Origin of the sequence: Tsukamurella ocularis, from assembly GCF_024807615.1 — a bacterium.
In the GTDB taxonomy this organism is placed as follows: Bacteria; Actinomycetota; Actinomycetes; order Mycobacteriales; family Mycobacteriaceae; genus Tsukamurella; species Tsukamurella ocularis.
This window is the reverse complement of sequence record NZ_JANUCJ010000004.1, coordinates 282,761-339,859: the sequence shown is the minus strand read 5'-3', so window position 1 is coordinate 339,859 and position 57,099 is coordinate 282,761. Positions and strand designations below refer to the sequence as shown.

Annotated in this window: 51 protein-coding genes (1 of these 51 running past the window's edge); 23 read left to right on the top strand and 28 right to left on the bottom strand. The window is 70.9% G+C overall.

Going from position 1 to position 57,099, the window contains the following annotated elements; all coding sequences use genetic code 11:
* The first annotated feature begins 140 nt into the window (after positions 1-140).
* Genes HNP44_RS18020 through HNP44_RS18010 form a run of 3 tightly spaced genes read left to right on the top strand, consistent with a single transcriptional unit; the run spans position 141 to position 3,360 of the window.
* A complete protein-coding gene (locus HNP44_RS18020; RefSeq protein WP_259142653.1) occupies positions 141-1,595 on the top strand; it encodes a sugar porter family MFS transporter in 1,455 nt (484 codons plus the stop codon).
* Positions 1,596-1,622: 27 nt separating this feature from the next.
* Positions 1,623-1,976: a universal stress protein gene (locus HNP44_RS18015; RefSeq protein ID WP_259142652.1), complete on the top strand. Its 354-nt coding sequence runs from the start codon at positions 1,623-1,625 to the stop codon at positions 1,974-1,976.
* A gap of 40 nt (positions 1,977-2,016) precedes the next feature.
* Complete coding sequence (locus HNP44_RS18010; protein ID WP_259142966.1) at positions 2,017-3,360, top strand: carboxylesterase family protein; 1,344 nt, start codon at positions 2,017-2,019, stop codon at positions 3,358-3,360.
* Between the two features lies 1 nt (position 3,361).
* On the opposite strand, the gene HNP44_RS18005 is transcribed toward HNP44_RS18010, so the two are convergent.
* On the bottom strand, positions 3,362-4,135 hold the full coding sequence (locus HNP44_RS18005; protein ID WP_259142651.1) for a fumarylacetoacetate hydrolase family protein: 774 nt from the start codon (positions 4,133-4,135) through the stop codon (positions 3,362-3,364).
* 90 nt (positions 4,136-4,225) lie between these two features.
* Between HNP44_RS18005 and HNP44_RS18000 the strand changes: the two genes are divergently transcribed.
* A complete protein-coding gene (locus HNP44_RS18000; RefSeq protein ID WP_259142650.1) occupies positions 4,226-5,446 on the top strand; it encodes an MFS transporter in 1,221 nt (406 codons plus the stop codon).
* Between the two features lie 68 nt (positions 5,447-5,514).
* On the opposite strand, the gene HNP44_RS17995 is transcribed toward HNP44_RS18000, so the two are convergent.
* Genes HNP44_RS17995 through HNP44_RS17985 form a run of 3 tightly spaced genes read right to left on the bottom strand, consistent with a single transcriptional unit; the run spans position 5,515 to position 9,585 of the window.
* Positions 5,515-6,534, bottom strand: a complete 1,020-nt coding sequence (locus HNP44_RS17995; protein ID WP_259142649.1) for a 3-isopropylmalate dehydrogenase — start codon at positions 6,532-6,534, stop codon at positions 5,515-5,517.
* A complete protein-coding gene (gene serA / locus HNP44_RS17990) occupies positions 6,531-8,117 on the bottom strand; it encodes a phosphoglycerate dehydrogenase (protein ID WP_224646762.1) in 1,587 nt (528 codons plus the stop codon). Before serA ends, HNP44_RS17995 begins: the two co-directional genes overlap by 4 nt.
* 13 nt (positions 8,118-8,130) lie before the next feature.
* Positions 8,131-9,585 carry an MFS transporter gene (locus HNP44_RS17985; protein WP_259142647.1) on the bottom strand — a complete coding sequence of 485 codons (1,455 nt, stop codon included), beginning with the start codon at positions 9,583-9,585 and terminating at the stop codon, positions 8,131-8,133.
* Between the two features lie 134 nt (positions 9,586-9,719).
* On the opposite strand from HNP44_RS17985, the gene HNP44_RS17980 reads away from it, so the two are divergent.
* Entirely contained in the window at positions 9,720-10,940 is a 1,221-nt protein-coding gene (locus HNP44_RS17980; RefSeq protein ID WP_259142646.1) for an LLM class flavin-dependent oxidoreductase, read from the top strand.
* Positions 10,941-10,949: 9 nt separating this feature from the next.
* Positions 10,950-12,314, top strand: a complete 1,365-nt coding sequence (locus HNP44_RS17975) for an NtaA/DmoA family FMN-dependent monooxygenase (protein ID WP_259142645.1) — start codon at positions 10,950-10,952, stop codon at positions 12,312-12,314.
* Here the strand turns inward: HNP44_RS17975 and HNP44_RS17970 are convergent.
* The gene (locus tag HNP44_RS17970) at positions 12,311-13,531 is read right to left on the bottom strand and encodes a helix-turn-helix domain-containing protein (RefSeq protein ID WP_259142644.1); all 1,221 of its coding nucleotides are present in this window, start codon (positions 13,529-13,531) and stop codon (positions 12,311-12,313) included. The genes HNP44_RS17975 and HNP44_RS17970 overlap by 4 nt on opposite strands.
* Positions 13,532-13,678: 147 nt before the next feature.
* Here HNP44_RS17970 and HNP44_RS17965 point away from each other — a divergent pair, with 147 nt between their 5' ends.
* The 4 genes from HNP44_RS17965 to HNP44_RS17950 are packed head-to-tail and all read left to right on the top strand — an operon-like array spanning position 13,679 to position 18,746.
* Complete coding sequence (locus HNP44_RS17965) at positions 13,679-15,151, top strand: class I adenylate-forming enzyme family protein (protein ID WP_259142643.1); 1,473 nt, start codon at positions 13,679-13,681, stop codon at positions 15,149-15,151.
* A 25-nt stretch (positions 15,152-15,176) separates the two neighbouring features.
* Positions 15,177-16,961 (top strand): DUF3556 domain-containing protein, encoded by a 1,785-nt coding sequence (locus HNP44_RS17960; RefSeq protein ID WP_259142642.1) that lies wholly within the window; start codon positions 15,177-15,179, stop codon positions 16,959-16,961.
* A complete protein-coding gene (locus HNP44_RS17955) occupies positions 16,958-18,370 on the top strand; it encodes a phytoene desaturase family protein (protein ID WP_259142641.1) in 1,413 nt (470 codons plus the stop codon). The genes HNP44_RS17960 and HNP44_RS17955 overlap by 4 nt, the downstream gene beginning before the upstream one ends.
* Before the next feature lie 52 nt (positions 18,371-18,422).
* Positions 18,423-18,746 (top strand): DUF4286 family protein, encoded by a 324-nt coding sequence (locus tag HNP44_RS17950; protein ID WP_259142640.1) that lies wholly within the window; start codon positions 18,423-18,425, stop codon positions 18,744-18,746.
* Between the two features lie 17 nt (positions 18,747-18,763).
* Here the strand turns inward: HNP44_RS17950 and HNP44_RS17945 are convergent, their stop codons facing one another.
* The 6 genes from HNP44_RS17945 to HNP44_RS17920 all read right to left on the bottom strand — a co-directional run bounded on the left by HNP44_RS17945 (position 18,764) and on the right by HNP44_RS17920 (position 24,431).
* The gene (locus tag HNP44_RS17945) at positions 18,764-19,771 is read right to left on the bottom strand and encodes an AurF N-oxygenase family protein (protein ID WP_259142961.1); all 1,008 of its coding nucleotides are present in this window, start codon (positions 19,769-19,771) and stop codon (positions 18,764-18,766) included.
* A 97-nt stretch (positions 19,772-19,868) separates the two neighbouring features.
* Entirely contained in the window at positions 19,869-20,237 is a 369-nt protein-coding gene (locus HNP44_RS17940; RefSeq protein WP_259142639.1) for a DoxX family protein, read from the bottom strand.
* Positions 20,234-20,833, bottom strand: coding sequence for a TetR/AcrR family transcriptional regulator (locus HNP44_RS17935; protein ID WP_259142638.1), 600 nt, complete (start codon positions 20,831-20,833; stop codon positions 20,234-20,236). The genes HNP44_RS17940 and HNP44_RS17935 overlap by 4 nt, the downstream gene beginning before the upstream one ends.
* Positions 20,834-20,923: 90 nt before the next feature.
* On the bottom strand, positions 20,924-21,970 hold the full coding sequence (gene ilvC, locus HNP44_RS17930; protein WP_259142960.1) for a ketol-acid reductoisomerase: 1,047 nt from the start codon (positions 21,968-21,970) through the stop codon (positions 20,924-20,926).
* 8 nt (positions 21,971-21,978) lie between these two features.
* Complete coding sequence (gene ilvN, locus HNP44_RS17925; protein ID WP_013127475.1) at positions 21,979-22,482, bottom strand: acetolactate synthase small subunit; 504 nt, start codon at positions 22,480-22,482, stop codon at positions 21,979-21,981.
* Complete coding sequence (locus HNP44_RS17920; RefSeq protein WP_259142637.1) at positions 22,479-24,431, bottom strand: acetolactate synthase large subunit; 1,953 nt, start codon at positions 24,429-24,431, stop codon at positions 22,479-22,481. Before HNP44_RS17920 ends, ilvN begins: the two co-directional genes overlap by 4 nt.
* 304 nt (positions 24,432-24,735) lie before the next feature.
* Here HNP44_RS17920 and HNP44_RS17915 point away from each other — a divergent pair, with 304 nt between their 5' ends.
* Entirely contained in the window at positions 24,736-25,251 is a 516-nt protein-coding gene (locus HNP44_RS17915; protein ID WP_259142636.1) for a PH domain-containing protein, read from the top strand.
* Positions 25,252-25,338: 87 nt separating this feature from the next.
* Positions 25,339-27,183, top strand: coding sequence for a dihydroxy-acid dehydratase (gene ilvD, locus HNP44_RS17910; protein WP_259142635.1), 1,845 nt, complete (start codon positions 25,339-25,341; stop codon positions 27,181-27,183).
* Positions 27,184-27,248: 65 nt separating this feature from the next.
* Here ilvD and HNP44_RS17905 read toward each other — a convergent pair whose 3' ends face one another.
* Positions 27,249-28,403 carry a DoxX family protein gene (locus HNP44_RS17905; protein WP_259142633.1) on the bottom strand — a complete coding sequence of 385 codons (1,155 nt, stop codon included), beginning with the start codon at positions 28,401-28,403 and terminating at the stop codon, positions 27,249-27,251.
* A 77-nt stretch (positions 28,404-28,480) separates the two neighbouring features.
* Here HNP44_RS17905 and HNP44_RS17900 point away from each other — a divergent pair, with 77 nt between their 5' ends.
* A complete protein-coding gene (locus HNP44_RS17900; RefSeq protein ID WP_259172187.1) occupies positions 28,481-29,620 on the top strand; it encodes a PQQ-dependent sugar dehydrogenase in 1,140 nt (379 codons plus the stop codon).
* Between the two features lie 132 nt (positions 29,621-29,752).
* Positions 29,753-30,976, top strand: coding sequence for a GGDEF domain-containing protein (locus HNP44_RS17895; RefSeq protein WP_259142631.1), 1,224 nt, complete (start codon positions 29,753-29,755; stop codon positions 30,974-30,976).
* Here the strand turns inward: HNP44_RS17895 and gatB are convergent.
* The 5 genes from gatB to HNP44_RS17870 all read right to left on the bottom strand — a co-directional run bounded on the left by gatB (position 30,953) and on the right by HNP44_RS17870 (position 36,818).
* Positions 30,953-32,464 (bottom strand): Asp-tRNA(Asn)/Glu-tRNA(Gln) amidotransferase subunit GatB, encoded by a 1,512-nt coding sequence (gatB, locus tag HNP44_RS17890; RefSeq protein ID WP_259142630.1) that lies wholly within the window; start codon positions 32,462-32,464, stop codon positions 30,953-30,955. The genes HNP44_RS17895 and gatB overlap by 24 nt on opposite strands.
* Before the next feature lie 23 nt (positions 32,465-32,487).
* On the bottom strand, positions 32,488-33,717 hold the full coding sequence (locus HNP44_RS17885) for a hypothetical protein (RefSeq protein ID WP_259142629.1): 1,230 nt from the start codon (positions 33,715-33,717) through the stop codon (positions 32,488-32,490).
* Positions 33,718-33,786: 69 nt separating this feature from the next.
* Positions 33,787-34,818 carry an ATP-dependent 6-phosphofructokinase gene (locus HNP44_RS17880; protein ID WP_259142959.1) on the bottom strand — a complete coding sequence of 344 codons (1,032 nt, stop codon included), beginning with the start codon at positions 34,816-34,818 and terminating at the stop codon, positions 33,787-33,789.
* Positions 34,819-34,877: 59 nt separating this feature from the next.
* On the bottom strand, positions 34,878-35,534 hold the full coding sequence (locus tag HNP44_RS17875) for a response regulator (RefSeq protein WP_224652092.1): 657 nt from the start codon (positions 35,532-35,534) through the stop codon (positions 34,878-34,880).
* Positions 35,535-35,543: 9 nt separating this feature from the next.
* Positions 35,544-36,818, bottom strand: a complete 1,275-nt coding sequence (locus HNP44_RS17870; protein WP_259142628.1) for a sensor histidine kinase — start codon at positions 36,816-36,818, stop codon at positions 35,544-35,546.
* Between the two features lie 112 nt (positions 36,819-36,930).
* On the opposite strand from HNP44_RS17870, the gene HNP44_RS17865 reads away from it, so the two are divergent.
* The 4 genes from HNP44_RS17865 to HNP44_RS17850 all read left to right on the top strand — a co-directional run bounded on the left by HNP44_RS17865 (position 36,931) and on the right by HNP44_RS17850 (position 39,709).
* Positions 36,931-37,494, top strand: a complete 564-nt coding sequence (locus tag HNP44_RS17865) for a hypothetical protein (protein ID WP_259142627.1) — start codon at positions 36,931-36,933, stop codon at positions 37,492-37,494.
* Positions 37,491-38,687: an alpha/beta-hydrolase family protein gene (locus HNP44_RS17860; RefSeq protein WP_259142625.1), complete on the top strand. Its 1,197-nt coding sequence runs from the start codon at positions 37,491-37,493 to the stop codon at positions 38,685-38,687. The genes HNP44_RS17865 and HNP44_RS17860 overlap by 4 nt, the downstream gene beginning before the upstream one ends.
* A 33-nt stretch (positions 38,688-38,720) precedes the next feature.
* Positions 38,721-39,200, top strand: a complete 480-nt coding sequence (locus HNP44_RS17855) for an RrF2 family transcriptional regulator (protein ID WP_259142623.1) — start codon at positions 38,721-38,723, stop codon at positions 39,198-39,200.
* A gap of 77 nt (positions 39,201-39,277) precedes the next feature.
* A complete protein-coding gene (locus tag HNP44_RS17850; protein WP_259142622.1) occupies positions 39,278-39,709 on the top strand; it encodes a carboxymuconolactone decarboxylase family protein in 432 nt (143 codons plus the stop codon).
* 24 nt (positions 39,710-39,733) lie between these two features.
* On the opposite strand, the gene gatA is transcribed toward HNP44_RS17850, so the two are convergent.
* From gatA to HNP44_RS17825, 5 genes are all read right to left on the bottom strand, one after another.
* Positions 39,734-41,230, bottom strand: coding sequence for an Asp-tRNA(Asn)/Glu-tRNA(Gln) amidotransferase subunit GatA (gatA, locus tag HNP44_RS17845; protein ID WP_374758800.1), 1,497 nt, complete (start codon positions 41,228-41,230; stop codon positions 39,734-39,736).
* Positions 41,227-41,523 (bottom strand): Asp-tRNA(Asn)/Glu-tRNA(Gln) amidotransferase subunit GatC, encoded by a 297-nt coding sequence (gene gatC, locus HNP44_RS17840; RefSeq protein WP_259142618.1) that lies wholly within the window; start codon positions 41,521-41,523, stop codon positions 41,227-41,229. Before gatC ends, gatA begins: the two co-directional genes overlap by 4 nt.
* Before the next feature lie 296 nt (positions 41,524-41,819).
* Positions 41,820-42,374: a dihydrofolate reductase family protein gene (locus HNP44_RS17835; protein WP_259142616.1), complete on the bottom strand. Its 555-nt coding sequence runs from the start codon at positions 42,372-42,374 to the stop codon at positions 41,820-41,822.
* Positions 42,371-43,300, bottom strand: coding sequence for a helix-turn-helix domain-containing protein (locus tag HNP44_RS17830; protein WP_259142615.1), 930 nt, complete (start codon positions 43,298-43,300; stop codon positions 42,371-42,373). Before HNP44_RS17830 ends, HNP44_RS17835 begins: the two co-directional genes overlap by 4 nt.
* Before the next feature lie 59 nt (positions 43,301-43,359).
* Positions 43,360-43,977 (bottom strand): antibiotic biosynthesis monooxygenase, encoded by a 618-nt coding sequence (locus HNP44_RS17825; RefSeq protein ID WP_259142614.1) that lies wholly within the window; start codon positions 43,975-43,977, stop codon positions 43,360-43,362.
* Positions 43,978-44,118: 141 nt separating this feature from the next.
* Between HNP44_RS17825 and HNP44_RS17820 the strand changes: the two genes are divergently transcribed.
* The 3 genes from HNP44_RS17820 (at position 44,119) to hutH (ending at position 47,797) form a co-directional block, all read left to right on the top strand.
* Positions 44,119-44,772 (top strand): amino acid-binding protein, encoded by a 654-nt coding sequence (locus tag HNP44_RS17820; protein WP_259142613.1) that lies wholly within the window; start codon positions 44,119-44,121, stop codon positions 44,770-44,772.
* Between the two features lie 113 nt (positions 44,773-44,885).
* Positions 44,886-46,262: an amino acid permease gene (locus HNP44_RS17815; RefSeq protein ID WP_259142612.1), complete on the top strand. Its 1,377-nt coding sequence runs from the start codon at positions 44,886-44,888 to the stop codon at positions 46,260-46,262.
* Positions 46,262-47,797, top strand: a complete 1,536-nt coding sequence (gene hutH, locus HNP44_RS17810) for a histidine ammonia-lyase (protein WP_259142611.1) — start codon at positions 46,262-46,264, stop codon at positions 47,795-47,797. Before HNP44_RS17815 ends, hutH begins: the two co-directional genes overlap by 1 nt.
* Before the next feature lie 537 nt (positions 47,798-48,334).
* On the opposite strand, the gene hutG is transcribed toward hutH, so the two are convergent.
* From hutG to hutU, 3 genes are read right to left on the bottom strand one after another with little or no spacing between them, the layout of a single operon-like run.
* Complete coding sequence (hutG, locus tag HNP44_RS17805; RefSeq protein WP_259172184.1) at positions 48,335-49,267, bottom strand: formimidoylglutamase; 933 nt, start codon at positions 49,265-49,267, stop codon at positions 48,335-48,337.
* On the bottom strand, positions 49,264-50,442 hold the full coding sequence (hutI, locus tag HNP44_RS17800; RefSeq protein ID WP_259142609.1) for an imidazolonepropionase: 1,179 nt from the start codon (positions 50,440-50,442) through the stop codon (positions 49,264-49,266). Before hutI ends, hutG begins: the two co-directional genes overlap by 4 nt.
* Positions 50,442-52,109: a urocanate hydratase gene (gene hutU, locus HNP44_RS17795; protein WP_259142608.1), complete on the bottom strand. Its 1,668-nt coding sequence runs from the start codon at positions 52,107-52,109 to the stop codon at positions 50,442-50,444. Before hutU ends, hutI begins: the two co-directional genes overlap by 1 nt.
* 156 nt (positions 52,110-52,265) lie before the next feature.
* Here hutU and hutC point away from each other — a divergent pair, with 156 nt between their 5' ends.
* Positions 52,266-53,015, top strand: a complete 750-nt coding sequence (gene hutC / locus HNP44_RS17790; RefSeq protein ID WP_259142607.1) for a histidine utilization repressor — start codon at positions 52,266-52,268, stop codon at positions 53,013-53,015.
* A gap of 3 nt (positions 53,016-53,018) precedes the next feature.
* Here hutC and HNP44_RS17785 read toward each other — a convergent pair whose 3' ends face one another.
* The 3 genes from HNP44_RS17785 to HNP44_RS17775 all read right to left on the bottom strand — a co-directional run bounded on the left by HNP44_RS17785 (position 53,019) and on the right by HNP44_RS17775 (position 56,856).
* Positions 53,019-53,795, bottom strand: a complete 777-nt coding sequence (locus tag HNP44_RS17785) for an IclR family transcriptional regulator (RefSeq protein WP_259142606.1) — start codon at positions 53,793-53,795, stop codon at positions 53,019-53,021.
* Positions 53,796-53,805: 10 nt separating this feature from the next.
* Entirely contained in the window at positions 53,806-55,911 is a 2,106-nt protein-coding gene (gene ligA, locus HNP44_RS17780; protein WP_259142605.1) for an NAD-dependent DNA ligase LigA, read from the bottom strand.
* An 81-nt stretch (positions 55,912-55,992) separates the two neighbouring features.
* Positions 55,993-56,856 carry a TIGR03619 family F420-dependent LLM class oxidoreductase gene (locus HNP44_RS17775; RefSeq protein WP_259142604.1) on the bottom strand — a complete coding sequence of 288 codons (864 nt, stop codon included), beginning with the start codon at positions 56,854-56,856 and terminating at the stop codon, positions 55,993-55,995.
* Between the two features lie 60 nt (positions 56,857-56,916).
* On the opposite strand from HNP44_RS17775, the gene HNP44_RS17770 reads away from it, so the two are divergent.
* A protein-coding gene (locus HNP44_RS17770; RefSeq protein WP_259142603.1) for an MmcQ/YjbR family DNA-binding protein crosses the window boundary here: on the top strand, positions 56,917-57,099 show its beginning. The gene runs 219 nt beyond the window's last position; the window shows 183 of its 402 coding nt (coding positions 1-183); its start codon is at positions 56,917-56,919; the stop codon falls past the right edge of the window.

The following is a 57,099-nucleotide window of genomic DNA, read 5'->3' as shown; positions in this document are numbered from 1 at the left end:
CTCGCCGAGCGAACACCTCGAGAATGCCACAGTCCCGATCTACATGTCCTGACATTCTTTCAATCTTCTCAAACTACTTGTCAAACTCGACACCGGTCTGCTGTGATGTACCTCACGCGGACAGCCGGAAGGACTCGACCATGACGCACGGAAGCACCAGCACGCCGGAGGGCGGAACAGCACTGCCGCCCCTGAGACCGGGCCCCCACCAGCGACGGATGGACCTCGTGGCAGTCGTCGCCACCTTCGGCGGCCTGCTCTTCGGCTACGACACCGGCGTGCTCAACGGCGCGCTGGAGCCGATGAAGCACGACCTGGGGCTCACCACGACGACCGAGGGTCTGGTCGTGAGCACGCTGCTCATCGGCGCCGCGGTCGGCGCTCTGGTCTGCGGCCGGCTCGCCGACACCATCGGACGCCGCAGGACGATGATCATCCTCGCGGTCGTCTTCTTCGTCGGTACCCTCGGCGCGGTCTTCGCGAATGACCTCGCGGTCATGCTGCCCGCCCGATTCGTCCTCGGCCTCGCCGTCGGTGGAGCATCGGTGGTCGTCCCGGTCTACCTCTCGGAACTCGCCCCCACGGAGCGGCGCGGCACCCTCGGCGGGCGGAACGAACTGGCCATCGTGATCGGCCAGCTACTGGCCTTCGTGATCAACGCGATCATCGCCCGCGTGTGGCCCCCGCTCACCGACGCCAATCCCGACGGCCACCCCGGGGTGTGGCGGATCATGCTCGCGGTGTGCGCGGTGCCTGCCGTCTTCCTCTTCGTCGGCATGTTGCGGATGCCCGAATCGCCCCGCTGGTACATCTCGAAGGGACGGGACGCCGAGGCGCTCGCCGTACTCATGCAGGTCCGCACCGAGGACCGCGCGCGGGCCGAGATGGCGGAGGTCGAGGAGCTCGCGCGCGAGGAGGAGGCCGCCCAGACCGGCGGCTGGGCAGACCTGGCCATCCCGTGGGTCCGCCGCATCATGCTCGCCGCCGTGATCCTCGCGATCGCCCAGCAGCTCACCGGGATCAACTCGGTCATGTACTACGGCACCGAGATGCTCAAGACGGCGGGATTCAGCGACACCGCCGCGCCCATCGCGAACATCTTCATGGGCGTCTCTGCGGTCGTCGGTAGCGCGGTCTGCCTGTTCTTCTTGATCGACCGGATCCCGCGGCGCAGGCTCATCATCATGGGCATGATCGGCGTGACCGTCTGCCACGGCCTGACGGTGCTGTCCGCACTGATCCTGCCCGAGGGCAAGGTGCAGGCCTACGCCGTCCTGATCTTCGTCGCCCTGTTCGTGCTCGCCATGCAGACCGCGCTCAACGTGCCCGTGTGGGTGTGCCTGTCCGAGCTCTTCCCGCTGCGGCTGCGCGGTTTCGGCATGGGCCTATCGGTGCTGGTCCTGTGGCTGACGAACGCTCTCGTCGGGCAGCTCTTCCCCACCTTGATCAAGGTCGGTGGCATCGTCGGTACGTACGGCACCTTCTTCGTGGTGTGCGCCCTGTTCGGTGTACTGATCTACAAGACCCTGCCCAACACCAGCGGCCGCTCCCTGGAGGACTTGGAGGAGTCCTTCTCCCGCGGCGACTTCCGCTGACCGGCCGTACTCGACTCGAGGAGCATCATGACCATCATCGTCGCGGTTCCCGGCACCACCGAAGGCCCCGTCGCCCTGCGCGCCGGCGTCGAGGAGGCGAAGTCCCTCGGCACCGATCTCGTGGCCGTCAACCTCGGCATCGCCACGCTCGACGTCTCGGGATTCGACGGCGAGGTGCCGATCACCGTCGTCGAGCGGACGGGGCGCGGCGACCGCGACCCCGTCGACGCGGTGCTCGACGAGATCGACGAGCGCGGCGCGACGCGCCTGGTGATCGCCGTCCGCCGTCGATCGCTCGTGAGCAAGGCCGTTCTCGGCAGCGTCAGTCAGCGGCTGATCCTGAACTCGCCGATCCCCGTCCTCGCCGTCAAGTCCGACTGATCCGGCGCGCCGCGGGCTGTCGGCCTAGCCTCGAGGCGTGATGCGCACAGCGACCGTCCCCACCGAGGCGGGTTCGGTCCGCGGAATCGTCGAGAACGGCGTAGCCGCCTTCCGTGGGATCCCCTACGCCGCCGATCCGATCGGGGCGCTGCGGTTCACGGCGCCCGCCGCCGCCCCGCCGTGGATCGGGGTGCGCGACGCGTCGCGGCCGGGACCGTCGGCGCCCCAGGGACCGTCGCGCCTGGAGGCGGTGATGGGTGCCCGGACGCCCGACTGGAACGAGGCGGGATGCCTCACGGTCAACGTCTGGTCGCCCCGTCCCGGCGACGGCTCCGTCGACGGTCGACCGGTGCTGCTGTGGTTCCACGGCGGAGGGTTCACGAGCGGATCCGGCGGCTGGAACTGGTACGACGGAGCCCGGCTCGCCGCCGCCGGCGACATCGTGGTGGTGACCGCGAACTACCGCCTCGGCCCGCTGGGCTACCTCTATCTGCCTGAGCTGGGGATCGACAATCTCGGCGTCCGCGACCAGGCGCTCGCCCTCGACTGGGTCGTCCGGAACATCGGCGCCTTCGGTGGGGATCCGGCCAGGGTGACCCTCGGCGGGCAGTCCGCCGGCGCCTACTCCGCGCTGTACCTCGGACTCTCCCCCACCACCGGACCGGGGGTCACCGGCGTGATCGCCCAGAGCGGGCCGTTCGGTCTGCCACCGCAGGACCCGGACGAAGCGCGGGCCCACGCGGCGCGGTTCCTCGCCCTCGCGGGCATCGACGACGCGACGCCCGAAGCCCTCGGTGCGCCACCGGCGGCGCAGCTGCTCGACGCGTACCGCGCCCTGGCCGGCGAGGTCTCCCGCGGCGTCGCCCCTCCGATGTACCCGGTCCTCGGCGGCTTCGGCACCGAGCGGGCGTGGCCGGCGGCGGTCGCGGACGGGGCCCTGGCCGGCCGTGCACTCCTCACCGGCACCACGCGCGACGAGATGGCGGCCTTCCTCGCGTTTCCTCCGCAAGCAGGAACGCGGGACCGCGCGGCGGAGGCCGCGGCGACGACGACCGTCTTCGGCGCGCAGACGATCGCGCTCGCCGAGTCCCACACAGCAGCGGGCGACACCGCGTTCGTATACCGGTTCGACCGTGCGCCCGAACCCGACCCGTCGGCGCTGGGCGCCGCGCACTGCGCCGATCTCCCGTTCGCCTTCGACGCGCTCAAGACCTACGCGGGCTCCCCGATGCTGGGGCCGGTGGACCGCCGGGACCGCGACCTCGCTCGGGGCTTCTGCCGCGCCCTGGCGGGTTTCATCGCGGACGCGCGGCCCGCCGACGACGCGTGGACCGCCTATCACGCGGGCGACCCAGCCACCGTCCGCGTGGTCGACCGCCGGTGAGTCAGCGGTCCTCGGCGAGGCTGGTCAGCGTTCCGATGCCCTCGACGGTGACCGCGACGTGCTGGCCGGCGGTGAACGGGCCGACGCCCTCCGGAGTGCCGGTGAGGATCACGTCGCCGGGCAGCAGGGTCATCACGGACGAGATCCACTCGACGATGTCGCCGATGGAATGGATCATCAGCGACGTGCGCGAGTCCTGCTTGATCTGGCCGTCGAGCTCGGTGTAGATCCGCGCGTCCGACGGGTCGAACTCCGTCTCGATCCAGGGACCGAGCGGGCAGAAGGTGTCGTAGCCCTTACCGCGGGTCCACTGGCCGTCGTGGCGCTGCTGATCGCGCGCGGTCACGTCGTTCGCCACGGTGTACCCGAGGATGACGTCCTTCGCCCGGGCGGCGGGGACGTCGCGGCAGGGCTGGCCGATGACCACGGCGAGCTCGCCCTCGTAGTCCACCTGCTGCGAGCTGCGCGGCAGCTTGATCGGGGCGAGCGGGCCGATGATCGAGGTGTTGGGCTTGATGAAGATCACGGGGTCCTTGGGCGCCTCGCCGCCCATCTCCGCCGCGTGCGCCGCGTAGTTCTTGCCGATGCAGACCACCTTGCTGGCGAGGATCGGCGCGAGCAGGCGCACGTCGTCGAGCGCCCAGCTGCGGCCTGTGAACTCCGGTGTGCCGAAAGGATGCTCGGAGATCTCGCGGGCCCGGGCACCGTCCTCCGGGTCACCCTCGATGGCCGCGAACGCGACCCCGTCACTGCTGGCGATTCGTGCAAGGCGCATGCCGCGAGCCTACCGTTCGACTCCGATACTTCGATCCACTAGGCTTCGTCTCAGATAGTAAGCATGTCGTCTCACTAGTTGGGAGTTGCGATGGAGATGTCCGCCGCCCGCCGCTGGTGGATCCTGGTGGTCTCGATGACCGCCGCGATCACCACCACCGCCGCCGTGAACTGCACCGCGTTCCTCCTCCCCCAGCTCATCCAGGGCGGACTGAGCCCGCAGCGCGCCGGGCTGTTCGCGGCCGCCGCGCCCGCCGGCCTGCTGCTCACCACGATCCTGTGGGGCGTCATGATCGACCGCTACGGGGAACGGCGCGTCCTCTTGATCAGCATGGCCGGAGCCGTGGTCGGCCTGGCGGCGGCCGTCGCGGCGTTCGCGGCGCACGCCCCGCTGTACGTCGCGGCCGTCGCGCTCTTCGTCGCCTCCGCCATGGCGGCGAGCGGCAACGGCGCGAGCGGCCGCATCGTGGTCGGCTGGTTCCCGGCGTCCAGCCGCGGCACGGCGATGGGGATCAGGCAGACCTCGCAGCCCCTGGGCATCGCGCTGCTGTCGCTGACGATGCCACTGCTGGCGAGCCGTGCCGGACTCACCGCCGCGATGCTCGTCCCGCTCGTCATCGCGGTGGTCTCCGTGGTGCTGGTGTGGGCGTTCATCGTCGATCCGCCCCGGCCCGAGACCGGCCCCGCGGCCGCGGACGCCCGGTCGAACCCCTACCGCGAGGACTCCTTCCTCGTCCGCATCCACGCGGTCTCGCTGCTGCTGGTCCTGCCGCAGGGCGCGATCTGGACCTGGGGCATCACGTGGCTGATCGTCGGACTGCACTGGGCGCCGGCGACCGCGGGGCTCCTGATCTCGGCGAGCCAGCTGCTCGGAGCGGGCGGACGGATCCTGGCGGGCGCCTGGTCGGACCGGCTGGGCTCGCGGACCTCACCGATCAAGTGGATCGCGCTCGCCGCCGCGGCGTCGATGGCCGGGCTCGGCGCGCTCGCCGCGCTCGGCTCGCCCGTCGCGGTCGTCGTCCTGCTGATCGCCTCGGTGGTCACCGTCGCCGACAATGGCCTGGCGTTCACCGCGATCGCCGAGAAGGCCGGTCCCTTCTACAGCGGCCGCGCGCTGGGGATCCAGAACACCGGGCAGTTCGTCGCCACGACCGCGGCCGGGCCGATCCTCGGCGCCCTGATCCACGCGACGAGCTTCGGCGCCGCCTTCGCCCTCGTGGCCCTGGCCCCGCTGCTCGCCTACCCGCTCGTCCCCTCCGACGCGAAGCGCGCGGACCAGCCGGAGGCGGCACCGTCGGCCCCCGCGAAATAGGCACAACGGCCTGAGCCCGGACCACTTCCTGGGAAGGGATCCGGGCTCGGGCGGACGATCGAGCGCTGCTACGCGCTGAGGGCGGCGGCGATGCGGTCGCCGACCTCGACGGTGCGGATCGGGGCGTCGCCACGGACGGCGAGGTCCGCGGTCACCGCGTCCTCGATCCGCTTCGCGCCGTCCTCGTTCCCGAGGTGCCGCAGCAACATCGCCGCCGACAGGATGGCCGCGGTGGGATCCGCGACGCCCTGGCCGACGATGTCCGGGGCGCTGCCGTGCACGGGCTCGAACATCGACGGGTTGGCGCCCGTCGCGTCGATGTTGCCCGACGCCGCCAGGCCGATGCCGCCGGAGATCGCGCCGGCCTCATCGGTGAGGATGTCGCCGAAGAGGTTGTCCGTGACGATGACGTCGAACCGCGACGGGTCCGTGACCAGGTAGATCGTGGCCGCGTCGATGTGGCTGTAATCCACGGCGACGTCGGGGAACTCGGTCGCCACCTCGTCGACGGTGCGCTGCCACAGCGAGCCGCCGAAGACGAGCACGTTGGTCTTGTGCACCAGCGTCAACTTCTTCCGCCGGGTACGCGCCAGCTCGAAGGCGAAGCGCACCACGCGCTCCGCGCCGAACCGGGTGTTGACCGACGTCTCGTTGGCGACCTCCTGCGGGGTGCCGACGCGGATCGCGCCGCCGTTGCCGGTGTACGCGCCCTCAGTTCCCTCACGGACCACGACGAAGTCGATCTCGCCCGGGTTCTTCAGCGGCGACTCGACGCCCGGGAAGAGCTTCGACGGGCGCAGGTTCACGTGGTGATCCAGCGCGAACCGCATCTTCAGCAGCAGGCCGCGCTCGAGCACACCCGGCGGGACCTTGCGCGGGTCGCCGATGGCGCCGAGCAGGATCGCGTCGTGCTCGCGCAGCGACGCCAGGTCCTCGTCGGTGAGCAGCTCGCCGTTGCGCTCGTAGCGGCGCGCGCCCAGGTCGTAGTCGGTGGTCTCGATCTCGCCGACCACCGCGCGCAGCACCTTGAGCGCCTCCGCCGTCACCTCGGGGCCGACGCCGTCCCCGCCGATCACCGCGAGCTTCACGACAGGTCCACCTGCGCGATGGTGGTGGCGGCGACCGCGTCGCCGATGGCCTGCTGCACCTCGGCGGAGACCGGCTGGCTGACGCGCAGCAGCACCGTCGCGCCCGCACCCTCGGCGTCCTGGCTCAGCGCCGCGGCCTGGATGTCGATGCCGGCATCGCCCAGCAGCGTGCCGATCTTGCCCAGCGAGCCCGGCTGATCGCCGTAGGCGATGAACAGGTTCAGGCCCTCGGCGCGCAGGTCGAAGTTGCGGCCGTTGATGTTGGTGACCTTCTCGACGCGGCTCAGGCCCGAGAGCGTGCCCGCGACGTTCTGGACGGTGCCGTCGCCGTACACGGCGCGCACGTCGACCAGGCTGCGGTGGTTGGGGCTCTCCGAGACCTTCTCCAGCTCGACGGTGACGCCGCGCTCCTCCGCGAGGGCGGGGGCGTTGACGAAGGTGACGGCGTCCTCGATAACGGCCGAGAACAGGCCGCGCAGCGCCGAGAGCTGCAGGATGTCGACGTTCTCGCTGGCCAGCTCGCCGCGGACGGTGACGCCGATCTTCTCCGGCAGCTGCCCGGGCAGGCCGCCCAGCAGCACGCCCAGCTTGCGGGTGAGCTCGAGCCAGGGCGCGACCTCCTCGTCGACGGCGCCGCCCTTGACGTTGACGGCGTCCGGGACGAACTCGCCGGCCAGGGCCAGGCGGACGCTCTTGGCGACGTCGGTGCCGGCGCGATCCTGGGCCTCCGACGTCGAGGCACCGAGGTGCGGGGTCACCACGACCTGCGGCAGCTCGAACAGCGGGCTGTCGGTGCAGGGCTCGGTCTCGAAGACGTCCAGGCCGGCGCCGAAGACGTGCCCCGAGGTGATGGCGTCCGCGAGGGCCTGCTCGTCGATGAGGCCGCCGCGGGCCGCGTTGACGATGACGACGCCCTTCTTCGTCCGGGCGAGCGCCTCGCGGCCGATCAGGCCCTTGGTCTCGGGGGTCTTCGGGAGGTGCACCGAGATGAAGTCGGCGCGCTCGAGAAGCTCATCGAGGGTGAGCAGCTCGATGCCGAGCTGCGCGGCGCGGGCCGGGCTGACGTAGGGGTCGTACGCCACGATCTTGGTCTCGAAGGCGGCGAGGCGCTGCGCGACGAGCTGGCCGATGCGGCCCATGCCGACGACGCCGACGGTCTTGCCCAGGATCTCGACGCCGTTGAAGGCGCTGCGCTTCCAGGTGTGCTCGCGCAGGGTCTTGTCCGCGGCGGGGATCTGGCGGGCGGTGGCGAGCATCAGCGCGACGGCGTGCTCGGCCGCGGTGTGGATGTTCGACGTGGGCGCGTTGACCACGAGGACGCCGCGCTCGGTGGCGGCGGGCACGTCCACGTTGTCGAGGCCGACCCCCGCGCGGGCGACGATCTTGAGCTTGGTTGCGGCGGCGAGGACCTCCGCGTCGACGGTGGTCGCGGACCGCACGAGCAGCGCGTCGGCCTCGGGGACCGCGGCGAGCAGCGCGGGGCGGTCGGGGCCGTCGACCCACTTCACCTCGACGTCGTCACCGAGCGCCTCCACTGTCGACGGTGCCAGCTTGTCGGCGATCAATACCACGGGACGGGTCACTTGCGCTCCTCATTCACGGTGCCGGTTGCACCGTCAGCTTAGTGACCTGGTGCTCGGCGGAACTCGGGCGGGTCGCGCGGCGCCGGGCATCGAGCACCGCGCAGCACAGACCCGCGACGAACATCGCGAGGCACAACCCCAGCGCGAGAACCAGTCCGCTCGCGTCGTGCGGGCGGGCCAGGTACAGGCCCGACGCCGCGGTGAGCGCCACCGTCGCCGACAGCCGCTGGACCAGCTGGAGGAAGCCCGCCGCCACGCCGTTCGCCGCGGGCGGGGCGTATTCCAGCGTCAGGGCCCGATTGGGGGCGTCGACGAGGCCCGACGCCACGCCCGAGGCGGTGGACAGGGCCGCGACCACGATCAGCACGCTCGGGCCGCTGAGCAGGTCGACGGCACTCACGTACGCGACGACGACCAGTGCCTCGGCGACCAGGGCCCAGACCACCGTCGCCCGGCCGAACCGGGCGGCGACCCGCCACCCGATTCCGGAGGACGCCGCCATGGCCAGGCCGCCTCCCACCAGCACCAGGGCCGCCTGCAGGGCGCTGAGCCCCTGGCGCTCGATCAGGTACATCGTGAGGACGGTGTTCGCGGACAGCGCCGCACCGAAGTAGAAGGTGGCCACGCCGGCACCGAGGGTGAAGCCGCGCGCGGACAGGAGCTCGGGGACGAGCACCGGGGTACCGCCGCGGTGCGCGTAGCCGCGCTCCCAGCGCACGAGGAGCACGACGATCGCCCCGGCCGCGACGACGCAGGCGGCGGCGCCCACCGCTCCGAGGCGCGCGACGAGCGGGATCAGCACCAGCAGCACCGCGGCGGCCAGCAGCGCGAGCCCGACGAGGTCGAACCGGGCCGCGCCGCGCGGCGCACCGTCGCGCCGCAGGAACACTGCGGCACCCACCAGCGCGAGCACACCGAACGGGACGTTGAGCCCGAGCGCCCACCGCCAACCGGCCTCCTCCCCCGCCAGGCCGAGCACCAGGCCCCCGGTCACCGGCCCGGCCACGCCCGCCAGCCCGATCGCCACGCCGTAGGCGGCGAGCGCGCGGGCGCGGAGCACCCCGGTGAACCGATCGGCGATGATGCCCAGCACCTGCGAGCTGATGACGCCGGCGGCGACGCCCTGCAGCAGGCGCGCGGCCACGACCTGCCAGGCCCCGTCCGCGAGGGCGGAGACCAGCGCCGACGACGAGAACACCGCGACCCCGCCCAGGAACAGCCTGCGCCGGCCCAGCACGTCGCCGAGGCGGCCCGCCGGAACCAATGCCAGTCCGAATCCCAGGGAGTAGGCGGCGAGCACCCATTGGGTCTGCCCGGGGGTGGCGTCGAGCTGCGCGCGCAGCGCGGGGAGGGAGACCGCCACCGCACCCGAATCGAGCAGCGTCGCGAATCCCGCGAGGCAACACACCAGCACCTCCCACCGGGCGCGGCCCCACGACCTCGGCGGCGCGGATCCCCGGTTTCGCATCGTCTCCACGACGGGTGCAAACCCGCTGTGGCCGTGGATATTTCCCCCGGATCGGCATGATCCGAATCGTTGACGCCGGACGGCCGCGGGACGAACGTGAGTGTCCAGATCCGACGACACGAGACGGGAACCACATGGCGCAGAACGCATCCTCCTCCGCGGACCGGCCGACGGGAAGGGCACCGGAGCTGCATGTCGGCGTCGCGCTGGACGGCGCAGGATGGCACCCGGCCGCCTGGCGCGAACCCGCCGCGCGGCCGCGGGAACTCGGTTCGGCGGGGTACTGGACCGACCTCGCGACTGAGGCCGAGACCGGGCTGCTCGACTTCGTCTCGATCGAGGACGCCCTGCGCGTACCGTCGCACGACGTCGGCCGGGTCCGCAGCCGTGTCGACGCGCACCTGATCGCCGCCCTGATCGCGCCGTCGACCTCCCATATCGGCCTGATACCGACCGTGACGACCACGCACACCGAGCCCTTCCACGTCTCCACCGCGATCGCGACCCTCGACTACACCTCGCGCGGCCGCGCGGGCTGGCAGCCGCGCATCTCGCCGACCGCGGCCGAGGCGGCGCATTTCGGGCGCCGGACCATCGCGGACCCGACGCCCGCCGAACTCGCCGGATCGCAGCCGTCGCAGGCCCTCGTCGACCTGTTCGAGGAGGCCGCCGACGCCGTGGAGGTGGCCCGCCGGCTCTGGGACAGCTGGGAGGACGACGCGGAGATCCGCGACATCGCGACGCGCCGCTTCATCGACCGGGACAAGCTGCACCGCGCGGACTTCTCCGGGCGCTTCTTCTCGGTCCGCGGGCCGTCGATCACGCCGCGACCGCCCCAGGGGCAGCCGGTGGTGGCGGCGCTGGGACACGCGCCGATTCCGTACGAGTTCGCCGCCCGCGCCGCCGATCTACTGTTCGTGACCCCCACGCTCACGGACGGCCCCGCCCCCGTGCTCGCGCTGGTCGACGAGGCCGTCCGGCGCGTGGGGCGCGACGGGGAGCGGCTGCGGGTGTACGCCGATGTGGTCGTGTTCCTCGACAGCGAGACCGAATCCGGCGCCGAGCGCCTGGCCCGGCTCGACGCGGCCGCCGGATCCCCCTTCACCTCCGATGCCGCGATCTTCGCCGGCTCCGCGGACGACCTCGCCGACCTGCTCCTCGACTGGTCGGACGCCCGCGTGGACGGGGTGCGCCTGCGCCCCGGCGCGCTGCCCGACGACCTCACCGCGATCACCCGCCACCTGGTCCCGGCTCTGCAGGCGCGCGGCCGATTCCGCGCGGAGTACCCCGACGGTCCGCTCCGCGCCCTGCTGGGCCTGCCGTCGACCGTCCCCAACCGCTACGCGACCGTCTGAGGAGACGCCATGAGCGAGAACAAGAAGCAGGTCATCCTGGGCGCCTACCTGGGCGGGGTGAACCACCACACGGCGTGGTGGCACCCGGACGCGGGAAGCCAGATCGACTTCAGCAGCTTCGAACACACGGCGCGCACCGCCGAGCGGGGCCGGTTCGACTTCTTCTTCCTCGCCGAGGGCCTGATCCTGCGCGAGCGCGCCGGGCAGGTCTTCGACCAAGACATCATCGGACGCCCCGACACCTTCACGGTGCTGGCGTCGCTGGCCGCCGTCACGCGACATCTGGGCCTCGCCGGTACCGTCAACGCGACGTTCAACGAGCCCTATGAGCTGGCACGCCGGTTCGCGAGCCTGGACCAGCTCTCCGGCGGCCGCGCCGCGTGGAACGTGGTGACCTCCTTCGACGCGTTCACCGGCCAGAACTTCCGGCGCGGCGGCTACCTGGACCCGGCCGACCGGTACGTACGCGCCGAGGAGACCCTCAACGCGGTACGAGCGCTGTGGGATTCGTGGCCCGAGGCGGAGCCGCTGGCGGACCGCGCCGCCGGTCGGTTCGTCGGCGATCCCGCGGCCGGAGCCTTCGACGTCCACGGCGAGCAGTTCGACATCGAGGGCACGTTCACCGTGCCGCGTAGCCCGCAGGGGCGTCCGGTGGTCCTGCAGGCGGGCGTCTCGCCGCAGGGCCGGCAGTTCGCGGCCGCCAACGCCGACGCGATCTTCTCGCCGTACGGCAAGCTGCCCGAGGCAGCGGACTTCTACCGCGACATCAAGTCCCGCGCCGTGGCCGCGGGCCGCGACGCCGACGACATCAAGATCCTGCCGTCCGCGAGCTTCGTGCTCGGCGACACCCCCGCGGAGGCCGCCGAGAAGCACCGTGAAGTGGTGCACGGCCAGGTGACCGGGCAGACTGCCCGGATCCTGTTGGAGCAGATCTGGAACCGCGACCTGTCGGAGTTCGACCCCGACGGCCCGGTGCCCGCCATCGATCCCGATCCGGAGGCGCCGCCGATCATCCAGGGTCGGGCCTTCGTCCATCAGGACCGGTTCGCGACGGCGCAGCGGCTGCGCGAGGTCGGCGAGGCGAAGAAGTTGTCACTGCGCGAGGTGGTGATCGACCAGTTCGAGCGGGGACCGCTCATCGGCACGCCGGAGCAGGTCGCCGAGCAGATCGACGGCTTCGTCCAGCAGAACGGATCCGACGGCTTCATCCTCGGCTCGCACCTCGTGCCGACCGGGCTCGACGAGTTCGTCGACCGCGTCGTGCCACTGCTGCAGGACCGCGGGGTGCTGCGCGCCGAGTACGCCGAGACGAGCACGCTGCGCGACAACCTGGGCCTCCCGGTGCCGCAGCTCCGGGTGCAGGCACCCGCCTAGGCCGCGCCGAAGATCCGGCGCACCGCAAGCGCCACCTCCACGTCCAGCCGGTCGTCGCCGATCTCCCGGCCCCGGCGCTGCACCGCGCGGCGCACCCGGTACTTCACCGAGTTGGCGTGCAGGAGTTGCTGCTCGGCCGTCGCCTTGAAGCTTCCTCCGGTGCGCAGGAAGATCTCGAGCGTGCTGCGCAGGCGTTCGTCGGCGGCGGACTCCCCGGTCAGCGCCCCGAGCACGCCGTCGGCCCAGGCCCGGGCGGCGCCGACGTCGTGCGCGACGAGGGCCGCCAGGCCCACGCCGGGATCCGTCGCCACCAGCAGTCGTGCGTCCGTCGCGTCGGCTACCCGCCGCACCTCGCGGGCCGCCCGGTTCGTCGCGCGGAAGCCGTCCAGTCCCTCCCGCGGCGGCCCGAACACGACGCGCGGCGCTTCCTGATAGGCAGCGACGAACGCCCGGGCGGCGGCGATCGCCTCCTCGCCGTCGGTCACCGGCAGCCACGCCCACGCGGTGAGCCGGTCGACCGCGACGGTGAGCGGCGGTGCGGCGGCGCCCGCCGCGGCACCGAGCTCGCGGAGGAAGCGCTCGATCCGCTCGACCTCGTCGACGCCCTCGGCGTACCAGACCACCATCCCGATGTGAGTGGCGCGCAGGGGGTACCGGATGCTCGCGGACGCCCCGGCCACGCTCGGCACCTCGCCGTCGAGCACCTCGAGGACACGCACCGTGCGGGCCCCGCTGCGGGCGTCCACCCACGCCGCCCGCTCGGTCTCGTACTCGTCGAGCACGCGCCGGGTAACGACGTCGTTGTAGTCGAAGGACCAGCCCACCAACCAGCGCATGGCCGCCTCGCGCAGGTCCTGCTCGACCCCGAGTTCCGCGTCGAGGGCCTCGCCGATGAGGGCGATCATCGTCTGCTGCCCGAGGTAGTAGGCGCGCACGAGCGACGTCGCGGCCATCCCGCGCTGCGCCACGCGGCGCGGGTACTCGAGCGCGGCGAGCGGGACCTCGATCCGCTCCACGGGGACGTCGAGTACGACGGCGTGGGTGACGTTCTCGACGTTGGCCTCGACGCTCGCGGCCAGCGCGCCGAGGATCGCGTCGTCGGCCCGCAGGTCCGGGAGGTCGGTGGCGATCCGCTCGGTCATGGCGTCGGACACCTCGCGCCGGGGCGCGGCGCTCAGCACCCGGGCGATCAGCCTGCGCGGCGCATCGGGCTCCATCGCCAAATCCTAGCCGTCATCGCGCCCTGATCGGCATCGAATTCGTCTTCGGAAGACGAATCGGCCGTCACATCTCGTCGTCGGTGGACGATGTGACCACGGTCACGCCGCGCCTACCGTGAATGCATCAACGGACAAGGAGCCCCCGTGACCTTCACCTTCACCACCTTCGCCCACCTCCCCGCCGTGCGTGCCGCCGCGGCGCCGCACGCGCCGGCCGTGGCGGACGACGCGCTCGACCTCGACAACGCCGCCTTCGACGATGCCGTGCGGAGGGCCGCGGCCGCCCTCCGGGCCGCCGGAGTCGGCCCCGGCGACGTGGTCGCGGTGAAGCTGCCGAACACCGCCCTGCTCGTGATCACCCTGTTCGCGTCCTGGCACCTGGGCGCGGCCGCGACCCCCATCAACCCCTACCTCGCGCCGCCGGAGGTGGACTATCAGGTCCAGGACGCGGGGGCGACAGTGCTGGTCACCGATGCCGGCGCGCCCGTCGGTGTCCCCGTGATCGCCGCGGATGCACTGCTCGCGCAGGCCCCCGACACCGCCGAGCCGGCGGCGGCACCGTCGGACCTCGCACTGCTGATCTACACCTCCGGCACCACGGGGCGCCCGAAGGGCGTGATGCTCGACCACGCGAACCTGGTCGCGATGAGCGAGATATCCTCGGCCGCCTTCGAGTTCGACGCCGACGACCACAGCCTGCTGATCCTGCCGCTGTTCCACGTCAACGCCATCGTGGTCTCGACGCTCAACCCCCTGCGCGGCGGCGGCCGCGTGACCATCGCGGGCCGGTTCGACCCGCGCACCTTCTTCGACGTGCTCTCCGAGACCGGGGCGACGTACTTCTCCGCGGTCCCGACGATCTACACGATGCTGGCGGGCCTGCCGGCGGAGGTGCGGCCGGACTTGTCGAAGGTCCGCTTCGGCGTGTGCGGGGCCGCGCCCGCGAGCCGGGAACTGCTGGAGGGCTTCGAGGCCCGCTTCGGCTTCCCCCTGATCGAGGGCTACGGCCTGTCCGAGTGCACCTGCGCCGCAACGTGCAACCCGCTCGACGGGGTGCGCAAGGTGGGCAGCGTGGGGGTGGCGCTGCCCGGCCAGCGGGTCCGGATCGTCGGGCCCGACGGAGCCGACGTCCCCGTCGGCGAGCCGGGCGAGGTTCTGCTCGCGGGACCGAACATCATGCGGGGCTACCTCGGTCGCCCCGAGGAGACCGCGAAGACCGTCGTCGACGGGTGGCTGCACACCGGCGACGTCGGCATCCTCGACGAGGACGGCTACCTCCGCCTCGTGGACCGCGCGAAGGACATGATCATCCGCGGCGGGGAGAACATCTACCCCAAGGAGATCGAGACCGCGGTGTACGGCGTGTCCGGCGTCGCCGAGGCAGCGGCGATCGGCCGGCCGGACGCCAAGTACGGCGAGCTGCCGGTGCTCTACGTCTCCGCCGCGCCCGGTGTGCGGCTCGACGTCGACGCCATTGCGGCGCACGCTCGCGCGCAGCTCGCGAAGTACAAGCAGCCCGTCGCGATCACCGTGCTCGACGCGCTGCCGAAGAACCCCGTCGGCAAGATCGACAAGCCCTCCCTGCGCCGCCTCGACGCCGCCGCCCCGACCGCCTGATCCGCCCCCCGTAAGGACCACTCTCATGGGATTCATGAAACCCGACCTCCCCGAGGTCGATCCGGCCGAGTTCATCAGCCGCCCGCTCCAGGACCGCCTCCGCTACGCCACCCAGCGCTGGGTGGATCACGGATTCGGCACGCAGAAGGTCGCCTTCGTCATCTATGTCGTGAAACTGTTGGTGCTGTACGCCTTCGGCGGCGTGCTCTTCGCCACCGCCACCTCGGGCCTGCACGTCTGGGAGGTCTCGGCCTGGTGGAACCAGCCGATCGTGTACCAGAAGCTGGTGCTGTGGACCACCCTGCTCGAGGCCATCGGCGTCGCGGGCGCGTGGGGCCCGCTGACCTTCAAGATCAAGCCCATGACCGGCGGCATCCGGTTCTGGGCCCGGACGGGAACGATCCGGCTGCGCCCCTACACCTGGGTGCCGGGCACCGCCGGGACGCGGCGCACCGCGCTCGACGTCGGCCTGTACTGGCTGCTGCTCGCCTCGTTGGTTCTGGGCATCGCGCTCCCCGGCGTGATCGTGACCGACTCGTCGCCGTACGAGCTGGTGGCGCCCTGGCTGATGATCGCCCCCGTCGCGCTGCTCATCCTGATCGGCCTGCGGGACAAGACGATCTTCCTCGCCGCCCGCGGCGAGCAGTACATGCCGGCGCTGATCATGTTCGGGCTCCTGCCGCTGCTCTCCTTCGCCACGATGATCGTCGGCCTGAAGCTGCTGATCGTGGTGGTCTGGGTCGGCGCCGGGATGTCGAAGATCGGCAAGCACTTCATCAACGTCATCCCAGTGATGGTGTCCAACTCGCCGTGCATGCCCTTCAAGGGCCTGCGCCGCGCCCACTACCGCAACGCCCCGCACGACCTGCTGCCGTCCCGGCTCGCCCGGTTCATGGCGGAGGGACTCGGCACCTTCGTGGAGATCGTCGCGCCACTCATCCTGCTGTTCTCCATGAACCGGACCGTGACGGTGGTCTGCGCCGTGTTCATGGTGTGCTACCACCTCTTCATCATCTCCACCTTCCCGCTGGCGGTCCCGCTCGAGTGGAACCTGCTCTTCGCGTACACCGCGTTGTTCTTGTTCGTCGGGTTCCCCGCGCAGGACGGCCATTCGGTGCTCGACATGTCCCCGTCGTGGCTGATCCTCATCATGCTGGCAGCACTCGTCGTCTTCCCCGTGCTGGGCAACATCCGCCCCGACAAGGTCTCCTTCCTGCCCTCGCTCCGGCAGTACGCCGGCAACTGGGCGACCGGCATGTGGGCGTTCGCGCCCGGTGCCGAGGAGAAGCTGAACCGGGTCCAGCGGCAGACGACGAACACCGTCGACCAGTTCGTCGCCACCGGCGTTCCGCGGGAGTGGGCCGAGACGCTCATGAACATGGGCCTCGGCTGGCGGGCGATGCACAGCAATGGCCGCGGCCTGTTCTCGACGCTCCTGAGCCACTTGCCCGACGTCGAGCAGCGCACGCTGCGCGAGGGCGAGCTGGTGTGCAACACCCTGATCGGCTTCAACTTCGGTGACGGCCACCTGCACGACGAGACGCTCATCGCGGCGGTGCAGGAGCAGGCCGGTTTCGAACCCGGCGAGCTGATCGTGGTCTGGGCCGAGTCGCAGCCGATCACCCGCTTCAGTCAGGACTTCAAGATCATCGACGCCGCGCTGGGCGTGGTCGCGCGCGGCCGGTGGAGCGTGACCGAGTGCGTCAAGACCCAGCCCTGGCTGCCGGACGGGCCCGTCGCGTGCGAGATCACCTGGTCAGCGGACCACGACCGCTTCCCGCTCGGCATCGGGCTAGGCTCGCGGGCATGACCACCGGCACCGTCGTCGGCGGCGGGCCCAACGGGCTCGCCGCGGCGATCACCCTCGCCCGCGCGGGCGTCGAGACCACGCTGCTGGAGGCCGGCGACACCGTCGGCGGCGGCCTGCGATCCTTCGAGGCCATCGTGCCCGGCCTGATCCACGACCACTGCGCCGCGATCCACCCCATGGCCGTCGGCTCGCCCTTCCTCGCGACGATCGACCTCGCCCGGCGCGGGCTGCGCTGGCGCTCCGCCGAACTCGAGTGCGTGCACCCGCTCGACGACGGGACGGCGGGAGTGTTGCGGCGCACCGTCGGGGACACGGCCGAGGGCCTGGGGCCCGACGGTGCCGCCTGGCGCGCGCTGTTCGACCGGCCGGTGCGGAACTTCGACAAGATCGGCCCGGCGATGCTGGGGCCGCTGCTGCGTGTGCCGCGACACCCGGTGGCGCTGGCCGGATTCGGGGCGCCCACTCCCCTGCCCGCGGGGGTGCTGGCCCGCTCCTTCCACACCCCGCAGGCGCGCGGCCTGTGGGGCGGGGTGGCGGCGCACGCCTTCCGTCCGCTGCACGAGCCGATGAGCTCCGCGATCGGGAAGGGCATGCTCACCGCCGGTCACGCCTTCGGCTGGCAGGTGGCCGAGGGCGGCTCGGGCGCGATCGCAGCCGCCCTCCTCGCCGAGTTCGAGGACCTGGGCGGGCGCGTGGAGACCGGGGTGCGGGTGACCGCGGCGAACCTCCCCGCCGCCGACGTCACGCTCTTCGACCTGGACCCGCGCCAGGTGGCGGCGATCCTCGGCGACCGCCTCCCGGCCCGGGTGCGCCGCGCCTTCGGGCGCTTCCGATACGGGCCGGGCGCCTTCAAGGTGGACTTCGCGGTGCAGGGCGGCGTGCCGTGGACCAACCCGGACGCGCGCTGCTCCAGCACCGTGCACCTGGGCGGCGAGTTCGCGGAGATCGCCGCGACGGAGAAGGCCATCGCGGCGGGGCGGATGCCCGAGCGACCCTTCGTCCTGGTCGGCCAGCAGTACCTCGCGGACCCCTCGCGGAGCGTCGGCGAGGTCCACCCCGTCTGGTCGTACGCCCACGTGCCGAGCGGCTACGCCGGCGACGCCACCGAGGCGATCATCGCGCAGATCGAGCGCTTCGCCCCCGGCTTCCGGGAACGCATCGTCGGAACCGCCGTGTGCTCGACCACCGAGATGTCGCGGTACAACGCCAACTTCGTCGGCGGCGACATCAACACCGGATCGAAGGACCCGCTCCAGCTGGTGTTCGGGCCGCGGATCACCCTGCAGCCCTATGACCTCGGCGTGCCCGGCATGTACATCTGCTCCGCCGCAACGCCGCCCGGCCCCGCCGCACACGGGATGTGCGGATTCCACGCCGCGACGCGAGCGCTCGACCGGCTCGGCCGCTGAGCGCCCCGAAGTCCCAACGATCGGGGTACCGTCGCCCCGGAACGGAGATCACATGACCGAGATCCTGCTGCTGGTGCGGTCCGCCGCCGCCTCGCCCGAGGTGGAGGACGAGTACAACGCCTGGTACGACGAGGTGCACGTACCCCAGATCCTCGAACGCGTCCCGGGCGTGACCTCCGCGCGGCGCTATCGCCTCGCCGACGCACAGCTCACCCCGGCGGACAAGCTGCCCGTCGTCTACCTGGCCGAGTACCGCATCGAGACCGACGATCCCGCGGCCTCGGCGAGGGCGCTCGGTGCGGCCCTCACCGACGGGACGCTCGACATGAGCCGGACCATCGCGCGGCCCGAGATCCTGTTCTACCGCCCGGTGTAGCGCTCCCGGCGACCGGCCTACTGCGCGGCGTAGGCCGGCTCGCTGCGGAACCGGGAGATGCGGCCGTCGATGCCGCAGATCCGCCACATGAGTTTGCTCAGCGGGTTCATGAGGCCGCACTTCTCGGCCATCATCCGCACGTCGCCGAAGACGTCGCGCTTCATCTGCTGCGACTCGTCCGAGCGCCAGAAGATGTCCTTCTTCACGGACCGCGGCACGTCGAAGGTCTCCCAGAACTCCTTGGGCGGCATCATGATCATCGTGACCATCACGCGCATGGTGATCGGCAGCATGAGCGAGAGAACGAGCCGCGGGAATGTGCCCCGGGTAGGGATGCGGTGCTCGAGCAGCTGGTGGGCGAAGCCGATGTGCCGGGCCTCCTCGGCCACGTGGATCTGCATGATCGAGCTCATCGCCGGGTGCTGCTCGGAACCCGAGCGCAGGAACTGCTTCTGCAGGTGATCGATCGGCTCCTCGCCGCCGAGCACCATCATGTAGAAGTACAGCGGCGTCATGGTCGCGAAGAGCGGCACGATCGGCGAGATGCGGCGCAGGAACCAGCTTCCGCCGGGCACGTCCATGCCCACGCGGTTGACGAACTCCTGGAACATCAGCGTGTGCTGGCACTCCTCCTTCGCCTCGTGCGTGGCGTAGCGGAACTCCGGCGAGTTGTTCGGCAGGGCCGCCGTGTACTGCATGATGCCGCGGATCAGCATGGACTCGAACTGCAGGCCCACCTTCGCGACGTTGGCCTGGCGCCACATCCCGATCTCGATCTGCTTCGCCAGGGGCTGGGCCTGGTACCACGGGTGGCGGCCGATCGGATCGAAGCGGGAGTCGCACACCCAGCGCGGATCGTCGGGGACGATCGCCAGCTCCGGGTCGTCCCAGTCGATGTCGAGGTACGGGTCGAAGTTCCGGCGCACCGACGCCTCGGAGAGGTCCGTCAGCGCCTGCTCGTACTCGGCCTGGCCGGGGAACGGGTCCCCCTGCGTGCGTCCCATGTGCGTGAGGGCCAGTCGCATCCACGTCTCGCTTCCATCCGCAGCCATCGCCTTCGTGATAGCCGTTCGGTGCCACTCTATCACTATCAATCAGCAGTGCTGGTTTCTTCGGCGACGGCTACACGTAGGACAGGGTCAGCACACCGACGGAGAAGGCGAGCATGCCGAGGCAGTTCACCCAGAACGTCGAGCCGAGGAAGCCGGCGCGGACGTGCGCCACGGCCGCGCACACGAAGTAGGCGACGACGCCGGCGTTGGCGGCGATCCCCATGCCCGGGAAGTACAGGCCGGCGACCAGTCCCCCGACCGCGACCAGCTTGATCACGACGAGGGTCCACCACCACTCGCGCGGGAACCGGACACCGTCGAGGCAGTCGCGAATGAAGGCGGGCGGACGCAGGGACATCAGCGCGTCGCCGAGCAGCACGACGGCGAGCGCGACGGTGAGCCACGGCCAGTGCGGGGTGTCGATGTAACCGGTGGTCATTGCGGTGCTCCTTCTCCCAGGATCTGTTCGATCGCCTCGACGAGGCGCTCCGCCGCGGCCTCACGCGTGATCGCTCCACCCGAGGTGGCGAACAGCAGGCCGATGTAGACGAAGTAGAGGGAGCGGGCCGCCGGTCCGGGGTCGGCGCACCCGGCCGCCGCGAAGACCTGCTCGAAATCGGCCTGCAGCTCGTCGCCGAGGTCGCCGAAGGTGCGGGAGCGGTGCCTGCCTCGCGCGAGGACGGCGGCGTACTCGCGGGAGAGGTCACCGTCGGCGTTGAAGTAGGTGACGAACGGCCGGACGGCCTCGACGAGGCGCACCGCCGCCTCCCCCGGCGTCAGCGACGGCAACTCCGCCGCCGGCTCACGGTCGGCGTGCACGGCGGCGATCCAATCGTCGACGATGGCGATGAGCAGCGCGTCCTTGTCGCCCACCCCCATCACCGTCCCGACGCTGACGCCCGCGTCGGCGGCGATGCCGCGCACCGTCGTGCCCGCGAAGCCGTGCGCGCGAAAGGACCGGTCGGCGGCGGCGAGCACTCGCTCCCTGGTATCGGCCTTTGCCTCCGCCCGTGACTGAACGTGTTCATTGAACATGTTCAGTACCGTAGCGCGGCACCTCCGGACACGCAAGAGCCCCGCCGGACTCGGGGTCCGACGGGGCTCTCGATGTGATGCGGGTGAGACCTAGGCGGTCTCGGTGATCGGGCGATCGACCCAGCTCATCAGGTCGCGCAGCTTCTTGCCGGTGACCTCGATCGGGTGCTCGGCGTTCTCCTTGCGGAGGGCCTCGAGCTCCTTGTTGCCGCCCTCGACGTTCGCGACGAGGCGCTTGACGAAGGTGCCGTCCTGGATGTCCGTGAGGATGTCCTGCATGCGCTTCTTGGTGTCGGCGTCGATGACGCGCGGGCCCGAGAGGTAGCCGCCGAACTCCGCGGTGTCGGACACCGAGTAGTTCATGCGCGCGATGCCGCCCTCGTACATGAGGTCCACGATGAGCTTGAGCTCGTGCAGGCACTCGAAGTAGGCCATCTCGGGGGCGTAGCCCGCCTCGACCAGCACCTCGAAGCCGACCTTGACGAGCTCCTCGGTGCCACCGCAGAGCACGGCCTGCTCACCGAAGAGATCCGTCTCGGTCTCCTCCTTGAAGGTGGTCTTGATGACGCCGGCGCGGGCGCCACCGATCGCGGCGGCGTAGCTCAGGGCGAGCGCCTGGCCGTTGCCGGTCGGGTCCTGGTCCACGGCGATGAGGGCGGGAACACCCTTGCCGTCGACGAACTGACGACGCACCAGGTGGCCGGGGCCCTTGGGGGCGACCATCGCGACGGTGACGTTGGCCGGGGCCTCGATCAGCTTGAAGTGGATGTTCAGGCCGTGGCCGAAGAACAGCGCGTCGCCGTCCTTGAGGTTCGGCTCGATGTCTGCCTTGAAGATCTCGGCCTGCGCAGTGTCGGGCGCGAGCAGCATGATCACGTCGGCCCACTCGGCGACCTCGGCGGGCGTGCCCACGGCGAGGCCCTGCTCCTCGGCCTTGGCGCGCGACTTCGAGCCCTCCTTGAGGCCGATCCGCACGTCGACGCCGGAGTCGCGCAGGCTCAGCGAGTGCGCGTGCCCCTGCGAGCCGTAGCCGATGACGGCGACCTTCTTGCCCTGGATGATGGAGAGGTCGGCGTCCTCGTCGTAGAACAGTTCGATTGCCACTGTGGTTCGGTGTCCCTTCTTGGTTTTCTGCAGTAGTGAAGTTAGCGGGTCGCGGTGATCGACTTCGGACCGCGTCCCAGCGCGATGACGCCGGACTGCGCGATCTCACGGATCCCGAAGGGATCCAGGACGGCCAGCAGCGCGTCGAGCTTGTCCGGCGTGCCGGTGGCCTCGATGGTCACCGAGTCGGGCGAGACGTCCACGATCTTGGCACGGAACAGGTCGACGGTGTCGGTGACCTGGCCCCGCGAGGTGGCGTCCGCGCGCACCTTGATGAGCATGAGCTCGCGCGCCACGGAGGTCGTCGAATCCTGTTCGACGATCTTGAGCACGGAGACCAGCTTGTTCAGCTGCTTGGTGACCTGCTCGAGGGGCAGCTCGTCGACCGTGACAACGATCGTCATGCGGCTGACGCCCTTGAGCTCGGTGCCGCCCACCGCGAGCGACTCGATGTTGAATCCGCGGCGGGAGAACAGCGACGAGACGCGGGCGAGCACGCCCGGCCGGTCCTCGACCAGGACGCTCAGCGTATGCGTGGTGCTCACTTCTGCTCCTCCGAACGCTCCATCGCGGCGTGGATGACGGCCGGCTCGTCGGCCGCGTCGTCCTCGTCGAACAGCGGGCGGATATCCCGCGCCGCCATGATCTCGTCGTTGCTGGTGCCGGCGGCGACCATCGGCCACACCTGGGCGTCGGCGCCCACGATGAAGTCGATGACCACCGGGCGATCGTTGATCTCCCGCGCCTGCGCGATGATCGCGTCGACATCCTCGGCGCGCTCGCAGCGGAAGGACACGCAGCCCATCGCCTCACCGAGCTTGACGAAGTCCGGGATCCGCATCGAGTGCGTGGACAGGTCGGTGCTGGAGTAGCGCTGGTCGTAGAACAGCGTCTGCCACTGGCGGACCATGCCCAGGTTGCCGTTGTTGATGATGGCGACCTTGATCGGCGCACCCTCGATCGCGGCGGTGGCGAGCTCCTGATTGGTCATCTGGAAGCAGCCGTCACCGTCGATCGCCCAGACCTCCTTCTCGGGCGCGCCCATCTTGGCACCGAGGGCCGCGGGGACCGCGTAGCCCATCGTGCCGAGACCGCCCGAATTCAGCCAGGTGCGCGGCTTCTCGTACTTGACGAACTGCGCGGCCCACATCTGGTGCTGGCCGACGCCCGCGCAGTAGACCGCGTCCGGGCCCGCGGCGACGCCGAGGCGTTCGATCACGTACTCCGGGCTCAGCGCACCGTCGGACGGGGTGTTGTACGCCAATGGGTAGGTCGCGCGGATGCCGTTCAGGTACTCCCACCACGTGGTGAGGTCCGGGGCGGCGATCGTGGCACGGTCCTCGGAGATCGCTGCGATGAGCTCGGTGATGACCTCCTTGCAGTCACCCACGATCGGGACGTCCGCGAACCGGTTCTTACCGATTTCCGCCGGGTCGATGTCGGCGTGGATGACCTTCGCGTCGGGCGCGAAGGAGTCCAGTTTGCCGGTCACGCGGTCGTCGAACCGCGCGCCCAGGGTCACGAGCAGGTCGGAGCGCTGCAGCGCGGCGACGGCGCCAACGGTGCCGTGCATGCCGGGCATGCCCATGTGCTGCTGGTGGCTGTCAGGGAAGACGCCCCGCGCCATCAGGGTGGTGACGACGGGGATACCGGTCAACTCGGCCAGCTTGAGCAGTTCTTCCGAGGCCTCAGCCTTGAGCACGCCGCCGCCGACGTAGAGCACGGGCGAGGACGCCGCGGCGATGAGCCGGGCCGCCTCGCGGATCTGCTTGCCATGCGGCTTGGTCACAGGGCGGTAGCCGGGCAGATCGATCTGCGGCGGCCAGGCGAAGACTGTGTCCTCCTGCAGCACGTCCTTGGGGATGTCGACGAGCACGGCGCCCGGGCGGCCGCTCTGCGCCAGGTAGAAGGCCTCGGCGATGACGCGCGGGATGTCGGCCGCGTCGTAGACGAGGAAGTTGTGCTTGGTCACGGGCATCGTGATGCCCGAGATGTCGGCCTCCTGGAAGGCATCGGTGCCGATCAAGGGGCGGCCGACCTGACCGGTGATCGCCACGATCGGGACCGAGTCCATCTGCGCATCTGCCAGGGGCGTGACCAGGTTGGTCGCGCCCGGGCCCGACGTCGCCATGCACACGCCGACCTTGCCGGTGGCCTGGGCGTAGCCGGTGGCGGCGTGGCCGGCGCCCTGCTCGTGGCGCACCAGGACGTGGCGCACCTTCTTGGAGTCGAGGAGCGGGTCGTAGACCGGGAGGATGCAACCGCCGGGAATGCCGAAGACCGTGTCCACACCGATCTCCTCGAGCGACCGGACCACCGACTGCGCGCCGGTGACGCGCTCGGGGGCAACGACGCGGGCGCCCTCGAGCGCGCTGTGCGCGACGTCGGCGACGTGCTGCTTCGATGCGGCGGAATGCGGGCCGGGGATACCGGCGCCGGGCTTGCGGGCCCCGGGCTTCTGCCCCGGGTGGGGCCGGGCTGTAGGTGCGCTCACGACGTGACCTTCTCGTGCTCTAGCGGTGCTCTACTCAATGGACATACCGGCGTGCGTACGTCGTCCGAAGACTATCCGGGCAACAAAAAACCCCCGTCAGCGGTAGCTGAGCGAGGGTAGCGCGTCGATGCTGGTGCGAAACGGTGATAACCGGTTCAGGCGTTGACGCGCCGACCGATTACGAGAAGCTGGTTGCTGTGTTTCACACCAGTGAAACTAGGCCCCGGTGTGCATTCGCGTCAAACCAGTGAGCACCGCCGTCTCACAGAATGGGATTCCGCTGCCGCATGCGACAATGCATGTTATGAGCGAGAGCCCCGCGACGCAGCCGAGCACGACGGGCACGACCCGCACCGTGACCACCGACCACACCTCGGACACCGCCGTGCCGATCGCTGCAGGCGACCGGGTCGTCTTCAAGCATCCCCGCATCGCGCTCCTCGGCGTCGCGCTGTTCGCTGTGTGCCTCGCCCCTGTCGTCGGCCCCTGGACCGTGGGTCGCTCCATCGACGGCAGCACCGCCGGCACCGGCGCCGCCATCCTCGGCTGGCTGCTGCTGATCGTCCCGATCCTGCTCGCCCTGTGGGTCCTGCGCGTGCGCACGGTCATCGGACCCGACGGCGTTCGCTCCGTGCGGGTCTTCAGCGCCACCACGATCGGCTGGGACGAACTGGCAGGCATTAGAATCGGACGCAACGGTGCGGTGTACGCAGTCCGCACCGACGGTTCCGAGGTGCGACTACCCGCCGTCACCATCAGCCAGCTCCCCCGCGTCGCGGCCGCCTCCGGTGGCCGGATCCCGGACGTCACGGCGGAATAAATCCCGCCGAACAGGACTTCCCCTGTTCACGGGGAGCGCGTCTCCTCCACCAGCCCGCACGATACGAAGATCCGAGGCGAGAAGCACATGCCACCGCTCCGCTCACGCACCACGACCGTCGGCCGAGAAGCCGCCGGAGCCCGCGCGCTCTGGCGCGCCACGGGAATGACCGACGACGATTTCGGCAAGCCGATCATCGCGATCGCCAACTCCTACACGCAGTTCGTGCCCGGTCACGTGCATCTGAAGAACGTCGGGGAGATCGTCGCGGAGGCGGTCGTCGCGGCGGGTGGCGTCGCGAAGGAGTTCCACACGATCGCGGTGGACGACGGGATCGCCATGGGTCACGGCGGCATGCTCTACTCGCTGCCGAGCCGGGAGATCATCGCGGACTCGGTCGAGTACATGGTGAACGCGCACACGGCCGACGCGTTGGTCTGCATCTCGAACTGCGACAAGATCACCCCCGGCATGCTCAACGCCGCGATGCGCCTGAACATCCCCACCGTGTTCGTCTCCGGCGGCCCCATGGAAGCCGGGACGTCGGTCGTCATCAACGGCGTCGTCCGTCCCGGCACCGACCTCATCGACGCGATCGTCGCATCCGCCGACAGCAATGTGAACGACCAGGAGCTGCTCGAGGTCGAGCGCTCCGCCTGCCCGACGTGCGGCTCGTGTTCGGGCATGTTCACCGCCAACTCGATGAACTGCCTCACCGAGGCCCTCGGCCTCTCGCTACCCGGCAACGGATCGACCCTCGCCACGCAGACCGCGCGCCGCGACCTGTTCACCCGTGCGGGCGGGCTGGTCGTCGACATCGCGAAGCACTACTACCAGAACGACGACGAGTCGGTGCTCCCCCGCAACATCGCGACCCGCGAGGCCTTCGAGAACGCGATGGCGCTCGACGTCGCGATGGGCGGATCGACGAACACCGTCCTACACATCCTGGCGGCGGCGCAGGAGGGCGAGATCACCTTCGACCTCCACGACATCGACCGCATCTCGCGCAGCGTGCCGTGCCTGGCGAAGGTGGCGCCCAATTCGCCGAAGTACTACATGGAGCACGTCCACCGGGCCGGCGGCATTCCCGCCATCCTCGGCGAGCTCAACCGCGCCGGCCTGCTGAACCGGAACGTCCGGCCGGTCCACGCACCCTCGCTCGAGGCCTACCTCGCCGACTGGGACATCCGTGGCGGCACCGCCACCGACGCGGCGATCGAGCTGTTCCACGCCGCTCCCGGCGGGGTCCGGACCACCGAGCCCTTCTCCACGTCGAACCGGTGGGAATCGCTGGACACCGATGCAGCGGACGGCTGCATCCGAGACAAGGAGCACGCCTACACGGTCGAGGGCGGCCTGTGCGTGCTGCGCGGCAACATCGCGCAGAACGGCGCCATCCTCAAGACCGCCGGCGTCGACGAGGACCTGTGGCACTTCCAGGGCCCGGCGCGCGTCGTCGAGAGCCAAGAGGACGCCGTCCACGCGATCCTGTCGAAGGAACTGCAGGCCGGCGAGGTCCTCGTGATCCGCTACGAGGGCCCCGCGGGCGGGCCGGGCATGCAGGAGATGCTGCACCCGACCGCCTTCATGAAGGGCACCGGCATGGGCAAGAAGTGCGGCCTGGTGACCGATGGTCGGTTCTCGGGTGGTTCGTCGGGCCTGGTCATCGGCCACGCGTCGCCGGAGGCGGCCGCCGGAGGCGACATCGGGCTCGTCGAGAACGGCGACGAGATCCTCATCGACGTCCACTCGCGCACCCTGAAGGTCCTCGTCGATGACGACGAGCTCGCGCGTCGTCGCGCAAAGATGGACGCCTCGGAGCGCCCGTGGCAGCCCAAGGATCGGCAGCGCACCGTCACCACGGCGCTGCGCGCCTACGCCGCCCTGGCCACCTCCGCCGACAAGGGCGCGGTCCGGTACGTGCCGTAGACACGCTGCAACGACGAACGCCCGGCGCTCCCTCACGGGAGGCCGGGCGTTCGTCGTCTCTGCGACTACTGCTTGACCAGCGGGTTCGCACCGTTGAGCAGGATCCACACGGTGATCGCAGCGGCGACCGCGATGATCAGCCACACAACCGAGCCGATGTGCGGGCGTCGCGCCCAGCCCCGGTTGAAGTCCAGCGAGAGCTTCCCCGGGCCGGTGAGGATGATCGCCACCGATGCGAACAGAAGCAGCAGCTCGAACTCGACGCCCTTGTCCTGGGCGAAGAAGACGAAGCCGTTGCCCGCGGTGGTCAGCTTGAACAGAATCGCCGACAGCATCACGCCCACCGCGCCCGCGGCGGCGATCGGGGTCAGCAGGCCGAGGATCAGCATCGCGCCGCCGCCCAGCTCGACGACGCCGGTGGCGATGGAGATCACCTTGGTGAACCGCTCGAAGCCCAGCGACGGGTCGTTGCCGTTCTGCAGGTAGGCGGCGAAACCGTCGATGCCGGGGCCGCCCCAGATGCCGAAGAGCTTCTGAATGCCGTGCGCGACCAGGATGACGCCGACGGCCACGCGCAGCACCAGCAGACCGAGGTCGGTGGTACCGCGGCGCGCGGCCTTGCGCGCCTCCTCCAACTCGGCGGGGACGTCGGCGACGGGCTTGCCGAACCGTCGGCCCGGCGGCGGCGCGATCTGCTCGGTAGCGGCGGCCTCGAGCGGGATGCCCTCCGCCTCGGCGCGGGCCTGCGCGGCGCGCTCACGGCCCCGTCGGCGGTTGTAACGCTTGCCGAACTCGTCCCGCTCGTCGCTCGAGAGGTCGGCGCGTTCGGTCGCGGCGTCCGGGGTCCCGGAGGTGGAGATCGCGGCGGTGGCCGCGTTCGCGGCGGCGATCGCGGCCGCGAGGTCGCTGGTGTCCGGCACGGAGGTGGTGGGCTCGTCGCCGCCCAACGGTGCCGAGGCCGCCGCTGCGGTAGGCGCGCTCACCGCGGCGGCCGGGGCCTCCGCGGGCTCGGAGGCGGGCGCCGTGCCAGCCGGCTCGTCGCGGTAGCGCGGCAGCACCGGCCCGATGCCCGTGTCCGAATCGTCGTGGGGGTCCAGGATGAACCCGCCCGTGGGGTGCTTCTCACCGAACCGGGGCAGCTCGCCCGTCGGCCGGAAGTCGAAAGGGGATTCGCCCGCACCCTCGCTGGTCGCGTTCTCGGTTCCGTCCTTGTCACTCACGGAATCCACCCTAGAGTGCGAACGCGCCGCGGGGCGGGAGCGAACCGCGGCCGGGGCCCGATCGGTAGGGTGGCGGCATGAGTGTGGGGACCGGACGCGCGCTATCCGGCGCGCGGCGCGCCGTCGTGGTCGCGACGGCCGCGGCGCTGCTGGCGGGGTGCGCCGACTTCTCCGGCAGCGAGGCCGCGCCCTTCACCGGCCCGCCGACGGGCCAGGTCACGACGAAGCGCCCGTCGACGCCGAGCCAGAAGCCGAAGTTTCCCGGGCCGTGCGTCGATATGGATCGGGCGGTCACAGCCACCTGCCTCGACGCACCGTCCACCATCATTCCCACTGATACGGCTGAACACTCGATCGTGGCCCAGCGGAACGGCATCGTGACGTACACGACGACGGATCAGCCGAGCCGCGAGATGCTCCGATTGGAGGTGGACACCTCCGGCGACGGTGGCCTGGCGTCGATCGCGTTGTCGCCCACGTACGACGAAGATCGACTCATCTACGCGCTCATTTCGACGCCGACAGACAACCGCATCGTCCGCATCACCCAGGGCGATGTCCCGAAGGTCATCTTCAGCGGCATCCCCAAGGGGCGTACGGGCAATATGGGATCACTCTTGTGGACGCGTCAAGGACTGGTGGTGGCGGCGGGCAACGCCGGCGATCCAGCCGCGGCGGCGGATCCGAACTCACTCGCCGGGAAGGTCTTCCTTCTCGAAGGCCACGGACCGAACCAGCCCGCGACGGCGCGCATACTCGCCAACAACGGCGGAGCCCGCTCCTCCCTCTGCCAACAGTGGGGCGAATCCGATGCGCCGCTGTACGTCGCGGATGACAACGGTCGGTCCGGCGACACCCTGCGCGTGGTGTATCCGACGCGCCCGGCCGAAACCGTCTGGACCTGGGCGGACCGCCCTGGGGCTCTCGGCTGCGGAGTGTCCGGTGACTGGATCGGCGTTTCGCAGCGAGGCGCGGACAACGTCTACTGGGTCAAAGTCAAGCCCGGATCTGCGACCGCCGAGCAGGATCCCGTCCGCATGCGCGTCGAACAGGGGCGCACCTTCGGATCGTTCGGCCGGATCGGAGGAGGCTCCGACCCCAAGACCGTTCTCGCCGGTACCGTCAACAAGGCGGCGGGCGCTCCCTCGCCCACGGACGACCGGTTGGTCCTGCTGGCACCTCCGGACCCGGCTTCGACCGGCGAGGGACCCGACTAACCCCTGCGAATGCCAGCGGCGATTCGACCGCCGCCGACGACTGAGATCCTAAACACCACGACCGTCCGGTAACGAAACCCTCCGTTCCGCGATCAACCATCGACATTGATGGATCGGCCGCAGGAGCACAAGGTGAAGACAACGCCTTCCCGCAGGGAACGCATCGCCGCCGGTAACCTCGTCTCGTGGTTTGCCTACGTCGGCGGGACCTGGTGGCACGGCGGCCCCGACTACGACGATCGGATCGACTACTTCGCCGGCCGCAGCCTGCTTCGAGGCTTCCGCGTGGTGGTCGGTGTGTGCGCCGCGCTCCTCGGATCCATCTCCGCGGCGCTCCTGTTCACCGACGAGACGCGGAGCTTCGCAGTCGCCCCGGCGTTGCCCACGGTGATCCAGGTGGCCGGCGCAGCCATGGGTCTCTTCTGGGCCGTGCGATGGCAGCTCGGCGCAGTGCCGAGCGAGCGCGCCGCCGTGGCCTTCGTCCTCAGTTCGACGGTGTCGATCGCCGCGGTCTGCTGGACAGACGCCGAGACCATGGCAGGCATCGCCGGGCTCAGCGCGATCGTCCTCGTCGCCGTGTTCACGGCCTTCATGCTCTCGCCCTGGCACTTCGTCGCCCACTCCGCGCTATCCATCGCGACGATCGCACTGTTCGTTCCTCCGATCGTCGCCGAATACGGGGTGACGATGGCCGCCGTCAAGGCGGTGATGCTTGCGGTCGTCGCGATCGGCGTACCCGCATGCGTGCAGATCGGGATCGCCTTCCTTTCTCAGGACGCAGCGGATTCGGACACCGACCCGCTCACGAGCGCTCTCAATCGGCGAGGCTTTCGCCGGGCGAGCCGGCGGATCGTCGCCGCGCACGCGCCCGACCGCGGCGACGTTCCCGTGGCTGTGATGCTGATCGACGTTGACGAGTTCAAAGTAGTGAATGATGAACTGGGTCACCACACGGGTGACGCCGTGCTCGTCCGCGTGGCCGACGTCCTGCGCGCGGTATCCGACAAAGCGGTCGTCGCTCGGATCGGCGGCGACGAGTTCGCCGTCGCCGTGGTCGGCGGCTCACCGCAGGACCACCGCGCATCTGCGGAGATCTACCGTCGGGCGATCGAGGCGATCCCCGTGGCCGGGGGCACCGTGGTGACCGCGAGCATAGGCGTCGCTACCGCGATGGTGCCGTTCCACGTCCACGACGCCGTCGACGTGCTGCTCGCCGCGGCGGACGAGGCGATGTACGCGGCGAAGCGAGCGGCCGATGCGGACGTCGTCGTCAGCGAGGTCGGTGTGATCTCCGACAGCGTGACCGTCGGCGGAACCTGCCGGGGTGCGACGTCACTCGCAGGCGGCGAGGACTAGCTCCCGGACGCGGGCCGCATCGGCCTGGCCGCGCGTGGCCTTCATGACGTCGCCGACGATCTTGCCCGCGGCCTGGACCTTGCCGGCCTTGATCTTGTCGACGATGTCGGGGTTGGCGGCGAGCGCCTCGTCGACGGCCTTCTGCAGCGCACCGTCGTCGCGGACCACCTCCAGGCCGCGGGCGGCGACGACTTCGTCGGGCTCGCCCTCGCCGTCGAGTACGCCTACGATGACCTGCTGCGCCAGCTTGCTCGTGAGCTTGCCCTCGTCGACGAGGGCGATCACGCGGGCCACCTGCGCGGGCGAGATCGCCAGCGCCTCGAGCTCGACGTCACGGGTGTTGGCCTGCTGCGGCAGGAAGCTGCCCCACCAGGACCGTGCCGCGTCGGGGGTGGCCCCGGCGTCGACGGTGGCGATGATCTTGTCGATGGCGCCGAGGTTGACCAGGTCGCGCATGACCTCGTCGGACAGGCCCCAGTCGGATTGGATCCGGGCGCGGCGCAGCCACGGCAGCTCGGGGATCGTCGCGCGCAACTCCTCGACGAGCTCCGCCGGCGGCGCGACGGGGCCGAGGTCCGGGTCGGGGAAGTACCGGTAGTCGTCAGCGGTCTCCTTGGGCCGGCCGGAGGTGGTCGTGCCGTCACCCTCCTGGAAGTGCCGGGTCTCGAGGACCACTTCGCCGCCACCGTCGAGAACCGCTGCCTGGCGCCGCATCTCGTAGCGCACGGCGACCTCGACCGAGCGCAGCGAGTTGACGTTCTTGGTCTCGGTGCGGGTGCCGAACTCCGTGGCGCCGACCGGCTTGAGCGAGACGTTCGAATCGCAGCGCATGGAGCCCTGATCCATGCGGACGTCGGAGACGTCGAGCGAGGCGAGCAGATCGCGCAGCGCGGTCACGTAGGCGCGGGCGATCTCGGGCGCCCGCTCCCCCGCGCCCTCGATGGGGCGCGAGACGATCTCCACCAGCGGCACACCGGCCCGGTTGAAGTCGAGCAGGGAGTGCGAGGCGCCGTGGATACGGCCGGTCGCGGACCCGATGTGCGTCGACTTGCCCGTGTCCTCCTCCATGTGCGCGCGCTCGATCTCCACGCGCCAGACGGTGCCGTCCTCGAGGGGGACGTCGAGGTGGCCGTCGTAGGCGATCGGGTCCTCGTACTGGCTGATCTGGTAGTTCTTCGGCTGGTCCGGGTAGAAGTAGTTCTTCCGCGCGAACACCGAGCTCGGACGAATGGAGCAGTTCAGGGCGAGGCCGATCCGGATGGCCGAGCGCACCGCCTCGCGATTGACGACGGGCAGCGCGCCCGGCATGCCGAGGCACGTGGGGCACACCTGGGTGTTCGGCTCGGCGCCGAACTCGGTGCGGCAGCCGCAGAACATCTTGGTGGCCGTGCCGAGCTCGACGTGGACCTCCATGCCCATGACGGGCTCGTAGCGGGCGACGACGTCCGCGTACTCGGGAAGATCGATATCGGCAAGCTCGGCACTCATGCCCCCAGCCTAATGGGCGCCGGTCAGCGGACCGAGACGGCCACCGCGTCGGCGGTCACGGTGATCGTGCCCGAGACGAAGCCCGAGTCGGATCCCGTGATCGGTGCGCCGTCGCGCCCAGTCGCGGTGAACGTCCACGGCCGGTTGTCCCGGAAGGAGACCTGGCCGTCGCGGACGGTGTCACCGAGCTCGATCTCCTGGACGCTCGGTGCGGTCCACGTGTACGTCCCGTTCTCGCCGGAGAAGTCCGACTGCGGGCAACCCGAGGGGAAGCGGTCCTTGGAGGCGGCGCAGGCCGAGTACTTCGCCGCGATCTGCTGGCGGGCGGAGGTCTTCGCGGCGTCGCTCAGGCCGAAGGCGATGCTGAACGTGCTGCCCGCGCTGTAGCGCGACAGTCCGTCGACCGGTGCCTGCCCCTTCTTGTCGCCGACGCTGATCTTCTCCAGCTGCGGCACCAGGTTCTTGTTGGCGGAGCCGAGGTCGAGTGCGCCGGGGAAGACGTAGACGACGCCCGACGCGGGCAGCGGCTTACCGAGAATGGTGATGTTCTTCTTGTCGGAGTCGTACGACGAGTACGGCTTGAGCTGCACTGCCGCGGTCTGCAGTTTCCACTCGTCGCCCACCTTCTCGAGGTTCAGGTTCTCGTCGTAAGAGACCTCGCCAATCGTCACCGTCAGATGCGCTGAGCCCATGAATCCGTCTGTCTCGCTGACGATCTTGAGGTCCTTGATCGGTGCCAGTCCGGTTTGCTTGCGCAGGACCTCGTCGGTGAGCAGCTCGGTGGACGCCGGGGCCTCCTTGCCGTAGCTCAGGGCCTTCTTGGCGTCGCCGGCCTGCAGGGCGGCGAAGTAGGCCTTGATGGTGGCGCCGGGCGAGCCGGTGTCGCCCCCGCCGCCGACGCTCTTGACGATGGCGATGCCCGCGATCAACACGATGACCAGGGCGATGGCGCCGCCACCGATCAACGCCGGAATCAGCCAGGCCGGGCGCTGCTTCTTGGGGCCGCCGGGCGCTCCGGGTGCTCCGGGTGCCGGCGGGAACGGGGGGACGCCACCCTGCTGACCGGGGGCAGGGAAGCCCTGCACCGCCGGGTACTGGGGATACGACGGTGCATCGCCCTGGTGCGGGTACGCCGGCACGCCGCCGATCGGGGGCTCGGGCTGCCAGGTGGGGCGCAGCTGTGTCTGCTCGTTCGGGTCGGACGGATCCGGGCCCGGGTAGCCGCCCGGGTTCGAGGGAGGATTCGGGTTCATACGGGGAATCATGGACTACGGCCCTTAAGGATCGCTTCAGGGTGGCTAATCCGGTGGACGGTCGTCGGTTCAGCCGAAGAATTCGGCGGCGTCGTCGTAGCGGTCGCGGGGGACGCGTTTGAGTTGTTTGACGGCTTCGGCGAGGGGGACGAGGGTGATTTGGGTGCCGTGGAGGGAGACCATTTGTCCGGTGGTGCCGGCGTGGGCGGCGTGGGCGGCGTTGACGCCGTAGCGGGTGGCGAGGACGCGGTCGGCGGGGGTGGGTGTGCCGCCGCGTTGGACGTGGCCGAGGACGGTGGTGCGGACTTCTTTGTTGATGCGTTTTTCGATTTCGATGCCGAGTTGGTGGGCGACGCCGGTGAAGCGTTCGTGGCCGAATTCGTCGGTGCCGCCGAGGCGTAGTTCCATGGTGTTTTCGGCGGGTTTGGCGCCTTCGGCGACGACGACGATGAAGCTGGCGTGGCCGCGTTGGAAGCGGCGTTTGATCATGGTGCAGAGTTCTTCGACGTCGAAGGGGACTTCGGGGATGAGGACGGCGTGGGCGCCGGAGGCGATGCCGGAGTTGAGGGCGATCCAGCCGGCGTGGCGGCCCATGACTTCGACGAGCATGACGCGTTGGTGTGATTCTGCGGTGGAGTGGAGGCGGTCGATGGCGTCGGTGGCGATGGTCAGGGCGGTGTCGAAGCCGAAGGTGACGTCGGTGCAGTCGATGTCGTTGTCGATGGTCTTGGGGACGCCGATGACGGGGACGCCTTCGTCGGCGAGCCAGGAGGCGGCGGTGAGGGTGCCTTCGCCTCCGATGGGGATGAGGACGTCGATGCCGTTGTCGTCGAGGGTGGCTTTGATGCGGTCGAGGCCGGCTTTGAGGATGTCGGGGTGGGTGCGGGCGGTGCCGAGTATGGTGCCGCCTTTGGTCAATAACCGGTCGTTGCGGTCGTCGTTGGATAGGTGGATGCGGCGGTCTTCGAGGAGGCCGCGCCAGCCGTCTTGGAATCCGACGACGGCGGATCCGTAGCGGGAGTCGCTGGTGCGGACCACCGCGCGGATCACCGCGTTCAGGCCGGGGCAGTCACCACCACCGGTCAACACTCCGATGCGCAGGCTCATGGCATCGATCTTGCCGCCTCACCCCGAACCTGTCATGACATCTCACGAGGAGTTCACCCGGGCGTGACGACGCCGGTCTCGTAGGCGTAGACCACGGCCTGCGCGCGGTCGCGCAGGCCGAGCTTCTGCAGGACCTTGCTGACGTGCGTCTTCACGGTCTGATCGGAGACGAACAGGGCCGCGGCGATCTCGGCGTTGGACCGCCCAGCGGCGACGGCCTCGAGCACCTCGCGCTCGCGGGGTGTGAGCGTCGCGAGCTCGGGCGGCGCGGTTCGCCGGTGCGCCCGGGCCGCGGTGACCTCGGCGATCATGCGCCGGGTGACCGACGGGGCGAGCAGCGACTGTCCCTCGTGCACCACCCGGACAGCGCGGACCAGCTCCTCCGCCGGTGCGTCCTTGAGCATGAACCCCGACGCCCCGACGCGCAGTGCCTCATAGACGTAGTCGTCGATGTCGAAGGTCGTGAGCATGAGCACCCGCACGCCGTCATGGCGGCGCAGGATCTCGGCGGCGGCCTGTAACCCGTTCATCTCGGGCATGCGGACGTCCATGAGCACCACGTCGGGCAGCAGCCGTGCGACCTCCGCCACCGCGGCCTTGCCGTCGGGGGCGTCCCCGATCACGGAGATGTCCGGCTGCGCGCCCAACAGGGCGCCGAAGCCCTGCCGGACCATGGCCTGATCGTCGGCGATGAACACGGTGATGGGCACGCACCCAGCCTAGGCGGTGGCACCGTCGGGGCGCGCCGGGAACGACGCGCGGACCGCGAACCCGCCACCCGCCGTCGGCGTGGCCGACAGGGAGCCGCCGACGGTGCGGGCCCGCTCGGTCATGCCGGGGATGCCCTGGCCCAGACCGGGTCCGCCGAGATCGGCGTCGGAGGTCCGCGGGCCGTTCTCGATGCTCAGGTTGAGGGTTCCGGTGTCGAGCGTGAGCGCGACGGTGATCGCGGCGCCCTGCGCGTGCCGGGTGGCGTTCGCGATCGACTCCTGCACGATGCGGTAGGCGACGAGGGCCGTGCTCTCGCCTATCGCCGACGGATCGGGCAGCGGCAGGTATTCGACGACGACCCCGGCCGCGCGGGCACCGTCGATGAGCTCGTCGACCCCACCGAGGCCTGGAGCTGGGGCGAGATCGGCGGAGGCGTCGTCAAGACGGAGCACGCCGAGCAGGGCGCGGACCTCGTTGAGAGCCTCGCGGGCGGAAACGGCGATCCCGTCGAACTCCGCCCGGGCGCGCTCGGAGACGTCGGGCACGCGGTACTGCGCGGTCTGGGCCTGCACCACCACGAGCGACATTCGGTGCGCAACGATGTCGTGCAGGTCGCGGGCGATGCGGGTGCGTTCCTCGAGGATGGCGCGGCGGCCGCGCTCGAGCTCGCTCACCTCGGTCTGCTCCTCGAGCCGCGACCGAGACTGCAGTGCCAGCCGCAGCAACAGGATCACCACGAGCGAGACCATGATCCCGGCCACCCAGCCGCCGCCCGTGCCGGCCTGCGCGTTCACGAAGAACAGCATGGCGGTGGCCGCGGCCACCGCTATCGCGTCGAGCGGCGTGGCGCGCAGGAAGACGATCCAGCTGGTCACCAGCAGTGCGATGATGAGCGAGACCTGCCAGTTCCACTGCCAGTCCTGCTTCTGGTCGAACCAGAGCATCGGGAACACGAGCGCGGTTCCGGCCACGATCCCCCAGGCGGCGCGCGGATGCGCCCAGGCGACGGCGATCGGCAGCACTGACAGCCCGCTGATGATGGGCAAGAGCGCCGCGGGGACGGTGAACTGCTCGTTCAACGTGGGCCAGGCGACGGCCCACATGATCAGCGCGACGATCAGGAACAGCCAGTTGACCTTGCGCCGCAGGAAGTTCCCGAGCGGGGTGTCGTGCAGCGAGCCGTTCGGGTCCGCGATGTGCAACGCGCTCTGCTGATCCAGGTAGCGGCTGGCGCGCACCGTGGCGCGTCCGATCCGCTCGATCCTCTTCGTGGTCGTCCTCATGAAAGGAAACGCTAGGTGCACCGCGCGCTCGGCGTCCTCATACTTCCGGGTGATATCGAACCCCTCGCGCAGCCGATCCGCGCGTCCGTTCGGCGTTCCTAGCGTCGCTGTCATGAACCGCCGCATGCTCGCCACCGCAGCCGTCCTCGCCGTCCCCCTCTCGTTCGGGATCTCCCTCCCCGCCGCTGCGGGCGACACCGCCGAGCGCGAGGACGCCGCGACCGCTGTGGCCGTCCGCGCGATCACCGATCCCGCGCTGGACCCCGCCGACCAAGTACGCACGGTGCCCCGCACGCTGGGATACGCGGCGGCCGCCGGGCCGGGATACGCGGTGAACCCGCACGGCGACTGCTCGTCGGTGGTCCGCCTGCCGGCCGACTTCGACGCGCCGTGCAAGGCGCACGACCTCGGCTACGACCTGCTGCGGCACGCCGACGCCGCCGGGCGCCCGCTGGGTGGCTGGGCGCGGCGCCGGATCGACGACACCTTCGCCGACCGGCTCGCCGCCGCCTGCGCCGCGCGCCCCATCGCCCAGCGCCGCCACTGCACCGAGATCGCCGGGCTGACGGTGATGGCGGTGCGCGCCAATACCTGGCGCCAGCACGACGGTCCGCCGCGCGCCGAGTCCGCGGGCGAGCTCGTCACCAGCTGGCTCACGGGCGGGGAACGGCTGTGATCGCGCCGCCGCGCATCCGCGGCGGGGTGCTCACGGGCTACGCGGTCGGCGTGGCGTGCGCGCTGTTCCCGAACCAGTTGCCGCGCACCGTCGTCGTGCAGATCGTGGTGTGCCTGCTGTTCGGCGCAATCGGGGCGTTGGTCGGCTGGGCGATCGTCAGGCGGCGCGCGGTGTCCGACGGTGGCGGCCGGGTCGCGCTGTACCTCGGGTCGGCTGCGCTGGTCGGATGGGTGCTGTGGCAGAACCACCTCAGGGCTGCCGCCGGCGCGGATCCGGTGGGGCCGATGGCCTTCGCCGCGCTCGCGTTCGCGGTGGCGGCCGCACCGCTGGCGATAGCTGCACTGTGGCCCGTCCGGGCGCGGGCCGCCGCGGGCGCCCTTGCGGCGGTCACCGTCGTCGCTGGGATCGCCTGGCCCGCGACCGCGACGTCCGCGGAGACCGCGTCGTACGCCGAGCGTTTCGTGAGGATCGAGTCGTCGTCGCAGGGCGTACGGGCGTACGCCTCGCTCGCCGACGGCGCCTCCCCCGCCGCCCGCGCCGCGGTGGCGGTGGACCGGCTCATCGCCGCGGGCGGCCTCGCTCGTCGGGCCGTGGTGATCGCGGTACCGACCGGGTCCGGATGGGTGGACCCGCATTTCGTGCGGGGTGTCGAGGAGGCGCTGCACGGCGACAGCGCAATCCTCGCGGTGCAGTACACGGAGATGCCGAGCTGGCAGTCCTTCGTCCTGCACCGCAACGCCGCCGCCGCGAATACGGCGGCCCTGATCGACGAGCTGCACCGGCGGGCACCGTCGACCCCGGTCCGGGTGTACGGGCAGAGCCTCGGGACCGTGGGCGTCCTCGCCGCACAGCGGCGGGCGGCGGAGCTCCACGCACCGATCGCGGCGACGCTGCAGGTGGGCACGCCGGCGGGCGTGGCGATCACGGGCCCCGCGCAGCTCAACGCTTCCGATCCGGTGGGCGTCTGGTCCTCACGGCTGCTGGTCGCGCCGCCGGAGCGGGCCGCGTCCGGGTCCGGCCGCGCCACACCGCGCCCGCCGTGGCTGCCCGTGCTCTCGTTCGTCCAGGCCACCGTCGACCTGCTGGGCGCCACAGCCCCGCCGCCCGGGCTGGGGCACCGCTACGACGAGCGCCAAGGCTCGGCGCTGGTCGCCGACCTCGTCGCGCGGGAGGGCTTGCCCGCCGCGGCTTAACCGGATACTTTGTATCCAGGTTAAGGAGTCGGTATGCGAATGAACGAAGGCGTCGAGTGGGCGGCACACGCGTGCGTGCTGCTGCACTGGCTCGACGAGGGCGGCATCACCCCCGTCCCCGCCTCGCGGCTCGCCGAATCCTACGACCTGCCCGCCGCCTACCTCGGCAAGCAGCTGCAGGCCCTGGCGCGCAACGGGATCACCGAGTCCCTCCCCGGCCGTCGGGGCGGCATCCGGCTGGCCCGACCCGCGTCCGAGATCACCCTGATGGACGTCGTCGCGGCCATCGAGGGGGGCACGTCGGCCTTCGCCTGCACCGAGATCCGGCAGCGCGGCATGAACGAGGGCAAACCGCGCAGCGAGTTCTCGCAGCCGTGCGGCATCGCCCACGCCATGCGCGGCGCGGAGTTGGCCTGGCGCCGCGAGCTGGCCGCCACCTCCATCGCCGACCTGTCGGACGCAACGCCGCGGCGGGTCGCCGACGCGGCCCGCCGCCACTTCGGCGGCGCCTGAAGTCCGCTCCACACCCCCAGAGACCCCAGGGCCCAAAACCTGGACATTGAATATCCATTTATTGAGAGGAATCCACCATGAGCCGCACCCCCGGAGCCACGTCGTCGCCCGAGACCTACAAGGCGCTGGTCGCGCTGGACGGACGGCTGGCGAAGTCGCTCGGCAAGGTCTTGTACGACATCGTCAAGCTGCGCGCCTCGCAGATCAACGGCTGCGCGTACTGCGTCGACATGCACGCGAGCGACCTCGAGCGGCTGGGCACGCCCACCCGCACCATCTACGGCGTCGCCGCGTGGGAGGAGAGCCCGTTCTTCGACGAGACGCAGCGCGTCGCGCTCGCCTTCGTCGAGCGCCTCACGGGAGGCATCGACGCGGTCGACGACGCCCTGTGGGACGAGGCCGGCCGCCTCCTCGGCGAGGAGCGCCGCACCGATCTACTCGTCGCCGTCGGCACCATCAACACCTGGAACATGCTGGGCGTCACCACCCACCTCCACCCGGCCGCGTAGTCGGTCGGGTGGGTCGGAGCACCGTCAGGCGACGGGACCGCGGGCGGCCTCGTATGCCGCGCCCACCTTGTACAGCCGGTCGTCCGCCTGCGCGGGCGCCAGGATCTGCAGGCCGACCGGCAGGCCGTCATCACTGGAGAGGCCCGACGGCACTGACATGCCGCAGTGACCTGCCAGGTTCGTCGGCAGCGTGAACAGGTCGAACAAGTACATCGCCAGCGGATCGCCGACCTTCTCCCCCAGCTTGAACGCTGTGGTGGGGGTGGTCGGCGAGACGATGACGTCGACCTGCTCGTACGCCTTGGCGAAGTCCGCGGCCAGCAGGGTGCGGACCTTCTGCGCGCTGCCGTAGTAGGCGTCGTAGTAGCCGGAGCTCAGCGCGTAGGTGCCGATCATGATGCGCCGCTTGACCTCCGCGCCGAAGCCGGCCTCACGGGTGAGCGCCATGACCTCCTCCGCGGAGTGCGTGCCGTCGTCCCCCGACCGGAGGCCGTAACGCATGGCGTCGAACCGGGCGAGGTTCGAGGAGACCTCCGACGGGAGGATCAGGTAGTACGCGGCCAGCGAGTACTGCAGCGTCGGCAGCGAGACCTCGACGGTCTCCGCGCCCAGGTCGCGCAGCTGCTGCACGGCCTTCTCGAAGGACGCCTGGACGCCGGCCTCGGTGCCGTCGGCGCCGAACTCCTTCACCAGGCCCACCCGGACGCCCTTGAGGTCGCCGGAGGCCCCCGCGCGGGCGGCGGCCACGACGTCGGGCACCGCGGCGTCGAGCGAGGTCGAGTCGCGCGGGTCGTGCCCCGCGATCACCTCATGCAGGAGCGCGGTGTCGAGGACGGTGCGTGCGCAGGGCCCGCCCTGGTCCAGCGACGACGCGCAGGCGACGAGGCCGTAGCGGCTGACGGCGCCGTAGGTCGGCCGCACGCCGACGGTGGCGGTCAGCGACGCGGGCTGGCGGATGGAGCCGCCGGTGTCGGTGCCGATCGCCAGCGGCGCCTCGTGGGAGGCGAGCGCCGCGGCGCTGCCGCCGCCGGAGCCGCCCGGGGTGCGGTCGGCGGCCCACGGGTTGCGGGTCACGCCGTAGGCCGAGTTCTCCGTCGACGAGCCCATCGCGAACTCGTCCATGTTGGTCTTGCCGAGGATGGGGATGCCGGCGGCGCGCAGCTTCGCGGTGACGGTCGCGTCGTACGGCGCGGTCCAGCCCTCGAGGATCTTGGAGCCGCAGGTGGTCGGCGCGTCGGTCGTGGTGAAGACGTCCTTGAGCGCCAGCGGCACGCCGGCCAGTGCGGATGCGGGCTGCTCGCCGCGGGCCCGGGCGTCGTCGACGGCGCGCGCGGCCGCGAGGGCCCCCTCGCCGGAGACGTGCAGGAAGGCGCCGAGGTCACCGTCGACCTCGGAGATCCGGTCCAGATGTGCCTGGGTGACCTCGACGGAGCTCAGCTCCCCCGAGGAGATACGGGCGGCCAGGTCGGCGGCGGTGGCGCCGGTGATCTCGTTCGAAGCTCGCAGGTCGGTCACGGTCACTCCTCCCCCAGGATGCGCGGCACGGCGAAGCGGTCGCCCTCGCGGTTCGGGGCGCCCGAGAGCGCCTCCTCCGGCGTCAGGCTGCCCGACGGTGCGTCGGCCCGGTTCACGTTGATGTTGCCGACCGGCAGAGTGAGCGGCGCGACGTCGGCGTCGCCGACCTCCGTCACCACCTTGACGTGCTCGAGGATCGAATCGAGCTGCGTGGCGAAGACGTCGAGCTCTTCGTCAGTGACGGCGAGGCGCGACAGGCGCGCCAGATGGGCGACCTCGTCCCGGGAGATGGCAGACATGCCCTAGATCCTAGGCGGCGCGGGCCGGCGCCCGCACACGGCGTCATCGCACCGTCACGACCACCTGACTCCGCGCGCCGCACATCGCTGCCGCAGCCGGCGCCTCGTCGAATCGCGCAAGCGGCACGGTGGCGCGCCCCGGGGAACGAGGACGCCCTGGACGGCGAGGGCGACAGGGTCGCCAGGCCGGCCCCGTCGGCGCGGACCGACACTGATACGGACCAGATCCGGTCCGTCCGGGGCTCGGTCCCGGAAAGCAACACCTCGATGCACGCGGTGCATCTGGCCCGCGCCGACTACGACGCGGCGGACCGCGCCCCGACCACGCGGTAACGGCCGCAGAGGAAGGCCTTGTTGCGCGCCCACTCGATCAGCTCGAAGTCGAAGGCGCGCGGGAAGAGTGGCCGCCCGGACCCGACGGTAGCGGGCGCGTAACTGATCATCACCTCGTCGAGCATGCCCGCCTCAGCGAACTGCGCCGCAAGGTCGCCGCCGCCGACCACCCACACGCCTTTCTCCCCTGCGGCCTCCTCGATCGTCGCGCGGAGTTCGGCCGGGGTGCCCGCCACGAAGCGCACGCCGGGGTGGATCGGGTCCAGCTCCCGGTGGGTGAACACGAACACCGCGTAGTCGGCGTAGTACCACGGTTCGTCGCCGGCTTCGACCCTATCGACCACCCACTGGTAGGTGGTGTAGCCCATCACGATCGCGCCGACGCCGGTCATGTACTCCTCGATGTTCATCGGCCCGCCGTCGTCGATCGGCTGGCTGAGCAGCCAGTCCAGGCTGTCGTTCTCGTCGGCAAGGAAACCGTCGAGCGTGGAAGCGGTGTAGTACGAGTAGGCGGTCACGATGCTCCTCCGGTGACGCGTCGGTGCCAGATGATGGGATCGGGGTCCAGTTCGGGGGTGTCGAGGGCGACGCCGACATCGGCCAGCATCCAGCGCACCAGCAGCCGACGGTGCGCGGAGAAGGTCAGCTCGTGCACCACGATCTGCGAGAGCAGGAAGGACTCGGGCGGATCACAGAGCGCGTCGATCACGCGATCGCCCCACGCGCCACGTCGTCCGATGTCGCGAATCAGGCCCAGCCACCGCGGCGAGATCCGCTCGTGGTGCGCGCGAAGAACATCGGGATCGGCGTCGGGATCGCGCTGAGGCTCGGCGTCGCCCGCGATCGTCGCGAGCCAGGGCTCGGCGCTGTGCACGAGGTGCCACATCAGTTGGGAGAGGGACTCGTCCGGTCCGTCCCAGTGGCGCGGCGACGACCCGGGCAGCCGAACCTTCCGGTACTCCTCGGCCGACAGTCCCGCGACCGCGTCCAGGAGCGCACCGATATCGGCCGCGTCGTGCTGCACCTGCAGCGCCAGCACGTCCCCCGTGGACTCCTCGTGCCCGTCCTCGACGTAGAGCACCGTCGGCGAGTGGAAGTGCAGGCCGTTCGGCGATGGCAGCCAGTGCCCGACGGTGGCCGGGAGCTGCGAGGGCGAATGCCCGTAGGCCCGGGCGAAGGCCCGGATGAACCCCTCGACGGACTCGTACCCCGCGCCGAAGGCGGCGTCGGTCACCGTCGATCCGCGCTGCAACTGCCAGGCGGAGCGCTCGAGCAGCACCCGGCGACGCAGGGCGACGGGCGATTCGCCCGCGCCGGCGCGCACCTGCCGGGCGAAGTGATGCAGCGAGCTGTGTGCGCCTGCTGCCATAGCGTCGAGACTCTCGTGCGGATCAGCGAGGACGGCCTCGAGGAGTCGGCGCAGCGGATCGGCGGGTTCGGACATGGGAACAGTATCGACCGCCGGACCCCGCCGCCGCTTGACCGTTCTTGCTCAGCTCGAGATCAGGTGAGAGAACGTCGCTCCAGCCACGGCTTGATCCTCGCGGTCACCCACGGCAGCACCAGGAAGACCATGAGCGGGGTGTTGATCAGCGTCGCGATCAGGGTGCGGCCCATCAGGCCCCAGCCGTGCGCGGGCAGGAAGGTCAGGTGCGGCAGCACCAGGAAGTTGATCAGCAACGACAGCGGGAAGAAGCCCAGCCAGATGGCGACGGCCTGCTTCCACCGCGGCGGAACCTTCGCCACGGGGGCCGCGACGGGGCCGGCACCGTCGGACTGGGGGGAGAACCAGCCCTCGATCCCGGAGAGACGGTGCGTCGCGGTCTCGACGGCGAGACCCTCGCACCGCTCCAGCCAGTGCTTGCGCACGCGGGAACTCTGCCAGTCCTCCAGCTCCTCGTCGGAGGCGAAGCGGTAGATCACGAAGTAGAGCTCGGGGTCGTCCGCGGAACGGACCCATCCGCCGCCCAGGAAGCCGCGGTAGGTACGGGCCAAGGCGATTCCCGCGTCGGTCCAGGCCAGGAATTCGTGTTCGCGGCCGGGGGCGATGCGTCGGGCGACGGAGGTCAGCGAGGCCTTGTGGGCCGCTCCTGCCTCCGACCGGGTCTCGGTGTGGGGCATGCGTACCAGTGTCGAGGCGGAAGCTCCGGGACACCAACCGGGGCGGTGTGATCTTGCCGACGTCCGTCTCGGTGCGCGGAGACACCCTGCGAGACCGGGCAGGATCAGCGCGACGCGGGGCCGGGTGCCACAATCGGAGGCGTGTCCTACCTCCTGCGTGTCCGCCTCACCGACCGTCCCGGCAGCCTCGGCTCCCTGGCCGTGGCCCTCGGCTCAGTGGGCGCCGACATCCTCTCGCTCGACGTCGTGGAGCGCGGCGAGGGCTTCGCGGTCGACGACATCGTCGTGGACCTCGGACCGCAGTCGCTCCCGGACACGCTGATCACGGCGGCGGAGTCCCTCGAAGGGATCACGGTCGACTCGATCCGCCCGTACGCCGACGTGCTGGACACCCACCGTGAGCTCGAGCTCATCGATCACGTGGCGGGGGCCGGGCACGACCAGCTGCAGATGCTGGCGGATCAGGTGCCGCGCGTGCTGCGGGTGGGCTGGTGCGCGGTGCTGAGCAACGCCGCGGACACACCGTGGCCCATCTTCGGCTCGTCGGGCCTGCCGGAGACACCGCCCGAGCATCTCGACTTCCTGCCGCTCGGCGGGCCCGTCGAACTCGACGCCGAGGCCGACTGGGTGCCGCAGGCCTGGCAGCAGCTGGATACCAAGCTGGCCGCCGCGCCGCTCGGCGCGATCGGCAAGGTGGTCCTCGTCGGACGCCCGGGAGGCCCCGACTTCCGCCCGTCCGAGGTGGCGCGACTGGGCTACCTCGCGGGCATCGTGGCGACGGTTCTGGTCCGCTAAGTACAGCGCTGCCGGATCCGCACCGGTCAAGGTCTTGCAGATTTGTATAGACAGCGCTATACATATCAGGTGTGATTCGCCACACACCTCCGCTCGCCCGTTAAGGAGTCCCCGTGAGCGACCTCGGCTCCACCCTGGTCCGCGGCCTGTCCGCGCGCCACATCCGCTTCATCGCCCTCGGCTCCGCCATCGGCACCGGCCTGTTCTACGGCTCCGCGTCGGCCATTCAGTCGGCCGGCCCCGCGGTCCTCGTCGCGTACATCATCGGCGGCGCGGCGATCTACATCGTGCTGCGCGCCCTCGGCGAACTCGCCGTCCGCAATCCCGTTGCCGGCTCGTTCGGCGAGTTCGCCTCCGCGAACCTCGGCCCGCTCGCGGGCTTCATGACGGGGTGGACCTACATCTTCGAGATGATCGTGGTGGCGCTCGCCGACGTCACGGCGTTCGGCGTGTACATGGGATTCTGGTTCCCCGACGTGCCGCGCTGGATCTGGGTGCTGTCGATCATCTTCTTCATCGCCGCCGTGAACCTGGTGGGCGTCAAGACCTTCGGCGAGCTCGAGTTCTGGTTCACCCTGATCAAGATCGCGGCGATCATCGCGATGATCGGCGGCGGCATCGCCGTCCTCATCTTCGGCTTCGGACTGCACGACACCTCGCAGGGCGTGTCCAACCTGTGGTCGAACGGCGGTTTCTTCGCCACCGGTCTCGGCGGCTTTCTGGGCTGTTTCGCCATCGTCATCTTCGCCTTCGGCGGCAGCGAGATCATCGGCATCACCGCCGGGGAGGCGAAGGATCCGGAGAAGACCATCCCCCGCGCCGTCAACACGGTGCCGATCCGCATCCTGCTGTTCTACGTACTCACCCTCGCGGTAATCATGGCGATCATCCCGTGGAATGAGATCACCAAGGACCGCAGCCCCTTCGTGCAGATCTTCGAGGCCCTGGGCGTCGGCCCCGCGGCAGCGGTGCTCAACGTCGTCGTCATCACCGCGGCACTCTCCGCGATCAACAGCGACGTCTTCGGCGCCGGCCGCATGCTCTACGGCATGGCGCAGCGCGGGCAGGCGCCGCAGGCCCTGACCAAGGTCTCGCGGAACGGTGTCCCGTATCTCACCGTGGTCATCATGGCCGGCGCGCTGCTGGTGGGCGTCGTCCTGAACTGGCTGATCCCGGAGAACGTCTTCGCGGTGATCGCCTCGATCGCCACCTTCGCCACCATCTTCGTCTGGCTGATGATCCTGGCCGCGCAGTACAAGGCGCGCCGCTCGATGACGCCCGAACAGGAGGCCGGCCTGAAGTTCCCCGTGCCGCTGTGGCCCTACGGCCAGCTGATCACGATGGCCTTCCTCGTCTTCGTCACCGTCCTCCTCGGGTTCCACGCGGACACCCGTGTCGCCCTCTACGTCGGCGCGGCCTGGCTGGTCATTCTGGCCGTCGCGTTCGGCCTCCTCCCCCGCACCCCGAAGATCGAAATGGAGAAGATCTGATGAGCACCGTCACCGTCGGCCTCGGCCCCGTCAGCCCCGAGGACGTCCTACGGGTCGCCCGCGAAGGCGCCGCCGTGGAGCTGTCGCAGGAGTCGCTGGACGCGATGGCCGCGACCCGCGCGCACATCCGCGCGCTCGCCGACAGCCCGGAGCCCGTCTACGGCGTCTCCACCGGCTTCGGCGCGCTCGCCACCCGGCACATTCCTACCGAGCTGCGCAAGCAGTTGCAGCGCAGCCTGATCCGCTCGCATGCCGCCGGCTCCGGGCCCGAGGTCGAGCGCGAGGTGATCCGCGGCCTCATGCTGCTGCGCCTCTCGACGCTGGCCACCGCCCGCACCGGCGTCCGCCCCGAGGTCGCGAAGGCCTACGCAGCGCTGCTCACCGCCGGCATCACCCCTGTCGTGCACGAGTACGGCAGCCTGGGCTGCTCGGGCGACCTCGCGCCGCTGGCGCACTGCGCGCTCGCGGTGATCGGCGAGGGCACGGTCCGTACGTCCGACGGTGCGCTCGCCCCCGCCGCGGAGGCCCTGGCCGCCGCCGGCATCGAGCCCGTGGTGCTGGAGGAGAAGGAGGGCCTCGCCCTCATCAATGGCACCGACGGCATGCTCGGCATGCTGGTCATGGCCTGCCACGACCTGCGCGGCCTCCTCAAGCTCGCCGATATCACCGCGGCGATGAGCGTGGAGGGCCTCATGGGCACCAACCGGGTCTTCGCCGCCGACCTGCAGGCCCTGCGGCCGCAGCCCGGCCAGGCCGTAGCGGCCGCGAACATGACGCGCCTGCTCGACGGCTCACCGATCGTCGCGAGCCACCGCGAGGACACCACCGTGGTGCAGGACGCCTACTCGCTGCGCTGCGCCCCGATTGTCACCGGCGCCGCCCGCGACACCGTCGCGCACGCCGAGACCGTGGCCGGGTACGAGCTGGCCGCCGCGGTGGACAACCCCGTCATCACCCTCGACGGCCGGGTGGAGTCGAACGGCAACTTCCACGGCGCACCCGTCGCCTACGTGCTCGACTTCCTCGCCATCGTCGCCGCCGACGTGGCATCCATGAGCGAGCGGCGCACGGACCGGTTCTTGGACAAGGCACGCAACCACGGGCTGAACCCGTTCCTCGCGGACGATCCCGGCGTCGACTCGGGCCACATGATCGCGCAGTACACGCAGGCGGCGATCGTCTCCGAGCTCAAGCGGCTCGCGGCACCGTCGTCGGTGGACTCGATCCCCTCCTCCGCGATGCAGGAGGACCACGTCTCGATGGGTTGGTCCGGCGCGCGGAAGCTGCGTCGCGCGATCGACGGCCTCAGCCGTGTGCTGGCGATCGAGGCGCTGACCGCGGCCCGTGCCATCGACATGCGCGCGCCGCTGCAGCCCGCCGCCGCGACCGGCGCCGTCCGCGATCTCATCCGCAGCCGCGTCGAGGGTCCCGGTACGGACCGCTACCTCGCCCCGGAGATCGAGGCCGTCGTCGAGCTCGCCGCTTCCGGCTCGCTCGTGGCCGCCGCGGAGCAGGTCGCGGGCGAGCTGGCCTGAGCCGGCGGCCTCGGCCCGGAGGGCGCGGCGGAGCGGGGCACGGCGGTTGCGGCGCTTCGGCGGCACCGGTCGTCGCTGCCGATCGGTATGCGCACGGCACATACCTACGTCTTCGCCGGTGAGAGGCGTGAATCAGCGGTGGGGCCATGCGCGCGGCGCATGGCCCCATACGTCTGCGGCGAGGCGCCGCCGCCTCGCGCGAGCAGGCGTACGTCAGGGAAACCCGGCGTTCAGCGTGGGAGAGGCGGCGTTCGATGGCGAATCCGCGCCGCGCAGGGGACGGCCGAGCCCCCACCGGACGCGCGTCGTGCGGCGGGGGACGAAACGCCGTACGGGGGAATCGGTGCGGCGCGGGGGACGACTACCGCTGCGGGCGAGATCCGCGACACGCGCGAGTGAGGCTATGCGCCTGGCACATAGCCTCACTCAGTGAAACAGCCTCTGAACAGTACCTTTCACGCCATGCGCGCGTCGCATGGCTGTCGCGATCGACCACCGCACCAGCACGGAGCGCGACAGCTCGCTGAACGCCCGCTCTCAGCGGCGGGTGACGATGCGATGGATGAGTCGGGCCGCCGTGCGAGCCGTGCGGTTGTCGACGTCCAGGGACGGGTTGAGCTCGGCAATATCGAGAAGGCGGAGCTTGCCGCTCGCCGCCGCCACATCGCACACCCGCGAGATCACCTCGAGCGGAACACCCAGGCCCGCAGGCGCGGAGACGCCGGGGGCGACGGCCGCCGGCAGCACGTCGAGGTCGATGGTTAGGTACAGCGCGTCGATCCCGCCGAGGAACTCCTGCACGAACCGCTCCACGGCGGGCATCGACAGCACGCCGCACTCGTCGTCGAGGAGGTAGCGCACGCCGAGGCGCTCGGCCTCGTCGAACAGCGCGCGGGTGTTGCCCGGCTGCGAGATGCCCACGACGGCGTAGTCCAGCCGCCGCCCCGCGGCGTCCTCGGCGAGCGCCATCTGCCGGAACGGGGTCCCGGAGCTGGGCCGCGGCGCGGCGCGAAGATCGAAGTGCGCGTCCAGGTTCAGGACGCCGAGGCGCGCGCCGTCGGCGACGGCGCGCGAGTCCGCGATGCCCAGGTAGCTGCCGTAGGCGACCTCGTGGCCGCCGCCGAGGACGACGGGGAGGCCACCGTCGTCGAGCACGGACGTCACCGCCGCGCCGAGCCGTGCCTGTCCCGCCTCGAGGTCGTCGTCGCCGGTCACGACCACGTCGCCGAGGTCCGTGACCTCCAGATTCGCAGCGAGCGCGAGCGTTCCGAGGGCGCCACGCAGCGCGGCCGGGCCCGCGGCGGCGCCGGGCCGCCCGAGGTTGCGCACCACGCCGGCATCGCTGGCGAAGCCGATCAGCGCGGTCGCGCCCGGGACCGGCCCGGATGCCATCGCCGAGTGCCAGCGAAGGTGCTCCCGGCCGGGACCGTCGTCGCGTCCCGTCCAGGCCGACGGTGCCCGGTCCGTCATCGCTCGACTCCGGCCGAGAACACCCGGGACACCAGTGGCACGCCGGGCCGGTAGGCCAGATGCAGGTGCGACGGGGCGTCGAGCACCGTCAGGTCGGCCCGCATGCCGACGCGGAGCGCGCCGACATCGGTGCGCCGCAACGCGGCAGCGCCGCCGGCGGTCGCGGCCCACACCGCCTCGTCGGGGCTCATGTGCATCTCCCGCACGGCGAGCGCGATGCAGAACGGGATGCTCGTGGTGTAGCTCGTGCCCGGGTTGCAGTCCGCCGCCAGGGCGACCGTCACGCCCGCGTCGAGCAGAGCCCGCGCGTCGGGGTACTTGTTGCGCGTGCTGAAGTCCGCGCCCGGCAGCAGCGTGGCGACGGTGCTGCCGCCGGCGAGGGCCTCGACGTCGGCGTCGGTGGTGTACGTGACGTGGTCCACGGACGCGGCGCCCAGTTCCACGGCGAGGCGCACGCCCGCGCCGTAGGAGAGCTGGTTGCCGTGCACACGCGGCACCAGCCCCGCAGCCATGCCCGCCGTCAGCACCGCCCGGGACTGCTCCTCCGTGAAAGCGCCCTCCTCGCAGAAGACGTCGATCCACTTAGCGCGCGCCGCGCACGCCGGAATCATCTCGTCCATCACCATCGCGACGTAATCGTCCTGCCGCCCTGCGTACTCGGGCGGCGCGACGTGCGCGGCGAGCAGCGTCACCTCCTCGGACACCCCCGACGCGACGTCGAGGCTGCGCGACTCGTCGCGCACCGTCTGGCCGTACCCGGTCTTGATCTCCAGCGTGGTCGTGCCCTGCGCCCGCGCCTCGGCCGCGAGCCGGGCGGCGTTCGCCGACAACGCCTCGTCGGAGGCCGCGCGGGTCGCGGCGATCGTGGTGCGGATGCCGCCGGCGCCGTACGCGGCTCCGGTCATCCGGGCCGCGAACTCCTCCGCCCGGTCGCCGCCGAAGACAGTGTGCGAGTGGCTGTCCACGAATCCCGGCAGCACTGCGCGGCCGTCGACGTCGATGCGCGCACCAGCGGCGCCGTCGGGGACGCGGGCCGACGCGCCGACCCACTGGACGGCACCGTCGCCGATGACGACGGCGGCGTCGCGGATCAGCCCGAGCCGCCCCTCCCCCGCCTCGGGGTCGTTGGTGACGAGCGATCCGATGCCGTCGATGACGGTCCAGCCGGGCGACATCAGTTCTCCTGCATGGGGATGCGGACGCCGCGCTCGCGAGCGACCTCGTTCGCGTACTCGTAGCCCGCGTCCGCGTGGCGGATCACGCCCATGCCCGGGTCGTTGGTGAGCACGCGCTCCAGCTTTTGCGCCGCGAGCTCGGTGCCGTCGGCGATGCACACCTGGCCGGCGTGGATCGAACGACCCATGCCGACGCCGCCGCCATGGTGGATGGACACCCAGGACGCGCCCGACGAGGTGTTGACCAGCGCGTTGAGCAGCGGCCAGTCGGCGACCGCGTCGGTGCCGTCGGCCATGGCCTCGGTCTCGCGGTACGGCGAGGCGACGGAGCCGGAGTCGAGGTGGTCGCGGCCGATCGCCAGGGGGCCGATCTCGCCCGCGGCGACCATCTCGTTGAACTTGACGCCGGCGCGGTGCCGCTCGCCGTAGCCGAGCCAGCAGATGCGGGCGGGCAGGCCCTCGAAGTGCACCTTCTCCCCGGCCATCGTGATCCACCGCTTGAGGTGCTCGTTCTCGGGGAAGAGCTCGAGGATCGCCTTGTCGGTCTTGGCGATGTCCTCCGGATCGCCCGAGAGCGCGGCCCAGCGGAACGGGCCGAGGCCCTCCTCGAACAGCGGGCGGATGTAGGCGGGCACGAAGCCGGGGAACTCGAAAGCACGGTCGTAGCCGCCCTTGCGCGCCTCGTCGCGGATCGAGTTGCCGTAGTCGAAGACCTCGGCGCCGGCGTCCTGGAAGCCCACCATGGCCTCCACGTGCGCGGCCATCGACTTCTGCGACTCCTCGGTGAAGTACGCCGCGTCCTTTTCCGCCATCTTCTTCCAGTCCTCGACGGCGATGCCGACGGGCAGGTAGGACAGCGGGTCGTGCGCCGAGGTCTGGTCGGTGACGATGTCGATCGGGGCCTTGCGCGCGAGCAGCTCCGGGAAGACCTCGGCGGCGTTGCCCACCAGGCCGATCGACAGCGGCTCGCGGGCGTCGCGCTTGGCGATCGCCAGCTCCAGAGCCTCGTCGAGGGTGGCGGCCTTGGTGTCGAGGTAGCCGTGGGCGATACGGCGGTCGATGCGCGACTCGTCGACGTCCACGCAGATCGCGACACCGTCGTTCATGGTGACCGCGAGGGGCTGCGCGCCGCCCATGCCGCCCACGCCGCCGGTGAGGGTGATGGTGCCCGCGAGGGTGCCGCCGAAGCGCTTCTTCGCGACGGCGCCGAAGGTCTCGTAGGTGCCCTGCAGGATGCCCTGGCTGCCGATGTAGATCCACGAGCCGGCCGTCATCTGGCCGTACATCATCAGGCCCTCGGCCTCGAGGTGCCGGAAGTGCTCCCAGTTCGCCCAGTCGCCCACCAGGTTCGAGTTGGCGAGCAGCACGCGCGGCGCCCACTCGTTGGTGCGGAAGACGCCGACGGGCTTGCCGGACTGGACGAGCAGGGTCTCGTCGTCGGCGAGGGTCTGCAGGGTGCGGACGATGGCGTCGTAGGCGGCCCAGCTGCGGGCGGCGCGGCCGGTGCCGCCGTAGACCACGAGATCGTCCGGGCGCTCCGCCACCGCGGGGTCGAGGTTGTTCATGAGCATGCGCATCGCGCCCTCCTGCTGCCAGCCGCGGCAGGAGAGCTCGAGGCCGTGCGGGGCCCGCACGGGGCGGGCGCCGGCGGAGAAGTCGTGAGTCATGGGGCGAGTCCTCTCGAGGGGACGGAAGTGCTGTCGTGATCCATGACACACGGCGTCCACCCGCTGCGGCCAGGCACGGCACCGTGACGTCTCGTATCCGAGACATCATCTGCGGAACGGTCCGCCGGGTAGTGTGCTCACCGAGGAGGTTCGACGGTGACGATTGCGGACACGGAGGTCGCGTCGCTCTATCGTGCGCAGCAGCTCCACGGACCGGCGTACCGCCGCCTCAAGGAGCTCGTCGTGGAGCAGATCGCCAGCGGGCACTGGACCGAGGGCCAGCAGTTGCCTGCGGAGACCCTGCTCGCCACGTCGCTCGGCCTGTCCCGGATGACGGTGAACCGCGCGCTGCGCGAGCTCACCGCGGAAGGACTCGTGGTTCGCACTGCCGGCGTCGGGTCGTTCGTGGCGAAGCCGAAGGCCAGTTCGGCCCTGTTCGAGGTGCACTCGATCGCCGACGAGGTGGCGGCGCGCGGCCACCGGCACCGTGCCGAAGTGCGCACCCTGACAGCGGAATCCGCGGATTCCCGCGCCGCCGCAGATCTCGATGTTCCCGAGGGCGCAGCCGTCTTCCACTCCGTGCTGGTGCACTTCGAGGACGAGCGCGCGATCCAGCTCGAGGACCGCCTCGTGGTCGCCGCCGAGGCCCCCGACTACCTGAGTCAGGACTTCACCCACCGCACCCCGCACGACTACCTGATGGAGATCGCCCCGCTCATGCGCGGCGAGCACGTCGTGGAGGCGGTCACGCCGACCGCGCAACAGCGCCGTCTGCTGCAGCTCGGTGAGAGCGAGGCGGGCCTGATGATTCGGCGGCGCACCTGGTCCCGCGACCGCGTCGTCTCGGTCGCCCGGCTCCTGCACCCCGGCACGCGGTACCGGCTCGAGGGCGTCTTCGACGCGTAAAGGTTACTCCGGTGCGCGACCGGAGATCCTGGCCGTGAGGCGGGCGGCACCGTCTCGCAGGACCTGCCCGACGGTGCCGGGCTCGGGCAACGCGAGGTGCCGGCGCCACGTGGTCGAGAGCGCCGCGACGGGGTGCCCGCTGTGGTCGAAGACCGCCGCGCCCACGGACCGCAGGCCCACGGTCACGTCCTCGACCTCGTCCGCCCAGCCGCGCTCGCGGGTCTCGCCGAGGAGGCGGCGCAGCTCCGCGAGCGTGCGCGGGCCTCGCCCGGTACGGCTCACCAGCGTCGACGACCGGGTGTACAGGGCCGCCACCTGCGCGTCCGGGAGGGCAGCCAGGATGGCGCGGCCGTTGGCGGTGAGGTGCGCCGGGAGCCGCACGCCCACGTCGGTGATGAGCGAGACCTCGGCCGCCGGCCCCGACGAGGGCCGCTCCTTGAGCAGGTACAGGGTCTCGTTGCCGTGCAGCACTCCCAGGTGCACAGCCTGACCCAGCTGGATCGCCAGCCGGTGCAGGATCGGCTGCGCGAGCCGCTCCAGCGGGGCGTGCCGTAGGTACGCGGAACCGATCTCGAACGCGGTGACGCCGAGGCCGTAACCCTGGTGCTCGGGCAGGTGCACCACGAAGCCGCGGTCCTGCAGCACCGTCAGGATGTGGTACACCGACGACCGCGGCAGGTCGAGCTCCCGCGCCAGGACGGCTGCCGACACCGGTCCCGGCTTCCCGGCCAGGAGCAGCAGGATGTCGAGGGCGCGGCCCACCGCGGGCGAGGCGCTCATACCCCGGCGCTCACTCCGCCGCCGGCTCCTCGGCCGACGGCTCCTCGGCCGGCGGTCGCACCGCGTCCGGGCCCTCCGCCAAGAGGGTCGTGAACCCGTCCTCGTCGAGGATCTGCACGCCCAGCTGCTCCGCCTTGTCGGCCTTGGAACCGGGCGCGTCGCCGATCACGACGAAGGCCGTCTTCTTCGAGACGCTGCCCGCGGCCTTGCCACCGCGCACCAGGATCGCCTCCTTGGCCTCGTCGCGGGAGTAGTTCTGGAGCGAGCCGGTGACCACGATGGACAGGCCCTCCAGGGTGCGTTGGACCGACGTGTCCCGCTCGTCCTCGAGGCGCACGCCGGCCGCGCGCCACTTCTCGACGATGTCGCGGTGCCAGTCGACGGAGAACCAGTCGATCACCGCCTCGGCGATCGTGCGCCCCACCCCGTCGACCTCGGCCAGCCGGTCGACGTCCGCCTCCGCGATCGCGTCGAGGCTGCCGAGCTCCTGTGCGAGGGCACGCGCCGCCGACGGACCGACGTGTCGGATGGACAGGCCCACGAGGACGCGCCACAGCGGCTTGTTCTTGGCCACACCCAGATTGGTGAGCAGGCGCAGCGCATTCGCCGACAGCGTGCCGCCGTCGTTCGTGAACAGCGGAACCTGCAGCAGGTCTGCCTCCGTGAGGGAGAAGACATCGCCCTCGTTGTGCAGTACCGGCGAGGCGGTGAGCGCGGAGGCGGCCTCGTAGCCGAGGCCCTCGATGTCGAAGCAGGTGCGCCCGGCGAGATAGAAGAGCCGCTCCCGGAGCTGGGCGGGGCAGGTCTCCGTGTTGGGGCAGCGGATGTCGGCGTCACCCTCCTTCGACGGGGCGAGGGTCGCGCCGCACTCCGGGCAGGTGACGGGCATGACGAACGCCCGCTCCGTGCCGTCGCGCAGGTCCACGACCGGGCCGAGGACCTCGGGGATCACGTCGCCCGCCTTGCGGATCGTGACCGTATCGCCGATGAGAACGCCCTTGCGCTCCACCTCCGAGGGGTTGTGCAGCGTCGCGAACTCGACCGTCGAGCCCGCGACGGTGACCGGCGCCATGTAGGCGTACGGCGTGACCCGCCCGGTGCGCCCGACGTTCACGCGGATGTCGAGCAGCTTGGTGGTCACCTCCTCCGGCGGATACTTGTAGGCGATGGCCCAGCGCGGCGCGCGGGAGGTGGCGCCGAGGCGGCGCTGCACGGAGATCTCGTCGACCTTCACGACCAGACCGTCGATCTCGTGCTCCGGGTCGTGCCGGTGCTCGCCCCAGTAGAAGACGCGGTCCACCACCGCGTCGGCTCCCGATACCTGCTTGGTGTGCGCCGACACGGGCAGGCCCCACGCCGCGAGCGCGCGGTAGGCGTCGTGCAGCGACGACGGCGCCCACTCCCCCTGGATCCGGCCCAACCCGTGGCAGATCATCCCGAGCCGGCGCCGGGAGGTGATCTGCGGGTTCTTCTGGCGCAGCGACCCGGCGGCGGAGTTGCGGGGATTGGCGAAGGGAGCCTTGCCCTCCGCGACGAGACCGGCGTTGAGCTCCTCGAAGTCGGCGAGGCGGAAGAAGACCTCGCCGCGCACCTCGAGCACCTCGGGGATCGGGAACTCGTCCGACGGGGTCAGCACGTGCGGCACGTCCCGCAGGGTGCGCGCGTTGAGCGTGACGTCCTCGCCGGTGCGGCCGTCGCCACGGGTGGCTCCGCGCACCAGGGAACCGTTCTCGTACACCAGGTTGAGGGCGACGCCGTCGATCTTGAGCTCGGTGAGGAAGACGACCTCGCCACCGACGTCCTTCTGCACCCGCGCGACCCAGTCGCGCAGCTCGCCCTCGTCGAAGACGTTGTCGAGGCTCATCATCCGCTCGAGGTGGTCGACCGCGGTGAACTCGGTGGAGAAGCCGCCGCCCACCAGCTTGGTGGGCGAATCCGCGACGGCGAGCTCCGGCAACGCCGTCTCCATCTCCTGCAAGCGGCGCAGCAGCGCGTCGAACTCCCCGTCGGAGAGCACGGGCGCGTCCTGCACGTAGTACCGGAACTGGTGCCCGCGCACCTCCTCCGCGAGTTCCTGCCACGCGCGGCGGTCGTCCTCGGTCAGCTCCTTCGACATGCCCTGAAGATTAGTCGCTGGCACTGACGAGTCGCGGCGGCTCCACGCCGGTCGTCGATCCGCCCCTATCAGTCGCCGTCGTCAGGCGTCGGCGGGCGCGACGGTGTCGGCCAGCCGTCGGAGGTACTCGCCGGCGGCGGCCTCATCGGAGTCGACCGCCGGGTACAGGACGTCGGTGACGCCGGCCTCGCCCCAGCGGGCCAGCCGGTCCCGGTCGGGGCGTCCGTCGAGCGCGACGATGCGGGGCGCACCGTCGCGCCCGTGCTCCCGCCAGACCTCGGCGAGCCGGCGTGCGGCGTCGGTGATCCCCCGGTCCTGCGGGGTGGTGATCCAGCCGTCGGCGTTCTTCGCGATCCACGCGAAGTTCTTGTCGGTGGCTCCCGCACCGACGAGAACGGGCACCGACCCCAGCGGCTTGGGCCACGCCCAGCTCGGCCCGAAGGAGACGAACTCGCCGTCGTACTCCGCCTCCTCGTCGCGCCACAGCGCGCGCATCGCTTCGAGGTACTCACGGAGCATGGTCCGGCGCCGGCCCGCGGGCACGCCGTGGTCCGCGAGCTCGTCGAGGTTCCAGCCGAAGCCGACGCCGAGCGTGACCCGCCCGCCGGCGAGGTGGTCGACGGTGGCGATGGTCTTGGCGAGCGTGATCGGATCGGCCTGGACGGGCAGAGCGACGGCGGTCGCGAGCTCGATCCGCTCGGTCACCGCGGCGGCGGCCGCCAGCGTCGTCCACGGGTCGAGGGTGCGGAGGTAGCGGTCGTCGGGGAGTTCCGCGGTGCCGGTCCCCGGATGCGCGGCGTCGCGCCGCGTGGGGATGTGGCCGTGCTCCGGCACGAAGTAGGACGCGAAGCCCGCGGCCTCGATCAGCGGCGCAAGCCGCTGCGGCGGCAGGCCGCGATCGGAGGTGAACTGGACGATGCCGACTGCGGGGTGCTGATCACTCACCCTCGCAGTAGAACATGTTCCATCGACGCGCGCGGCCGATCCGCCCTAGGGTCTGCAGTCATGCCCCATCCGATCATGTTCTCCGACGACGATCCGGCGCTCGCCCGGGTGCGGGAGATCGCGCTCGCCTTCCCCGAATCCACGGAGAAGATCGCCCACGGCCGCCCGACCTTCCGCTGCGGCAAGATGTTCGCGATGTACGGCGGCGGCACGAAGAAGACCGCCACGCGACCGCACGAGCAG

Bases quoted from the DNA above. Each gene is read 5' to 3' on its own strand.
- HNP44_RS18020 (WP_259142653.1), top strand. From the start codon at position 141: ATGACGCACGGAAGCACCAGCACGCCGGAGGGCGGAACAGCACTGCCG.
- HNP44_RS18015 (WP_259142652.1), top strand. From the start codon at position 1,623: ATGACCATCATCGTCGCGGTTCCCGGCACCACCGAAGGCCCCGTCGCC.
- HNP44_RS18010 (WP_259142966.1), top strand. From the start codon at position 2,017: ATGCGCACAGCGACCGTCCCCACCGAGGCGGGTTCGGTCCGCGGAATC.
- HNP44_RS18005 (WP_259142651.1), bottom strand. From the start codon at position 4,135: ATGCGCCTTGCACGAATCGCCAGCAGTGACGGGGTCGCGTTCGCGGCC.
- HNP44_RS18000 (WP_259142650.1), top strand. From the start codon at position 4,226: ATGGAGATGTCCGCCGCCCGCCGCTGGTGGATCCTGGTGGTCTCGATG.
- HNP44_RS17985 (WP_259142647.1), bottom strand. From the start codon at position 9,585: ATGCGAAACCGGGGATCCGCGCCGCCGAGGTCGTGGGGCCGCGCCCGG.
- HNP44_RS17980 (WP_259142646.1), top strand. From the start codon at position 9,720: ATGGCGCAGAACGCATCCTCCTCCGCGGACCGGCCGACGGGAAGGGCA.
- HNP44_RS17975 (WP_259142645.1), top strand. From the start codon at position 10,950: ATGAGCGAGAACAAGAAGCAGGTCATCCTGGGCGCCTACCTGGGCGGG.
- HNP44_RS17970 (WP_259142644.1), bottom strand. From the start codon at position 13,531: ATGGAGCCCGATGCGCCGCGCAGGCTGATCGCCCGGGTGCTGAGCGCC.
- HNP44_RS17960 (WP_259142642.1), top strand. From the start codon at position 15,177: ATGGGATTCATGAAACCCGACCTCCCCGAGGTCGATCCGGCCGAGTTC.
- HNP44_RS17955 (WP_259142641.1), top strand. From the start codon at position 16,958: ATGACCACCGGCACCGTCGTCGGCGGCGGGCCCAACGGGCTCGCCGCG.
- HNP44_RS17950 (WP_259142640.1), top strand. From the start codon at position 18,423: ATGACCGAGATCCTGCTGCTGGTGCGGTCCGCCGCCGCCTCGCCCGAG.
- HNP44_RS17945 (WP_259142961.1), bottom strand. From the start codon at position 19,771: ATGCGACTGGCCCTCACGCACATGGGACGCACGCAGGGGGACCCGTTC.
- HNP44_RS17940 (WP_259142639.1), bottom strand. From the start codon at position 20,237: ATGACCACCGGTTACATCGACACCCCGCACTGGCCGTGGCTCACCGTC.
- HNP44_RS17935 (WP_259142638.1), bottom strand. From the start codon at position 20,833: ATGTTCAATGAACACGTTCAGTCACGGGCGGAGGCAAAGGCCGATACC.
- HNP44_RS17915 (WP_259142636.1), top strand. From the start codon at position 24,736: ATGAGCGAGAGCCCCGCGACGCAGCCGAGCACGACGGGCACGACCCGC.
- ilvD (WP_259142635.1), top strand. From the start codon at position 25,339: ATGCCACCGCTCCGCTCACGCACCACGACCGTCGGCCGAGAAGCCGCC.
- HNP44_RS17900 (WP_259172187.1), top strand. From the start codon at position 28,481: ATGAGTGTGGGGACCGGACGCGCGCTATCCGGCGCGCGGCGCGCCGTC.
- gatB (WP_259142630.1), bottom strand. From the start codon at position 32,464: ATGAGTGCCGAGCTTGCCGATATCGATCTTCCCGAGTACGCGGACGTC.
- HNP44_RS17885 (WP_259142629.1), bottom strand. From the start codon at position 33,717: ATGAACCCGAATCCTCCCTCGAACCCGGGCGGCTACCCGGGCCCGGAT.
- HNP44_RS17870 (WP_259142628.1), bottom strand. From the start codon at position 36,818: ATGAGGACGACCACGAAGAGGATCGAGCGGATCGGACGCGCCACGGTG.
- HNP44_RS17865 (WP_259142627.1), top strand. From the start codon at position 36,931: ATGAACCGCCGCATGCTCGCCACCGCAGCCGTCCTCGCCGTCCCCCTC.
- HNP44_RS17855 (WP_259142623.1), top strand. From the start codon at position 38,721: ATGCGAATGAACGAAGGCGTCGAGTGGGCGGCACACGCGTGCGTGCTG.
- HNP44_RS17850 (WP_259142622.1), top strand. From the start codon at position 39,278: ATGAGCCGCACCCCCGGAGCCACGTCGTCGCCCGAGACCTACAAGGCG.
- gatC (WP_259142618.1), bottom strand. From the start codon at position 41,523: ATGTCTGCCATCTCCCGGGACGAGGTCGCCCATCTGGCGCGCCTGTCG.
- HNP44_RS17830 (WP_259142615.1), bottom strand. From the start codon at position 43,300: ATGTCCGAACCCGCCGATCCGCTGCGCCGACTCCTCGAGGCCGTCCTC.
- HNP44_RS17825 (WP_259142614.1), bottom strand. From the start codon at position 43,977: ATGCCCCACACCGAGACCCGGTCGGAGGCAGGAGCGGCCCACAAGGCC.
- hutH (WP_259142611.1), top strand. From the start codon at position 46,262: ATGAGCACCGTCACCGTCGGCCTCGGCCCCGTCAGCCCCGAGGACGTC.
- hutG (WP_259172184.1), bottom strand. From the start codon at position 49,267: ATGACGGACCGGGCACCGTCGGCCTGGACGGGACGCGACGACGGTCCC.
- hutI (WP_259142609.1), bottom strand. From the start codon at position 50,442: ATGTCGCCCGGCTGGACCGTCATCGACGGCATCGGATCGCTCGTCACC.
- hutU (WP_259142608.1), bottom strand. From the start codon at position 52,109: ATGACTCACGACTTCTCCGCCGGCGCCCGCCCCGTGCGGGCCCCGCAC.
- HNP44_RS17785 (WP_259142606.1), bottom strand. From the start codon at position 53,795: ATGAGCGCCTCGCCCGCGGTGGGCCGCGCCCTCGACATCCTGCTGCTC.
- ligA (WP_259142605.1), bottom strand. From the start codon at position 55,911: ATGTCGAAGGAGCTGACCGAGGACGACCGCCGCGCGTGGCAGGAACTC.